Origin of the sequence: Streptomyces cyaneofuscatus, from assembly GCF_042718795.1 — a bacterium.
Lineage (GTDB): Bacteria > Actinomycetota > Actinomycetes > Streptomycetales > Streptomycetaceae > Streptomyces > Streptomyces cyaneofuscatus_A.
On record NZ_JBHXOX010000040.1, the window covers coordinates 1 to 56,651 of the forward strand.

Here is a 56,651-nt window from a genome sequence, read left to right on the forward strand (position 1 = left end):
TCGACCGGCGTCGCCACGTGCACCTCCAGGTAGGGGGTCGCGCTGGTCGCGTGCCGCTTGCGGACCGCCTCGCGGCTGTCGGCGAACGGGGCGATGACGGGGACCAGTACCTTCACGCCGTTGGCGGCGAGGAGTTCGGCGACGAAGCCGATCCGGGCCACGTTGGTGTGCCGGTCCTCGCGGGAGAAGCCGAGGCCCGCGGAGAGGAACTCCCGGATCTCGTCGCCGTCGAGCACCTCCACCTTGTGGCCCTCGGTCCGCAGTCGGCCCGCCAGCTCGTACGCGATGGTGGTCTTGCCCGCGCTCGGCAGACCGGTCAGCCACACGGTGGCTCCCGTCTCCGTCACGCTCATCGAACTCTCCTGATCAGTCGTCATCAGCCGTGCAGCCCGCATTCGGTCTTGCCGCGTCCGGCCCAGCGGCCGGCTCGTGCGTCCTCGCCCTCCAGCACCCGGCGGGTGCAGGGCGCGCAGCCGACGGAGGCGTAACCGTCCATCAGCAGCGGGTTGGTGAGCACCCCGTGCTCCAACACGTAGGAGTCCACGTCGTCCTGGGTCCAGCGGGCGATGGGGGAGACCTTCACCTTGCGGCGCTTGGCGTCCCAGCCGACGACCGGGGTGTTCGCCCGGGTCGGGGACTCGTCGCGGCGCAGCCCCGTCGCCCACGCGGCGTACGCGGTCAGGCCGTCCTCCAACGGCTTGACCTTGCGCAGCGCGCAGCACAGGTCGGGGTCGCGGTCGTGCAGCTTCTCGCCGTGCTCCGCGTCCTGCTCCGCCACCGTCTTCCGGGGGGTGATCGTGATGACGTTGACGTCCATCACCGCGTCCACCGCGTCCCGGGTCCCGATGGTCTCGGGGAAGTGGTAGCCGGTGTCCAGGAAGACCACGTCCACGCCCGGCATGACCCGCGAGGCCAGATGCGCGACCACGGCGTCCTCCATGGAGGAGGTGACGCAGAAGCGCGGCCCGAAGGTGTCGGTCGCCCACTTCAGGATCTCGGTGGCGGAGGCGGCCTCCAGCTCCCGGCCGGCCTGTTCGGCCAGCTCCTGGAGCTCGCGGTCGGTGAGCTCTCCACTGATCAGAGTGTCCGTCATATCCGGTCCCCTTCACCGTCGTTGCGCTGCACTCCCCGGGTCAGCAGACCCAGGAACTTCAGCTGGAACGCACGGTTGCAGGAGGCACATTCCCAGGCGCCGTGGCCGGTTTCGTTGGGGCGCAGGTCCTCGTCGCCGCAGTACGGGCAGTAGAACGGGGCGGCTCGCTCGCTCATGACAGCGACTCCGCACTGGCGCGCGCCGCCCAGGTCGCGAAGCGCTCGCCGTCCTCGCGCTCCTCCTGGAACCGGCCGAGCACCCGCTCGACGTAGTCCGGAAGTTCGGCCGAAGTGACCTTCAGGCCACGGACCTTGCGGCCGAACCCGGCCTCCAGGCCGAGCGCGCCACCGAGGTGGACCTGGTAGCCCTCGACCTGGTTTCCGCTCTCGTCCAGCATCAACTGGCCCTTGAGACCGATGTCCGCGACCTGGATACGGGCGCAGGCGTTCGGGCAGCCGTTGATGTTGATGGTGATCGGGTGGTCGAACTCCGGGATACGGCGCTCCAGTTCGTCGATGAGCGAGGCGCCGCGCGCCTTCGTCTCGACGATCGCCAGCTTGCAGAACTCGATGCCGGTGCAGGCCATCGTGCCGCGCCGGAACGGGGAGGGCGTGACCTTGAGGTCCAGCGCCTCCAGACCGGCGACCAGGGACTCGACCTGCTCCTCGGCCACGTCCAGCACGATCATCTTCTGCTCGGCGGTGGTCCGCACCCGGCCGGAGCCGTGCGCCTCGGCCACCTCCGCGATCTTGGTGAGCGTGGAGCCGTCGACCCGGCCCACCCGCGCGGCGAAGCCGACGTAGAAGCGGCCGTCCTTCTGCCGGTGCACCCCGAGGTGGTCGCGCCAGGTCTGCGCGGGCTGCTCGGGCGCGGGCCCGTCGACCAGCTTCCGCTTCAGGTACTCGTCCTCCAGGATCTGGCGGAACTTCTCCGCGCCCCAGTCCGCGACCAGGAACTTCAGCCGGGCGCGGGTGCGCAGCCGCCGATAGCCGTAGTCACGGAAGATCCCGATGACCCCGCCGTACACGTCGGCCACCTCGTCCAGCGGCACCCAGGCACCGAGCCGCACCCCGAGCTTGGGGTTGGTGGAGAGGCCGCCGCCGACCCAGAGGTCGAAGCCGGGGCCGTGCTCGGGGTGGTTCACGCCGACGAACGCGATGTCGTTGATCTCGTGCGCCACGTCCAGGTTCGGTGAGCCGGAGACCGCGGACTTGAACTTGCGGGGCAGGTTGGAGAAGTCGGGATTGCCGATGAAGCGGCGCTGGATCTCGTCGATCGCGGGGGAGCCGTCGATGATCTCGTTCTCGGCGATGCCCGCCACCGGCGAACCGAGGATCACGCGGGGCGTGTCACCGCAGGCCTCGGTGGTGGACAGGCCCACCTCTTCGAGGCGCCGCCAGATCTCCGGCACGTCCTCGATCCGGATCCAGTGGTACTGCACGTTCTGCCGGTCGGTGAGGTCGGCGGTCCCGCGCGCGAACTCCTGGGAGATCTCCCCGATCACCCGTAGCTGCCGCGTGGTGAGCCGGCCGCCGTCGATCCGGACGCGCAGCATGAAGTACTTGTCGTCCAGCTCCTCCGGCTCCAGCACGGCCGTCTTGCCGCCGTCGATGCCGGGCTTGCGCTGGGTGTACAGCCCCCACCAGCGCATGCGTCCGCGCAGGTCGTTGGGGTCGATGGAGTCGAAGCCGCGCTTGGAGTAGATCGTCTCAATACGTGTCCGTACGTTGAGACCGTCGTCGTCCTTCTTGAACTGCTCGTTCCCGTTGAGGGGAGTGTGGTGTCCCACGGCCCACTGACCCTCGCCACGGTGGCGTCCGGCCTTGCGGCGGGGCGTGGTGGTCGCAGGCTGTTCCGGGGTAGCGGCCATGACAGGTACGTCCTTCGGGACTGCGGGAGGGCGGCTCTGAGCGGCTCTGATCGGCACACTCGCGCGGAGGCGCGGCGGTGCGCGGGGCAGTGTCAGAGGTAAGGGTGCGGCGGGGTGCTGGGACTCTCAGCGCGCCGGACAGATGGCGCTGGACATGCGGCAGAGGTCGACGTGGCGTCGACTCACCAAGGCAATTCCAGTTCCAGACATGACGGAAGCGTGTCACGCGGATCTCGGGACAGTCCACCACTATCCATGATGTGGACGAGATGGTCTCGAAGAACGAGACGCTGTGGTGCCGGTCACACGTGACGTCCGTGGCAATGAGGACAAATTGCCCCAGGATGGATCCGGTGAAGGCCCCTGCGAGGTGACAAGGTGGGAGATCAGCCGCCGTACGCTCCCGGCCACGGGCCCGGGGTCGCCACCGCCGGCTCCACCTCGGTCTCCGTGGCGAAGAGCCGGAAGCCCCGGCGCAGATAGTTGTCCATCGCGTACGGACCGTCCTTCGAGCAGGTGTGCAGCCAGACCCGCTCCGTCGGCGGCCGCTGGGGCCAGCGCTCCGCCAGGTCCCAGGCGCGCGCCACCCCGTACGAGAGCAGGTGACCGCCGATCCGCCGCCCGCGGAAGGCCGGGATGAGTCCGAAGTACAGGATCTCGACCACACCGCCGTCCTGCGCGTCCAGTTGGACGTATCCGGCCGGCGTGCCGTTCACGTACGCCACCCAGGTCTCGGACCCGGGCCGCTCCAGCTCCTCGCGCCACTGCTCGTACGTCATCGTCAGCCGGTCGGTCCACCGGATGTCGCCGCCCACGGCGGAGTAGAGGAACCGGTTGAACTCCGGCAGCGGCACCTCGGACCGTACGATCCGCAGGCCATCACCCTCCGGTACGGCGGCGGGCCGCAGATCGGCGGGCGAGGTCTGCTCCAGCGACCAGACGGTGACCTCGATGGTGGGCCCGGTCGCCGTTCCGGTCGCCTCGGTGGCCGGTACGGGGGGCTGCGCGGGGTTGCTCATGGCGGCCAGAAAACCATGCCGCCGCCGACCGGTGCACAGCGGGCCCGCCCATCGGCCCCGGTGAAGCCGACGCGCCCCCGGTCAGCCCGGTGCCGCCCCCCGCCGCGCCCCCGTCACCACCGGCGCCTTCGAGTGCGGCAGCAGGTCCGCCGGGTGCTCCGGGTGGACCACCTCCACGTCCACCCCCTCCCCGAAGCGGTACGGGCGGTGCGCCAGGACCTCCGCCAGGTGGCGCCGCAGCCGGGAGATCTCGGCCCGTACCGTCACCGTCCGGGTCGCGTCCCCGAAGAGGTCCTGCGCCAGCTCGGAAGCCGTGCGGCCCTCCCGGTGCAACGCCAGCGCGTACAGCAGCTCCGCGTGGCGCGGCGAGAGCCGCTGCGTCGAGGTCCCCAGCGGCCCCACCAGATGCACGGCCAGCGCCCGCGGCCGGCTCAGGTCCAGCACCGCCCGGCGCGGCGCCCCCTCCGCCGTACTGTCCGACACCTGCACCAGCCACCCGCCCGGCAACGGCTCCACCCGGCACATCCCGAGCGAGGGCAGCCACACCCTCCCCGCCACCAGCGACTTCGGCAGCGGCAGCCGGTCCACCGGCGGCATCCCCGTCACCGCCGCCAGCCACCCGTGCGTGTCCACCGCCAGCGCCCGGCCCCCCAGCCGGCACAGGATCGGCGCCGCCACCGCGCGCAGCCGCTCGATCGCCACCAGATGACGGGTACGGATCTCCCCCTCGGCGAGCCGCGCCACCGAGTCCACCAGCGCCAGCGTCGCCGGATGGAAGGTGGAGGCGGGTCCGCTGATGTCGACGATCCCCACCAGCCGCCCGTCCCGTGGGTCGCGGACCGGGGCCGCCGCGCAGGTCCAGTTGTGCAGGGCCCGGATGAAGTGCTCGGCCGAGTGGACCTGGATCGGCGCGCGGGCCGCCAGCGCCGTACCGATCGCGTTCGTCCCCGTCGCCCCCTCCGCCCAGGCCGCGCCCTCCTCCAGGCAGATGTCGTGCGCCCGGTGGAGCACCCCGGAGTTGCCCTGGCGCCACAGCACCCGGCCCTCCGCGTCGGTGACCACCATGATCTGCTGCGCGGCGTCCGCGATGGAGGCGAGGCCCGCCCGCAGCACCGGCATCACCTCGCCGAGCGCCGTACTGTGCCGCCGGTGCTCGATCTCCTCCGCCCGCAGCAGCTCGCTCTCCGGCGACTGCCCGGGGTCGATGCCGCTGCGTACGACCCGCTCCCACGAGGCGTCGATCTCCGCCCGTGGTGCGACGGAGGACCGCTCGCCCGCCAGCCGGGCCTCCCGGGCCCGGTGGAGCAGCCGGCTCGCCCGCTCCGCCTCCTGGCCGATCACCCGCACCGCTCCGGCAGAACTCGTCCGACTCATGGTCCCCACCCGTTCCCCCCGAAACACTGTGAGCTCTCCGGCCCCATCCTGCCGCTGCTCCGACGCCCCCCACCACGCAGTCCACACAATGGTTGCAACCCTTTGCAACTCTGGCGATGCCGCACCGAACCGTACGAGAGTGGGAGCGTGCCGTACGCCGGGCCCGTGCCCGGCGAGCGGCACGGTTCAAGCATGGAGGGTGGTGCCGTGTCGGCGCAGCACCACCCTCCGTCGCTTCCCCCCCCCGGGGGGGGCCTGATCCGAACGACCGGCCCTACTCCGCGACCGGCCGGGCCCGGTTCACCACCGCGCCCAGATCCAGACTGTGCGGCAGTGTCCCGAACGCCGTGCCCCAGTCCCCGCCCAGCCGCGAGGCGCAGAACGCGTCGGAGACCTCCGGCGGCGCCCACCGCACCAGCAGCGAACCCTGGAGCACCAGCGCCATCCGCTCCACCAGCCGCCGCGCCCGCGCCTCGATCCCCTCCAGGTCCGCCAGCTCGGTCAGCAGGTCCTTGATCGCCGCGTCCAGCCGGTGATCGGCCCCGCGCGCCTTCCCGACCTCCCGCAGGAACGCATCCAGCGCCTGCGGCTCCCGCTGGAGCGCCCGCAGAACGTCCAGCGCCTGTACGTTGCCCGAGCCCTCCCAGATCGAGTTGAGCGGCGCCTCACGCAGCAGCCGGGGCATCCCCGACTCCTCGACGTACCCGTTGCCGCCCAGGCACTCCAGCGCCTCGCCGACGACCGGCGTGCAGCGCTTGGTGACCCAGTACTTCGCGGCGGGCACCGCGATCCGCAGGAACGCCCGCTCCTCCTCGGTGTCCGTGTCGTACGCCGAGGCCAGCCGCATCGCCAGGACGGTCGCCGCCTCCGACTCCAGCGCCAGGTCGGCCAGCACGTTGCGCATCAGCGGCTTGTCGATCAACAGCCCGCCGAACGCGGAGCGGTGGGTGGAGTGGTGGATCGCCTGCGCCACCGCCTGCCGCATCAGCGCCGCCGACCCCACCACGCAGTCCAGCCGGGTGGCCGCCACCATCTCGATGATGGTGCGCACCCCGCGCCCCTCCTCACCGACCCGGCGGGCCCACGTCCCGTCGAACTCGACCTCGCTGGAGGCGTTGGACCTGTTCCCCAGCTTGTCCTTCAGCCGCTGGATCGCGAACACGTTACGCGTCCCGTCGGGCAGGACGCGCGGCACCAGGAAGCACGTCAGCCCGCCCGGCGCCTGCGCCAGCACGAGGAACCCGTCCGACATCGGCGCCGAACAGAACCACTTGTGCCCGGTGAGCAGGTACTCGCCGTCCCCGGAGACCGGCTGCGCGACCGGCTCCGCCCGGGTCGTGTTGGACCGCACATCGGTGCCGCCCTGCTTCTCCGTCATGCCCATCCCGAAGAGCACCCCGGCCTTCTCCTGCGCGGGCCGCAGCCCTTCCTCGTAGACGTACGAGGTCAGCCGCGGCTCCCACTCGGCGGCCAGCACCGGGTCGGTCCGCAGCGCGGGCACCGCGGCGTGTGTCATCGAGAGCGGGCAGCCGTGCCCCGCCTCGACCTGCGTCCAGACCAGGAACCCGGCCGCACGCCGCACATGGCCGGCCGGACGGCCCCAGGCATCGGTCAGCCCGGCGGCGACCGCGTGGCCCAGGAGCCGGTGCCAGGACGGATGGAACTCGACTTCGTCGATCCGGTGCCCATACCGGTCATGGGTGCGCAGAACGGGCGGATGGTCGTTGGCCTGCGCACCCCACTCCTGTGCCTGTGCCGATCCCGCGGACTGCCCGAGCGTCCCGAGTTCCTCCCGCGCCGCGGGCAGGACGCCCGGTTCGATGTGCCGCTCGACGGCTTCGGACAGGGCCCGGTCCGCGGCGAAGACGTCATAGCCGACCAGCGGCGGAACCTGATTGGTCACTGTGTGGGTGGTGGCTGCCATGCCGATACGGTAAGGAGGTGCAGGCAGCAAATGAAACACCCGAGCGGCCACCGGGCCGACTCCACCGGGCCCGAGTCCTCTACCGCAACGTCTCCAAGCGGCGGATGGCATGGCAGTTGCTCAAGGACACCGTCAACTCGTGCATCGAGTACCGGATCCTCGGGCTGGCGGCCGAGGCGGCCTTCTTCACCCTGCTCTCCCTGCCGCCACTGCTGCTCGGTCTCATCGGACTGCTCGGTTACGTCGACGAGTGGACGACCACCACCACGGTCGCCTCCATCGAGCGCAACATCCTCTCGGCCTCACAGACCGTGCTCTCCGAGCGCGGGGTCAACGACTTCGCCAAACCGCTGCTGGCCGACGTCACCACCGGCGCCCGCCCCGACATCATCTCCATCGGCTTCGCCATCGCCCTGTGGTCCGGCTCCCGCGCGGTGAACGTCTTCATCGACACCATCACCGTCATGTACGGCCTCGACGGCCACCGCGGCATCGTCAAGACCCGCCTGCTCGCCTTCCTGCTGTACGTCGTCGCCCTGCTGCTGGGCGCGGTGGTGCTGCCGCTGCTCGTCGTCGGCCCCGACCGGGTCGTCGAGTTCGTGCCCTGGGGCACCGAGGTCATAGCCGTCCTCTACTGGCCGCTGGTCATACTCCTGACCATCGCGTTCCTCACGACGCTCTACCACGTCTCCGTCCCCGTCCGGTCGCCGTGGATCGAGGATGTCCCCGGGGCGCTCGTGGCGCTCGGGATGTGGGTGCTCGGCAGCTTCCTGCTCCGGATCTACCTCACCAACACCGTCGAAGGCCCCACGATCTACGGTTCCTTGGCCGCGCCCATCGCCGTCCTGCTCTGGATCGGCATCTCCGCCTTCGCCGTCCTGGTCGGCGCCGCGGTCAACGCGGCCATCGACCACGTGTGGCCCTCGCTCGCCACCGCCGCCGCCCGCGAGGCCACCGAACGTGTCCGGGCCGCGCAGGCCGCCGAGTTCGTCGCCCGCACCCGACCCGCCACCTGGGACACCGGGGAAGAGGACGAGGACGACGGCCCGGCGTACATGCCCTCGGAGTTCCCCGAGCGCTGGTCCCGCTTCCTGCCTCCCGACGACGTCAAGTCACGGCTCCAGTCGACCTGGGAGAAGGAGCCGAAGGGGCCCAAGGAGGCGAGGGGGCCCAAGGAGCCGAAGGGGCCCATGGAGGCGAAAGAGGCGAAGACCAAGGAGCCCGGGCAGCCCCGGAACACCTCCGGACCGCCGTCGGTCTGACCCCGCGCGCTAGCGTGGAGACATGGCCGAGGAACAGCAGCGCTACCGGGAACGGCCGTCCGAACTCCCCGGCGCCGTCGTCTGGACCTGGGACGCTCCCGCCCCTCCGCTGCGCACGGCCCGCTCGGTCCTGCCCGACGGCTGCATGGACCTGATCTGGACCGGCGGCCGCATCGTCGTCGCAGGGCCGGACACGCACGCGTTCGAGGTGGAAGCAGAGAACCGGGCCTCCTGCGCCGCGATCCGGTTCGCCCCCGGCACCGCCCCCGTACTCCTCGGCGTACCGGCGCACGAGCTGCGCGACCACCGGGCCGCGCTGGCCGACCTCTGGCCCGCCGCGACCGTACGCCGCCTCACCGAGCGGATCGACGAGGCCCCCGACCCCGCGGCGGCCCTGGAACGGTTCGCCCTGGACCGGATCGCCGCCACCGGACCCCCGGACCCCCGGACGGTCGCCGTCGCCGAGGGCCTGCGCCGGGGCAGGACCGTCGCGGCGACGGCGGCGGAGGCCGGACTCGGCGCCCGCCAGCTCCACCGCCGCTCCCTGTCCGCCTTCGGCTACGGCCCCAAGACACTGGCCCGCGTCCTCCGCCTCCAGCGCGCCCTGGAACTCGTCCGCACCGGCCTCCCGTACGCCGAAGCGGCCTGCGCGGCGGGCTGCACCGACCAGGCGCACCTCGCCCGCGAGATGCGCGACCTGGCCGGCACGACCCTCGGTACCTACTTCTCGGCAGGCGAACCAGGCGAACCGGCAGACGCGGCGGCGAACAGCGAGACCCCGCACCCGTCCGGATCCAGCACCACCGCGTAGCGCTGCCCCCACACCGCGTCCCACGGCTTCAGGTGCCCCGCGTACCCGGCGCCGGTCAGCTCCGCGTACAGGGCGTCCACCTCCGCCGGGCTGTCACACACGAACGCCAGCCCCAGCCGCTCGCCGCCCGCCGGGCGCTCCCAGCTCGGGTCGAACGACAGGATGACGTCCTCGGTGTCCCACAGCAGCCGCTGCCCGCCCGGCAGGACCACCTCCACATGCGGGGCGGACTCCGCCCCGGCCGGGATGCCGAGGCCGAGCCTGCGGTAGAAGGCGAGCGAGGCCGCCAGGTCGGCCGTGATGATGCTGATCGCGTCGAGTCGTGGAGTCATGGAACGACCGTAGCCACCGGGCCTCCCCACGGTCTTGTACGAATCGGACGCGCGCGTCCGCCAAGGGTCACCCCCAGCACTCGCCCACCGACGTCCCCGCATCCGTCAGCGCCAGCCCCAGATCCGCCCGCTCCGTCACCCACCGCGTCGGCCGGTGGCGCGGGTCGCCCGTCGTCGCGTGCAGCGCCCGCTGGAGCTCCAGCAGCCGGGGCGCCCCGATCCGCTCACCCCAGGCCAGCGGCCCGGCCGGATAGCCGAGCCCGGTCGTCACCGCCAGGTCGATGTCGGCCGGGGTGGCGAGCGACCGCTCCGCGATCGAGGCACCCACCGCGACGATCGACGACAGCAGCCGCTGCGCGACGGAGCCCGCCGTGTCCCGCACCACCGTCACGGCGTGCGGCTCACCGCCCGCCGCCCGCGCCAGCACCGCCCGCGCGTCCCGGGCCGCCGCAGGACCGGTGGCGGCCGTCACCGCCAGGACCCGCCGCCGCCCGGCCGCGGGCAGCACCTCCACGCCCACCGTCCGCTCCGGCGGCAGCCCGCCCGCCCGGATCGCACCGGACACCGTCGTGCCCCAGGCCGGCACCAGCACCAGCGCATCGGCGGACGGCCCGTCGCCCCGCTCGACCCGGACCCCGGCCGCCTCCAGCGCACCGGCGAGGGCCTCCACGTACGGCCCGGTCTCCACGGACCCGCTCGCGGCCAGGAACACCGGCCGCTCACCGTTCCCGGTCACCGCCGGTTCCGGAGCCGGTCCTTCCGTGCCCTCGCCGTACGCGTACCAGCCCTGCCCGGTCTTCCGGCCGTGCAGCCCGGCCACCACCCGGTTCGGGGTGAGGTAGGAGGGGCGCAGCCGGTCCTCGTACCGGAACCCCTGCCAGATCGAGTCGATCACCGCGGCCGTGACATCCAGTCCCGTCAGGTCCATCAGCTCGAACGGGCCCATCCGCAGCCCCAGCACGTCCCGCGCGATCCGGTCGATGTCCGCGGGCACCGCCACCGACTCCTCCAGCAGCGCGAGCGCCTCCGTCACCAGCCCGCGCCCCGCGTGGTTGACCAGAAAGCCCGGGGTGTCGGCCACGGTCACCGCCCGGTGCCCGCACCCCTCCACCAGCTCGGTCAGCAGCACCGGGATCTCCGGGCGGGTCGCCGCCCCCGGCACCACCTCCACGATCCGCATCAACGGCACCGGGTTGAAGAAGTGCAGCCCGGCCAGGCGCGACGGGTCCTGGAGGGTCGCCGCGATCCGGGTCACCGACAGGGACGAGGTGTTGGTCGCGAAGACGGCGGACGACGGCAGCGCCCGCTCCAGCTTCCCGAACACCTCCGCCTTGGTCTCCAGGTCCTCCCGTACGGCCTCGATGACCAGCTCCACGTCCGGCCCGGCCGCCCACGGATCGGCCAGCGGCACCAGCCGCGCCACGGTCGCGTCCCGGCCGGCGGCGGACATCCGGCCCTTGGCCACCGCCCGGTCCAGCATCGAGACGACGAACTCCACGGCGTCGGTCACCGCCGCCGCCCGTACGTCGCCCAGCTCCACGGTGTGTCCCGCGCTCGCCGCCCACTGGGCGATGCCGCGGCCCATGGCCCCGGCTCCGACGATCCTGATACGCATGGCAGTTGGGGCCCTTTCAGCGGAGGTGGAGAGAAGTCCGGGTCGGCGGAGGTGGAGAAGAGTCCGGTGGAGAGAGGAGTCCGGGTCAGCGGAGGTAGACCCGGCCGGGGTCGACATCGTCGCGCAGCAGCCGTAGCTCAGCGCGCGCGGGCGGCTCCACCGTGGTCACCGTGTCGGCCACCTCCAGCTCCCAGCCGGTCGCGGCCCGCACCTGCTCGACGGTGACCCCGGGATGCACGGCGACCAGCCGCAGCTCGTCGCCGACGCCGGCGCGGGCGAGGATGCCCAGCTCGGTGATGACCCGGGTGACGCCGATCCCGAGCGGGCGGATGCCGTCCGCGAGCGCCCGGTCGGGACCCGGCGTCGTACAGAAGTCCAGCACGTCCGCGAAGGAGCGCGGGGTGTGGCGGCGCATCACGACGAAGACCTCCCGGGCGTTCGCCATCACCTCGACCCCGCCCCCGGAGCCCGGAAGCCGTACCGCAGGGCGCTCCCACTCCCCGATCACCGAGGTGTTGAGGTTGCCCCAGCGGTCGATCTGCGCCGCTCCCAGGAAGCCGACGTCGATGTGGCCGCCCTGGAGCACGGAGCCGAACAGCGCGGGCATCGGGAGCACCGCCTCGGCGCCCGTGATGAGGACCGCGTCCGCGATGGTCTCCGGCAGATGGGACGGATGAGCCCCGCAGACCCCGGACTCGTACACCACCTCGATCTCCGGCGCGACCGTCAGACGCGCCAGCTCGGCGGCGAGCGTCGGCAGCCCGATCCCCGCGAAGACGGTCCGGCGGCCCGCCAGTTCACGCGCGGCGACGACGGAGAGCAGCTCGGAGGAGGTGACGGACCCCGTCACCTGCGTACGCTCCTCGCTCACAGCCGCCTCCCGTAGTCGACCTGCCCGCTCAGCGCCTCGCCGACCGCGAGCCCGGCCCAGAACTCCTCGCCGAGCTTCGCCACGTACGCCGCGTGGTCGGCGGTCCCGTACACCCACTCCTCCAGCCACTCCCGCAGCCGCACCGGGTCCTTGCTGATCGCGGACCAGGACCGGTAGAAGGCGTTGTCCCGGTCGTAGTAGCCCTGCGCGAACGACGGATGCGCCCCGCGCGGGCAGAGCACCACCGCGTCGACCGCGTGGGCGGGGACGAGGGTGCGGTTCGGGTCCGCGCGCACCACCTCGTCCGCCACCAGCTCCTCCACCACCACGACCGCCTTCTCCGCCGCGTACACCGCCTCGGCCTGGATGCCGGTGAGCCCCCAGATCTGGGTGTTGCCCCGGCGGTCGGCGCGCTGGGCGTGGATGAACGTCACGTCCGGGTTGACGGGCGGTACGACGTAGATCTGCTCGGCTGATCCGTCGGCGGCCGGATAGGGCGAAGCGACCTTACGGATCCCGGGGTTGACCGAGGGCAGATCGCTGCCCGCGTAGGAGCGCAGCGGGTAGAACGGCAACCGCTGCGCACCGGCGAGGTAGCGGCAGACCATCCCGTAGTGGCTGTACTCCTCGTACGCCAGCGGCTCGGGGTCGGCGTGCTCGATACGCCGCCGCAGCTCACCGAGCGAACCGGCGGAGGAGTTCCCCACGAAGGAGGAGACCAGCCGCGTCACGCACCCGGCGGCCAGCATCTGGTCCACCACGATGTCCGCCGTCATCCGCACGACCGTGAGATCCCGGCGGCCCTGCCGGATGATCTCGTGCCCGGCGGCGGTCGGGATGAGGTGGGTGAACCCTTCGAGGCTCACGGTGTCCCCGTCATGGACGAAGGCGGCGACGGCCTCCCGCATCGACATGACCTTGCCGGCCGTCCGGTCCACGCTTCTCCTCATCGTCCGTGTACGACGGCATCGTCCGTGTACGACGGCCCCACGGTGTCAGCGCCCATTGATGGCTGTCCAATACCGAATTAAGGTCGGATCAAGTCGCCAGGCGTATCAATGACAGGAGGGGGTGTCCGTATGGAACTGCGCCACCTGAACGCCTTCCTCGCCGTGGCCGAGGAGCTGCACTTCGGCCGGGCCGCCAAGCGGCTCCAGATGGCCCAGCCGCCGCTGAGCCAGCAGATCCGCCAGTTGGAGAGGGAGCTCGGAGTCCAGCTCTTCCACCGCAACACCCGCTCGGTCCGGCTGACCGGCGCGGGGGAGTCCTTCCTCGAACCCGTACGGACCGTCCTGGGCGACCTGGACACCGCCGTACGGGCCGCCAGATCGGCGGGGATCGGCGAGTTGGGCCGGGTCACCATCGGCTTCGCCGGGGCCTCCAGCCACGAGACGCTGCCCCGGCTCACCCGCGCCGTGCGCGCCGCCCACCCCGGGCTCGAACTCGTCATGACCGGCCAGACGTACGCCAACACCGCCCTCGCCCGGGTCGCGGACGGCTCGCTCGACCTCGGCTTCGTCCGGCTGCCGGTGACCCGGCCCGGCGTCGCCCACCGGGTGATCGACGAGGAGGAGCTGGTCTGCGCGCTGCCCTCCGACCACCCGCTCGCCCGGCGGGAGGCCGTCCCCCTCGACGTACTCGCCGGCGAACCGTTCGTCTCCTTCCCCGCCAACTCCGGCTCCACCGTCCGCGACGCCATGACCGAGGCCTGCGAGAGCGCCGGGTTCACCCCGCGCGTCGTCCAGGAGGCCCCCGACTCGTACACGATCCTCGCCCTGGTCGCCGCCGGGGTCGGAGTCACCCTCACGGTCACCTCCGTCCAGCACATCCAGCAGAACGGCCTGGTCTACCGCCCGCTCGCCGGCCCTCCCATCCGCCTCCGGGCCGCTCTCGCCTGGCGCGCCGACAACCCCTCCGCCGCCCTGCGCGCGGTGCTCGCCGTGGCGGAGGACGCCCTGCCGACACCCGTGCGTCACCTGGATTGAGACGCCGGGCCTCTCAACCCGTCGCACATTCGATATTGGACCGACTCAGTGCCGCATGCGAAGGTCACTACCACCGCACGCCGCACCCGCGCATACCGCCACCAGCACCGCCCCCGGAAAGGCCCCGCCGTGCCGCTCGAAGTCGTCATCTGCGAACCGCTGCGCACCCCCATCGGCCGCTTCGGCGGAGCGTTCGCGCAGCAGACACCGGCCTCGCTCGCCGCGCACGTCATCGCCGAGGTCGTCACCCGTACGGGCATCGACCCCGACCGGGTCGACGAGGTGATCCTCGGCCACGCCTACCCGTCCAGCGAGGCGCCCGCCATCGGCCGGGTCGCCGCCCTGGACGCCGGGCTGCCCACCACCGTCACCGGCACCCAGATCGACCGCCGCTGCGGCTCCGGGCTCCAGGCGGTCCTGGACGCGGCCATGCAGATCCGGACCGGCTTCAGCGAGGTCGTGATCGCCGGAGGGGTCGACGTCATGAGCGCCGCGCCCTACTACACGCACGACGGCCGCTGGGGCATCAAGGGCCCCGGCCTCCAGCTCCACGACTCCCTCGCCCGGGGCCGGGTCACCGCCGGAGGGATCCACCACCCGGTCCCCGGCGGCATGATCGAGACGGCGGAGAACCTGCGCCGGGAGTACGGGATTAGCCGCGCCGACCAGGACGCCCTGGCGCTGCGCTCCCAGCAGCGGGCGGCCACCGCCACCGCCGAGGGCCGGTACGCGGCAGAGACCGTCCCCGTCACCGTCACCACCCGCAAGGGCGAGACCACCGTCACCGCCGACGAGCACCCCCGCCCCGACACCACCGCCGAGCAACTCGCCGCCCTGCGACCGGTGATGGCGAAGTCCGACCCGGAGGCCACCGTCACGGCGGGCAACGCCAGCGGCCAGAACGACGCGGCCGCCGCCTGCCTGGTCACCAGCGCCGAGACCGCCGAGCGCCTCGGCCTCACCCCGCTCGTCCGCCTCGTCTCCTGCGCCCGCGCGGGCGTCCCCGCCGCCACCATGGGCATCGCTCCCGTCGCCGCCACCCGTACGGCACTGGATCGCGCCGGCCTCACCCTCGCCGAGCTCGACCTGATCGAGCTGAACGAGGCGTTCGCCGCCCAGGTCCTCGCCTGCACCAGGGAGTTGGGCCTCGGCGCCACCGACCACGACCAGCGGATCAACGTCAACGGATCGGGCATCTCGCTCGGCCACCCGGTCGGCGCCACCGGAGCCCGCATCCTCGCCACGCTCACCCGCGAACTCCACCGCCGCGAGGGCCGCTACGGCCTGGAGACGATGTGCATCGGCGGCGGCCAGGCCCTCGCCGCCGTCTTCGAACGCGTCACGCCGTGACACCGGCGCCCGGCTGCTCGTACAGGTAGTGCCGCGTCCCCGCCAGCACCCCGCGGAACCAGGCGTCCACCTCCTCCTGCCCCATCGCCGCCCAGTCGGGGGTCTCCTCCACCTGCGCCCGGCCCATGCGGCGCCCCAGCTCAACCAAGTGGGCGCCCGCCGCCGTACGTTCGTCCGCGTACCGCTCCAGCGCCACGGCGGCCGTCGGCCCCTCGCGCAGCACCCGCTCCAGGCAGAGCGCGTCCTGCAACGCCTTGACCGCACCGCTCGCCGTGTGCGGCCGGCTCACCCCGGCCGCGTCCCCGGCCAGCAGCAGCGGCGACCGGGCGGCCCGGGGCACCTGGACATCGGCCACCGGATGGCAGGCCGTCGTGCGATGCGTGCCGTGGCCGACGATCTCCGCCCACGCCGCCGGGAAGTGCTCCTGCGCCAACTCGCGTACGTACGGCCCCGGATCGGCGCCCGCGTACGAGGAGGCGGGCGGCCTGCCGTAGATGGCGTACGCGAGCAACCGGTCGCCCGCTCCGGGGATCAGGTAGAAGATGCCGTGCCCGCCCGGGAGCCCCAGCGTCACCCACGCACCCCGCAGCAGCTCCAGCTCCCGGGGATGGTCCGCCAGCGCGCTCAGCGGAATCGCCCCGCGCCAGACCAGATAGCCGGCCGGCTCCGGAAGCAGCCCCGGCGCGAGCAACTGCCGCGTGCGCGAGGCGTGTCCGTCGGCCCCCACCACGAGGTCGTACCGCTCCGAACCCCGCGCGGTCGTGACCACCGCCCGCCCGTCCGCTTCCTCGCCGACCGAGGTGACGGGCTCGCCCCGCAGATACCGCACCGCGCCCGCGCTCGCCCGCAACGACCGCCACAGCAGACCCCAGTTGCACGGCGTCACGGGGGAGGACTGGCGGGCCAGCTCCCGCGCCGAGCGCCCGCCCGGCTCCCGGGTCAGCCAGACCCGCGTCGCCACCGGTGCCGTCTCCATCGCCGCGTCCAGATAGCCGGATGCGACCAGCCCCCGGTGGAGCGGCGGCGGCATCACGATGCCGAAGCCCCGGTCCTGGAGCTCGGCGCCGCTCCGCTCGTACACGGTGACGTCCGCCCCGGCCCGGGAGCCCGCGACGGCGGCCGCGCACCCGGCGATGCTGCCGCCGATCACCCCGATACGTAACGCTGTTGCTGTCGCTGCTGCCATGCTGCGACCCCTTTCCGGCGTCCTGCGTTCCTCGAAGCCGCACGCTCCGCTTCCGGGCGCGCGAAAGGTCCGGCCGGACAGTCCCCGCTGTCCGGCCGGACCTCGTCTCCGCGGCGGGTGGGTGTATCAGTCCCGCGCGTTACGGGTGCGGCGCATCAGCACCGACCCGCCCAGCAGCAGCGCGGCGCTCGCGCCTCCCGCCAGGCCGAGACCGGCGGCACCGGTGTCGGCCAGGCCCGGGGTCTCGGAGCCGGGGGTGTGCGTACCCGGAGTGTTCGGACCGGGGTTGTTCGATCCGGGGGTGTCGGTGGGCGGCTGCTCGGCCGGGGGCTCGTCGACCGGCGGCTCGTCGACGGGGGGCTCCTGGGTCGGCGGCTCGTCGACCGGCGGCTCCTCCGTGGGCGGCTCGTCGACCGGGGGCTCCTCGGTGGGCGGCTCGTCGACCGGCGGCTGCTCGGTCGGGGGCTCTTCGGTGGGCGGCTCCTCGGTGGGCGGCTCCTCCGTGGGGGGCTCCTCGGTCGGCGGCTCCTCCGTGGGCGGCTCCTCGGTCGGCGGCTCCTCGCCCGGCGGCTCGGTGGGCGGGTACTCGTCATCCGGGCCGCTCACGTTCGCGCAGGAGTTGCCGAACGCGGGGTTCAACAGCGCGATCACATTGACGGTGTTGCCGCACACGTTGACCGGGATGTGCACCGGCACCTGCACGGCGTTCCCCGAACCGACCCCCGGCGAACCGACGGCAGCGCCCTCGGCCGACGCGTCGGCGTGCGCGGAACCGCCGGCCGCGGCCAGGAGGCCCGAAGCGGCCGCCATGATGATCATGCTCTTGTTCAAGGTCTGTCGCATTACTTGCCCTTCCTTAGGACATTCGCGAAACATTCGCGTGGGTGCTTCGCACGCGGAGCCGTCGGGTGGTGCCGCTGTCGTGACGGACCCCCGGTATCCCCGCGGGAAGCCATGGTGAAAGTCGATACACGCGCGCTGGACGATTGCCCTAACGATCGAAGATGGGGCGGGAAACTCGCGGCGGCGTGGGAATTGTGTAATCACCCGAACGGATGGACTGGGCGAACCGCCTCCTGGCCCCGCCACCGCTGAAGGGAAACGATTCATCCCCAACTTTCCGGTTGGTGAACGGCGTTGACCTCGCCAGGGGCTGTGTGGCGATGGGTGCGGGGTGAGTGGGTGGTCGACGCGGGTCGACCCGTTCGGGCGAACGCGCACGGTGCCGCGTACGCATTTTCTTCACGAACAGATGGCCGTGCGAACAGGGGCGGTGTGAAGGGCGCGCGCAGGCGCGGGCCGGGCGCACTCCCGCGCAGTGCGCCCCCGTGCCCGGCAATCGGGTGAACGCGCGGAACCAAACAACCGGCGGCGAGTTGATCAGGGCGCTCCGCTACGGAGCGACCGGTACGAGAAGGGTTAATCGTGATCAAGAAGGTTCTGGCTACGGGCGCTGTCGCTGCCTCCATCCTCGGGCTCGGCTCGACGCAGGCCATGGCGATCGCCAACGATGGCGGTACCACGACGGTCAACGGCAACGGCGCTTCGCAGTCGTACGGCAACTCCGAGACGCACGGTGACTGGAGCCCGCAGTTCGCGCTGATCCAGGGCTCGCTCAACAAGCCCTGCATCGCCCTGCCGGCCAAGGCGAACCTCGGTTCGCTCATCGGCCTCGTGCCGATCACGGTCCAGGACATCAACGTCCTGTCCTCGCCGCAGAACCAGCAGTGCACCGAGAACTCCACCCAGGCCAAGGGTGACGAGGCCCTGTCGCACATCCTGGAGGACATCCCGATCCTCTCCGGCAACGGCGCGGGCAACGGCTGATCCGCAGCCGCTCTACTCGGGCCCGGGCCCTCGGCGTTCCTCCACCGAGCGGCCCGGGCCCGTCGCTCTCCCGGGAATGCGGCATCGTTTCTTCAGCCTTTTCCGCCGCATTCCCTGCCGCGCGTCTCCATGGCCGTTGCGGCATTCGGGCGGACATCCGGAAATCCGCCCGTGGAACAGTTTCGAACCCGGATGTTCATCGTTACGTAGGACAGCGCCGGAGTCCCGAGCGATCAGGATCTGCTCGGGCGGGCACGACAGTCGTGACCGCACCGGACTCCGCCGAGGAAAGGGACAAAAAAAGTGAAGTACACCAAGGTTGCCGCAGTCGCCGCCGGAACGCTCATGGCGATGGGTGCCGCTGCGCCGGCCATGGCCGACTCGGGTGCCGAGGCCATCGCCGCGGGCTCCCCGGGCGTGCTGTCCGGCAACATCGTGCAGATCCCGGTGCACATCCCGGTCAACGTCTGCGGTAACACCGTCAACGTGATCGGTCTGCTGAACCCGGCCTTCGGTAACACCTGCGTCAACGCGTGAACAACCGGTCCGGGCTTTCGAGCCCCGGACCGGCCAGGCCCCGGACGGCATCGGCCGCCCGGGGCCTTTGCGTCGGAGAAAGTCGCACGGGCGCAGTTTCCCGTACGCGGCCTGATCGTTATCCCTGGGGAAAGCGGCAGAAGTCACAGGTAAAGAAAGCTTGTGTGCGGCACGGAGACGTGACCGAAGCAGACGCCGCGCAGAAGGGAACCAGAAAAGTGAAGTACGCGAAGACCGCCGCACTCGTCGTCGGTTCCGTGGCTGCCCTGGGAACGGCCGCTCCCGCCTTCGCCGTCACTACCCCCACGGCCCCCAGCTTCAGCCTCGACAGCGGCCTCAACCAGGTGATGGCCAGTGCCCCGCAGGTCGTCGACCCGGTGGTGGGCGCGGTCGCCGAGACCGCCGAGACGGTCTCCGAGGACGGCACGGTCGGCAAGCTGGCGGGCCAGGCGACGGGTGTGGCCGAGGGCGCCGCTCCGCTGCTCGGCGGAGTTCCCCTCGGCGGCTGACCCTCGGCGGCCGACCGCTGTGGCGCGACCGTTCCCCCTGGTTCCTTCCTCGACCCGCATCACTCCCCAGAAGGGCTCTTTCATGTTCAAGAAGATCATGGCTTCCGCGGCGGTCGCCGCCTCGGTCGTCGGTGTCTCCGCTGCGGCCGCCCCGTCCGCCATGGCGATCGCCAACGACGGTGGCACCACGACGGTCAACGGCAACGGCGCCTCGCAGGCCTACGGCAACTCCGAGACGCACGGTGACTGGAGCCCGCAGTTCGCGCTGATCCAGGGGTCGCTCAACAAGCCCTGCATCGCCCTGCCGGCCAAGGCGAACCTCGGTTCGCTCATCGGGCTGGTGCCGATCTCCGTCCAGGACATCAACGTCCTGTCCTCGCCGCAGAACCAGCAGTGCACCGAGAACTCCACCCAGGCGAAGGGTGACGAGGCTCTGTCGCACCTGCTCAACGACATCCCGATCCTCTCCGGCAACGGTGCCGGCAACAACTGAGACCGGGTAGCTCCGGTCCGCACCGCGTGACCCGCGTGGGGCCAGTCCATCCGTACGGCGACCGTCCTTCGCCGGACCGGACGGACTGGCCCTTCGTCGTGGGCCGGCGCTTTCGGCCGGCGCCTCCGGACGGGGCACCCGGTTGGGCCGGATGCCGTAGCCCCGGCTGACGATCCGGGCCGGGGCGGGTAGGGCCTCCGCATGGATCCGTACGACAGTCAGACCTCGCAGAGCGCAGAGCCGTGGCCCGCACCGGGCGGCACCCCGATCTACGACCGGCTCGTCGCCGAGTGGCAGGCGGCCGGGCACGACCACCCGTCGGCCGAACCGCGGCAGGAGCCCGCCCCCCGCCGCGCCGTCGGATTCGTACCGGCGGCCCGCACCCCGGACGACGCCCCCGGCGGCTGAGGCTTGGGGGGACTGGGCGGTGGCGTCGACCTTGCGCCGGATCGAACCCATTTGAGTGGTACTGCGCAACCGATCGGGACCCCCGGCAGTTGATCAGTACGTTCCACAACGGGACGCTCCGAAAGGTGAAGTTGATGAAGAAGATGATGGCCGGCGCCGCAGTGGCCGTGTCCCTGCTCGGCCTGTCCGCGGTCGCGGCTCCCACGGCCATGGCGATCGGTAACGACGGTGGCACCACCACCGTCAACGGCAACGGTGCCGAGTCGGAGATCGGCAACGCCGAGACCAAGGGCGACTGGAGCCCGCAGAACCAGCTTGTTCAGGGCACCCTGAACAAGCTCTGCGTCGGCCTGCCGGCCAAGGTCAACGTCGGTTCGCTCATCGGCCTGGTGCCGATCACGGTCCAGGACGTCAACGTCCTGTCCAACCCGCAGAACCAGCAGTGCACCGACAACTCCACCCAGGCGAAGGGCGACGAGCCGCTGTCGCACATCCTGGACGACATCCCGGTCCTCTCGGGCAACGGCGTCGGCAACAACTGACGCGACACAGCCTGACGTTTCGAGCGCGGGCGGTCCGGGGGTCACTCCCGGGGCCGCCCGCCCTCGTTGTCACCGCACCGCACCGCACTGGCACCGCGCCTGTCGCGGCACCGGACATGGCGATGCCCACCACTCCACGGGGGGTGGTGGGCATCGCCATGCCCCGGTGACCGGGGGAGGACCGGCCGCAGGATCAGCCGAGGGACCGGCCGCCGGATCAGCCGAGGGAGCGGACCGGGAGCAGGCAGTGGGCGGCGGAGCGGACGACCTCCTCGTTCGCCGCGAAGGCCCGCAACTGGTCCTCGCTGACCGGCTGCCCCGGAACGGCCTCCGGCCACGGGGTCGTGGCGAACATGCCGTACACCTGGCCCTGTCCCAGCGCGGCCGCGAGCCACTCCGCGGGGGCCGGGTACTGCGCCTTGAGGTGCGGCATCGTCAGGACGGCCTGGCCCGCCTGGACGAGGAGCTTGGCCTGGATGCCCGGGGCCTCGGCCGCGTCCTGGATCGGGCCGCCGACCTGGAGGCCCGCCCGGCCCAGCGCGATGCGCAGCGCGTTGCTGCCGGCCTCCGGTCCGTCCTGTCCGTCGCCGAGCGAGTAGGCGAGGAGGTAGGCGGTGTCCTGGTCGGCGCCGGGCTGCCGGCTGCTCCAGCCGATCAGGATCTGGGTGCCCAACTGGGCCGGTGTGAAGGTGCCGGAGGAGGTCTGAGGTGTGGTCATGACCGGCACCCTAACGGCCACGGACCGGCCGGTATGCATGCGTATCACCCGATCGTGGGAGATCGGGGATATCAGGGAGACCGCCGGCCAACTTCGGTGGGGGCGCGGTAAAACCCGTTGACGGCGCCGGGAGCGTCGGGGCTAAGCTCAGCCGCGTAAGAACCCCGGGAATCACCCGGGGCATCGGGACCCGAGGAATCAGGAGGTGAGGACATTGATGACTGTCGTTGTGGTGGGCACTGCCCACAACCAGAAGAGCATCGTTCTCACCCCCGTGGCCACCGGCTGACCCACCTCACTTGTCCTCCGCGCCGGGCGCGCGCTGCCGGGGCCACCCTGTGAAGGGTTTCCCTTGTCTTTCTCGTTTCTTCCGGTTCCGTCCTCCTCGCACCCGCTGACTCCGTACGGCTGGGACGACGACTGGGCGGCCGCCTTCTCCTCCTATGCCGAGCAGGGTCTCGTCCCGGGGCGTGTCGTGCGGGTGGACCGTGGTCGATGCGACGTGATCACCCCTGACGGCCCGGTCCGGGCCGACACCGCGTTCGTGGTGCCACGCGACCCGATGCGGATCGTCTGCACCGGTGACTGGGTGGCGCTCGACGCGGACGGCGACCCACGCTTCGTCCGTACGCTGCTGCCGCGCCGGACCGCCTTCGTCCGCTCGACCTCCTCGGAACGGTCCGAGGGGCAGGTGCTCGCCACCAACATCGACCACATCGTCATCTGCGTCTCGCTCGCCGTCGAGCTGGACCTCGGGCGGATCGAGCGCTTCCTCGCGCTCGCCCTGTCCAGCTCCGACGGCGCCGCGCTGCTGGGCGACGGATACGGCGCCGGGGAGCACCGGCCGGAGCCGATCGTGCTGCTCACCAAGGCCGACCTGGTGCCCGACCCGGTCACCCTGTCCCACCTGGTCCAGGACATCGAGGCCATCGCGCCCGGCGTCCAGGTGTACCCCGTCAGCTCCACCACCGGTGCGGGTCTCGACGTGCTCGGCGCCGTCGTCTCCGGCGGTACGAGCGTGCTCCTCGGCATCTCCGGCGCCGGCAAGTCCACCCTCGCCAACACCCTGCTCGGCCGGGAGGAGATGGAGGTGCGGGCCGCCCGTGACGTGGACGGCAAGGGCCGGCACACCACGACCACCCGCAACCTCCTCGTCCTGCCGCAGGGGGGCGTCCTCATCGACACCCCCGGGCTGCGCGGGGTGGGCCTCTTCGACGCCGGGACCGGGGTCGGCGAGCTGTTCGCGGAGATCGAGGAGCTGGCGGCCCGCTGCCGGTTCCACGACTGCGGCCACGCGAGCGAGCCCGGGTGCGCGGTCCTCGCCGCGCTGGAGGACGGCACCCTGCCCGACCGGCGGCTGGAGAGTTACCGCAAGCTGCTGCGCGAGAACCAGCGGATCGTCGCCAAGACCGACGCCCGGGTGCGCTCGGAGATGCTGAAGGACTGGAAGCGCAAGGGCGCCGAGGGGCGCGCGGCCATGCAGGCCAAGCGCGGGGGCCGGGTGCGGTAGCCCGCCGGGTCGGTACGGTTCGACGTCCGAAAACCGCGAGTGCGGCAGCGGCGGCTGCCGCACACTGGACGGTGTGATGGACGAACGGACCAGGTACGAGGCGGTGACCAGCCGCGACGCACGGTTCGACGGCGTGTTCTTCTTCGCCGTCGTGACCACCGGCATCTACTGCCGGCCGAGCTGCCCCGCCGTCACCCCCCGACGCGCCAACGTGCGCTTCTACCCCACGGCCGCCGCCGCCCAGGCGGGCGGCTTCCGGGCCTGCCGACGGTGCCGCCCCGACGCCGTGCCCGGCTCGGCCGAGTGGAACGTCCGCGCCGATGTCGTGGGGCGGGCCGTGCGGCTGATCGGCGACGGTGTGGTGGACCGCGAGGGCGTCCCCGGCCTCGCCGGGCGGCTCGGCTACAGCGCCCGGCAGGTCCAGCGCCAGCTCAACGCCGAGCTGGGCGCCGGACCGGTCGCGCTGGCCCGCGCCCAGCGTTCCCACACCGCCCGGGTGCTCCTCCAGACCACCGGCCTGCCCGTCACCGAGATCGCCTTCGCGGCCGGGTTCGCCAGCGTGCGCCAGTTCAACGACACCATCCGCCGGATCTACGCCCGCACCCCCAGCGCCCTGCGCGCGGAGGCCGGGACCGGGCTCGGCGGGGGCCGGGGCACGGGGCTGCGGGCCGGGATCCCGCTGCGGCTCGCCCATCGGGGCCCGTACGCCGCCGGTGCCGTCTTCGACCTGCTGGGGGAGGGGGCCGTGGCCCGGGTCGAGGAGATGGCCGGGGAGCCGGGGCGCCGCACCTACCGGCGTACGCTGCGGCTCCCGTACGGGACCGGGATCGCCGCCGTCGACGAGGGATCGCCGGGACCGTGGCTGGAGGCCCGGATCCACCTCACCGACCTGCGCGACCTGACCACCGCCGTACAGCGGCTGCGGCGCCTGTTCGACCTGGACGCCGACCCGTACGCCGTCGACGAGGCCCTGGCCGCCGACCCCCGGCTCGCCCCGCTGGTCGCCGCCCGGCCGGGGCTGCGCTCGCCGGGGGCGGCGGACCCGGAGGAGGAGGCGGTACGGGCGCTGGTGGGGCGGGAGCGGGCGGCGGAGCTGGTCGAGCGGTACGGCAAGGTGCTGGACGTGCCGTGCGGCGCGCTCACCCACGTGTTCCCGGAGCCGGGCGTGCTGGCCGGGGCCGTCACCGACCCGGCCCTGCGGACCCTGGCCGCCGCGCTCGCCGACGGGGAGCTGCGGCTGGACGCGGGGGCGGACCGGGAGGAGGCGGAACGGGGGCTCGGCACGCTGCCCGGGGTGGACCGGCGGACCGCCGCGCTGATCCGGATGCGGGCGCTCGGGGATCCGGATGTCGACCCGTACGGGACGGCGGGGGCCGAGCGGTGGCGGCCGTGGTGTTCGTACGCCGTACGCCATCTGGAGACGGCCGCGCGTCAGCCCCAGATCAGCGCCCCCAGCCAGGCCCCCGCCACCAGCAGGCACGCGAACAGCTCCACCAGCACCGCGTAGCCCGTCGCCCGCATCACCGAGCGCACCGACGTCCAGCCCGCGCCACGACTGCCCAGCCGCAGCCGCTCCGCGCCGTAGATCGCCCCCACGAACCCGGCGATGCCGCCCACCACGGGCACCACGAAGAATCCCACGATCCCCGCGACCCCGCCGATCATCAGCGTCCGGCGGGGCGCGCCCGACTCGGCCGGGCGGCGTGGCGGCAGCAGCGGCTTCAGGGCCTGGTTCACCAGCATCAGGGCCGTTGCGCCGATCAGGACGCCCCAGGCCGTCGGAGTCATGTCGGTCAGCGCCCACCACAGCACCGCCGCCCAGACGATGGCCTGGCCCGGCACGCCCGGTACCAGGACCCCGACCAGGCCCAGCAGCATGACCAGGCCCACGCCGACGAGCTGCCACACACCCATTCGACCAGCCTGCCGGAGAGCGCACCGCTCCGCGCGTCAGCGCACGCTCGCGACCTGCGCCGACGGGCGCGACCCGGGCGGAGCGGAACGGGCGACCCAGCCCCGCTCGTACGCGTGCCAGCCGAGCTGGAGCCGGGTGGAGACCCCGGTCAGCTCCATCAGCCCCTTGACCCGGCGCTGCACGGTCCGCAGCCCCAGCTCCAACTGCTTGGCCACGCTGGCGTCGGTCAGCCCGGCCAGCAGCAGCGACAGGATCTCCAGATCGGTGGGGTCGGGGCCGACGCCGTCCTCACGCACCTCGCCACCGCCCTCACCCAGCCGCAGCGGCATCGCCTCCCGCCACACCGCCTCGAAGAGGCCCATGAGCGACTCCAGCAGCCCGCTGGCGTGCACGACCAGCGCGGCGGGCTCGGCGCCGCGCCCGGTCAGCGGGACCATCGCCGTGGTCCCGTCGGCGATCACCAGCTTCGTCGGCACCCGGTCGACCACCCGGCACTGCTCGTCCCGGCTCAGCGCGGCCGACAGCTCCAGGATCCCCGACGGCAGCGACAGCACCTCGCGCTCGACGACCACCCGGTAGGCCACCCCGCGCGAGGCCGCCCGCTCCTCGGACTCGTTCTCCATGCCGGTCACCGCGATCGGCTTGCCGGTGACCAGGGCGCACACCTCGGACGCCGCGCCCAACTGCAACTGGTGGAAGCGCTGGGCGACCGCCGCCGAGCCGGTCACCACCTCCACCAGGTCGTGCACCTCGGGCTCGCTCGCCTCCGCCCGGTACTCCGCGGCCAGCAGCGCGGACGCCAGCTCCGCCTGCTCCAGCTCGTGGCGCTGCTGGATCAGCAGGGCCCCCAGCGCGACGCCCGGCGGGGCCGCCACCCAGCGGCCCGGGCGGGCCGAGGACTGTGCGGCCAGCCCCTGCTGCTCCAGCCGCCGCAGCACCCGTTCGGCGTCCGCCTCCGGGAGGGACAGGCGGTGCGCGAGATCGGAGAGTTCCGCCGCTCCCGCCGCCACCAGCGCGCGGTACGCGGCTTCCTGCCTCTCGTCGAGACCCAGTGCCCCCAGCATCTGCCGACCCTCCCCGGTGTGGTGATCGCGCTTCGTGGCGCCCGTTCCGGCCGGTTCGCCGTGGCGGAAAAGGGCCACGGCGTAAACCCGCCGCGCACATCATCCCCTGTACCCCTGGTCCCTCTGCCAGTCTTGCGCCACTCCCGTACCGGCGACAGTACCGGCGATCTGTACATCCGATGATCACACCGACCGGTCCGCCGGGCGTCCTTCCCGTGGGGGGTGGGGCCGCCCGGCGGACCTCAGGTGCGAGCCACTTTTTCCTGATGTCCCGTTTTCGGGCGGCCTTCGCGGTGGACAATAAGGGCATGAGTCAGCAGGGGGAGAAGCCCGCCGCCCATGAGGACGACTGGTGGCGGAAGCTGTACGACGAGACCGCGCCGGACACCGGTCCGAGCAGCGCGCCCGACAGCCTCGACGACCGCTTCGACTCCGTGTCGGACACGGTGAGCGAGGCGGTGGAGACGGAGTTGGAGCCGTTGCCGGAGGTGAGACCGGATCCCCGCACGGCCTGGGACCCCTACCGCGAGCAGGCGCCACCGTCCGAGGATTCAGAGCCGGCGCCGGAGCCGAAGCCGGTCCCGGTCGCCACTCAGGCCGCCGTCCCCGGCCCCCGTAACACCGTCTTCCCCGCTCCCTGGGAAGCCCCCGCCGGACCGCCCGGCCCCCGCACCTTCGCCGTGCCGAAACCGCCCGAGCCCGAGCCGCCGCCCGAGCCGGTGGCCGCCGGACCCACCACGCCCGACCCCGTCGCCCCGCACGAACTCCCCCCGGACTGGGCCGCGAGCGACGCCCCGGCCGATGGCGGCGGCGGGCCCCGGCCCTTCGTCGACCACCTGGGGGACCGGCCGCCCACCTACGACGCCGAGCCAGCCGCCCTGCCCGCCGCCACCTCGGAGAACCTGGACGCCCTGGTCCCCGACACCGTGCTGGACGGCGCCCGGTACGGGACGTACACCCTGCGGGCCGCCTCCGTGCGGGGCGACTCCGCGCGGTTCCGGGGCGAGCCCCGGCGGGACGCGCTGCTCACCGCCCGGTTCGGGGCGGCCGAGAGCGCCCTCGTGCTCGTCGCCGTGGCCGGGGGCGTACGGGGCGGCGAGGGGGCGCATCTCGCGGCGGCCGACGCCTGCCGCTGGATCGGCGGGGCGGTGGCCCGCAGCCACGCCCGGCTCTCCGAGGACATAAGGGCGGGCCGCCGGGCCGACCTGAAGTCCGGGCTGCACCGGCTCACCGACCGGACGTACGGCAAGCTCCGCGCGCGGGCCGCCGAACTCGGTATGGAACCGGGGGAGTACACCACCAGCCTGCGCTGTCTGCTGCTCTCCGCCGACCCCGACTGCCGTACCCGGGTCTTCTTCGGCGTCGGCAGCGGTGGCCTCTTCCGGCTCCGTGACGGGCTCTGGCAGGATCTGGAGCCGGTGATTCCGGAGCAGTCCGCCTCCTCCTCCGGCGCCGGCGGCGTGAGCGAGGAGGGGCCGGACGGTGACCGGCTGACCATGGACCTCCAGATCACCACGCCCCCGTCCCCGTACAGCGACGGCCCCGCCCCGCCGCCCGCCGAACTCTTCCGGTTCCGGGCCTCCGTGGCCCGCCCGGGCGACACGCTGCTGCTGTGCAGCAACGGGTTCGCCGAGCCGATGCGCGACGAACCCGAGCTTCCCGACGAGCTCGCCGAGCGCTGGGGGCCGCCGGGGCCGCCCGGACTGCCCGCCTTCCTCGCCGACACCCAGCTCCGGATCAAGGGGTACGCGGACGACCGCACGTGCGCGGCCGTCTGGGAGGCGTAACCGCGCACGCCATGGGTTGATGGACTCCGGAGGCCGCACGTCAGGCCGACGTTTCGGCCTCCGGAGTCCGGACAACCGACAGTGCACGGAGCACGGGCAAGGGAAGGGTGCGCACCCATGGCCAAGCAGAACGTGGCGGAGCAGTTCGTCGACATCCTCGCCAGGGCGGGCGTCAAGCGCCTGTACGGCGTCGTCGGCGACAGCCTGAACCCCGTCGTGGACGCCATTCGGCGTAACTCGGCCATCGACTGGATCCATGTCCGGCACGAGGAGACCGCCGCCTTCGCGGCCGGCGCCGAGGCCCAGATCACCGGGAACCTGGCGGCCTGCGCCGGCTCCTGCGGGCCGGGCAACCTGCACCTCATCAACGGCCTGTACGACGCGCACCGCTCGATGGCCCCGGTCCTCGCCCTCGCCTCGCACATCCCCTCCAGCGAGATCGGGCTCGGCTACTTCCAGGAGACCCATCCGGAGCTGCTCTTCCAGGAGTGCAGCCACTACAACGAGATGATCTCCAACCCGGAGCAGATGCCGCGCCTCCTCCAGACCGCGATCCAGCACGCCATCGGGCAGGGCGGCGTCAGCGTCGTGACCATGCCGGGCGACATCGCCTCCAAGGCCGCGCCGGAGAAGACCGCCGAGCACGCCCTGGTCACCTCGCGGCCGACCGTCCGGCCCGGCGACGAGGAGATCGACAAGCTCTGCCGGATGGTGGACGAGGCCAAACGGGTGACGCTGTTCTGCGGCAGCGGCACTGCGGGCGCGCACGCCGAGGTGATGGAGTTCGCGGAGAAGGTGAAGTCCCCGGTCGGCCACGCGCTGCGCGGCAAGGAGTGGATCCAGTACGACAACCCGTACGACGTCGGCATGAGCGGGCTGCTCGGCTACGGCGCCGCCTACGAGGCGACCCACGAGTGCGATCTGCTGATCCTGCTCGGCACGGACTTCCCGTACAACGCGTTCCTCCCGGACGACGTGAAGATCGTCCAGGTCGACGTGCGGCCCGAACGTCTCGGCCGGCGCTCCAAGCTGGACCTCGCGGTGTGGGGTGATGTGCGCGAGACGCTGCGCTGTCTGACGCCCCGGGTGAAGCCCAAGAGCGACCGCAAGTTCCTCGACCGGATGCTGAAGAAGCACGCCGACGCGCTGGAGGGGGTCGTCAAGGCGTACACCCGCAAGGTCGAGAAGCACACGCCGATCCATCCCGAGTACGTCGCCTCCGTCCTCGACGACATGGCGGACGAGGATGCCGTGTTCACCGTAGACACCGGCATGAACAACGTCTGGGCCGCTCGCTATCTGACCCCCAACGGCAAGCGGCGGGTGATCGGTTCGTTCAGCCACGGCTCGATGGCCAACGCGCTGCCGCAGGCGATCGGCGCGCAGTTCACGGACCGTAACCGGCAGGTCGTCGCGATGTCGGGGGACGGCGGATTCTCCATGCTGATGGGCGACTTCCTCACCCTGGTCCAGTACGACCTGCCGGTGAAGGTGGTGCTGTTCAACAACTCCTCGCTCGGCATGGTGGAGTTGGAGATGATGGTCGGCGGGCTGCCCGCCTACGGCACCACCAACAAGAACCCCGACTTCGCCGCCGTGGCCCGCGCCTGCGGGGCGTACGGGGTCCGGGTCGAGAAGCCCAAGCAGTTGGAGAGTGCGCTGAAGGACGCCTTCAAGCACAAGGGCCCCGCGCTCGTCGACGTGGTGACCGACCCCAACGCGCTCTCCATCCCGCCGAAGATCAAGGCCGACATGGTCACCGGCTTCGCGCTGTCGGCGAGCAAGGTGGTGCTGGACGGCGGCGTGGGCCGGATGCTCCAGATGGCCCGCTCCAACCTCCGTAACGTGCCCCGCCCTTGACATCCTCACCGCTCCTGGTGCGCCCCCGGCGCTGCCCGGAGCGCCCCTGAAGGTGTGCACGGGACGACGTATCCTCGTGCGCCCCCCGCTGCCTCCGCCGGTGCCCTTCCCGTCGGGCCCGGTAAGCGTGACCGTGTGCGTACAGGGGCATGCATCCCGTGAGGCCGTTCGACGGACGGCCGGGACGAAGGAGGTCCGATCGCTGTGCGGGCGGGGGAAACGGTGAAGCGTCAGAAGAGGTCTCAGGCCGGCGAGGGGCGCGGCCCGCAGGGGCGCAGACCGGGCGGGGCGCCGCAGCAGCCGGCCCGGATGCACCGCAGGGTCGGCCATACGGAACGGTCGGCGGTGGGGGAGGTCCGGCGCGAGCTGCGGGAGTTCCTGCGCCACCGCTCCGGACCCGAACAGGTGGAGGCGGCGGAGCTGCTGCTGAGCGAGCTGGTGACCAACGCGCTGATCCACACCCGGCACGGGGCGGTGGTCACCGCGACGGCGACCCCCGCGGCGCTCCGGGTGGAGGTGCAGGACTTCGAGGCGGACCTGCCCGCGCCGTACGTACCGAACGCCGACGACGGTACGCACGGCAGGGGGCTGATCCTGGTGCGGAGTCTGGCCGACGCGTGGGGGGTCGAGGCGCGGGCCCTGGGGAAGGTGGTCTGGTTCGAGCTGCGCGGTGAGAGCGCCTGAACGGCCCTTTTCGGTAAGGCTGTTCAGGCCTCTCACCGCCGTACGCACGGGTCATGCCCCCGTGTACTGCTGCTCCAGGTCCTTCAGTTTCTGTTCCAGCGAGTCGAGCCGGGGGAGTGCCTGGGTGTCGTCCTCAGCGGTGAGGTCGACCGTCCGTGCGTCACTTCCCGGGTTCGAAGGGCCAAGGCTCTTCGAGCTCGAACCGTCCGCCGGCTGCTTCGGGCCGACGGCTTGCAGGGATGGCCGGGGTCGCAGAGGCAGCTGACCCGGCTCCGCTATGGCGGGCTCCGCGACGGGCGGCGCCGTGCCTCCCGAGGCCGGGGCGAGGGCCTGGACGTCCACCTGGTGGCCGAGGCGGCCGCGCCCCCAGGCCCGGTTCTGCCGGTTCAGGGCCTTGATGCGGGCCCGGTCCAGCTTCGCCTGCTCTCTGCGGCGGATCCGGTCCTGCTCCTGCTCCTTGCGGTCCTCCCGCACCTCGTCGACCGCCTCGTCCAGCGTGCGTACGCCTTCGAGGAGCATCAGCGACCAGGCGCCGAAGGTCTCCCGAGGCGCCCGCAGCCAGCGGACGATGCGGATCTGCGGCAACGGACGGGGCACCAGGCCCTGTTCGCGCAGCGCGGCCCGGCGGGTCTGCTTCAGGGCGCGGTCGAAGAGCACCGCGGCCGAGAGGGACATCCCCGCGAAGAAGTGCGGAGCACCCGCGTGGTCCATGCCCCGCGGGGCATGCACCCAGTTGAACCAGGCGGCGGCCCCGGCGAACGTCCACACCAGCAGCCGGGAGCCGAGCGCCGCGTCTCCGTGGCTCGCCTCCCGTACGGCCAGCACGGAACAGAACATCGCGGCACCGTCCAGTCCGAACGGCACCAGGTACTCCCAGCCGCCGCTCAGACTCAGGTTCTGCCGGCCGAAGCCGACGAGCCCGTGGAAGGAGAGCGCGGCGGCGACGGCCGCGCAGCAGAACAGCAGGACGTAACTGGCGGTGGCGTACAGCGCTTCCTTGCGCCGGCGGCGCTCCTCGCTGCGTTCCCAGGAGTCGTCGGCCGCGGCCTTGCCGGCGGCACGCTTGCCGCGTGCGACCACCGTCACCGCCGCCATGACTCCCACGAGCAGCACGGCGCCCGGAAGCAGCCAGTCAAGCGATATGTCGGTCAGTCTCATGCGCGGTCCCTTGCGTCACGTAGGGCGTTTCGTGCGCCATCGTGACGGAATTCCCGTCCCGCTCCGGGGGTTTCGGGACAAGAGCACGCCATGGGGGTGGGAGAGCTTATCGATGGGTGGAATCTTCTCGAACTGACAGGTGGGGAAGCCGAGTTGCGTTCGATTCCACGTCATCCGGACGGGCGGTGTGGATGCCGGGCGGATCAGGAAGCGGTGGCGAGCTTCCGGACCCGGTCCGCGTCACAGGTGCGCGGGCAGGTCACACAGGTGTCCTCGGGGCGCAGGGTGTAGAAGAGGCAGCAGCTCGCCCGGTCCCGGGTCGGCAGCGGCTGCCCCTCGGGCCCGGTCAGCTCGCGGAAGCCCGCGCTGCCGACGTAGGGCTTCGTGGTGCCGGGGAGCAGCAGCTCCAGCTCGGCCATGGCGCGGCGCTCCTCGCCGAGCAGATGCGCGATGTACCAGAGGCCCTCGACGATCTCGTCCGTCGCCATCCCCCACAGCGCCCGCTTCCCTCGCCGCATGCGCGGCCCGAACCCCGTCAGCACCGGCTCCAGGTGTTCGGTGAGGGCCGCCAGCACCTCGGCCCGCAGCGCCGCCTCGTCCGGGACCACCCGGGCGCCGGGCAGGGACGCGGCCGGGTCGTCCGGCAGGCAGGCGAACGCGCGGACCCGCACGGTGAGGTGTCCCAGCGCCCGCTGGAAGGCGACGTCCTCGACGGGGACGCGCGGCACCCGGCGGTGCAGGAACCAGGGCACGGTCACCAGCAGGCAGGCGGGCCAGGCGTACCGGTGGAGGCCGAAGCTGGCCACCACGTCGGGGCGGGCCTGCTGTCCGTAGTCCCGGAGCACCTGGGCGTCGTCCCAGGCCAGGAAGGCGTCCACGGCCGGCCCGCCGGCGGCCAGCTCGGCCGCGCCGACCCAGCCGGCGCCCGAGGGGGCCGGCGCGCCCTCGTCGAGCACCTCGGCGCGCAGCCCGGGGAAGACCTCGGTCAGGCGTGCGTACGCGGCCGTCACGGGGGACGTCGCGGCGCCGGCGAGCAGCGGGGTGAGCGTCATTCAGGGACCGCCGAATCGGGATCGTTTGAGGTAAGGCTTACCTTACCCGATGCGATCGATGTTTGAACTGCAGCCTCCTGGCTCTATCGTGCACGGGGGGCCGGGCGCACGCGACCCGGCCCGCAGGACGCCCCTAGGAGGCCCGGGTGGAGCAGAGCAGCGCGCGAGGGGGCGTACGGCCGCCGTACGGACCCGGCGCGCACGCGGGCACCCCGGCGACCGGCCGGGTACCCGAACAGATGTGCGTGGGCCGTCCGCAGGACGCGGACCGGGCCGGCGGCGTGGACCGTGCCCGTGGTGAGCACACCCACAGCGAGCCGCCCGCCCCGCGTGTGATCCGTCACTCCGTCCGGGGCCAGATCCTGGCGGCCCTGCGCGCCGCGCTCGTCGACGGCGAGCTGACCCCCGGCCAGGTCTACTCCGCCCCCGTGCTCGGCGCCCGTTTCGGGGTCTCCGCGACCCCGGTGCGCGAGGCGATGCAGCAACTGGCCACCGAGGGCGCCGTCGAGGTGGTGCCGAACCGCGGCTTCCGGGTCAGCGAGCGCGGGCCCCGTGAGCTGGCGGAGCTGGCCGAGGTACGGGCCCTGATCGAGGTACCGGTGATGCTCCGGCTGGCCCGCACCGTCCCGGCGGAACGGTGGTGCGCGCTGCGCCCGCTGGCCGACGCGACGGTCACGGCGGCGGCGGTGGGCGACCGGGCGAGCTACGCCGAGTGCGACCGGGCCTTCCACCGCGCGGTCCTCACCCTGGCGGGCAACGAGCAACTGGTCACGATCGCCGACGAGCTGCACCGCCGTTCGCAGTGGCCGCTGGTCGCCGGTCCCGCCACCCGCCGGGCCGACCTGCTGGCGGACGCCGCCGAGCACACCGCGCTGCTCGACGCGCTGATCGCGCAGGACCTGGCCGTCGTCCAGGCCCTCGTACGGGAACACTTCACCGGCGCGGACGGCTGACCGCCCGCGCGGGGAGAAGTCCTCAGGTGGCCGCCGCCGGCCGCGGCCCCGGGACGCCGATGTGCGGCGCCAGCCACGTCGGCACCCCGCCGAGCAGCCGGAACAGCCGCCCCGCCTCCGCACGCAGCCGGGCCGCCTCCGGCTCGGGCTCCGCCTCCGCCAGGGAGATCAGCGCCGGGGCCGTACCGACCAGGTAGCCCAGCTCCTCGCGGATCCGCAGCGACTCCGCGAAACCGTGCCGCGCCTCGGCCAGTTCACCCTCCTGGAGCGCCAGGGAGGCGAGGTGGCGCCAGGTGAAGGAGAGCAGCAGCTCGTCGCCGCGCGCGGCCGCCCCGGCGTGCGCCCGGCGGTACGCCGCCCGCGCCGACTGCGGGGAGTCCGCGATGTACTGGGCGATCAGTCCGCGCCGGAAGTCCAGCAGCGGCCGTCCGGGGGCTGTGGGCGCCAGCAGCGCCGCCGCCCTGCTCAGCGCCACGCTCGCCTCGTCCGCCCGGTCCCGTACGCCCAGCAGGGTCGAGGCGTAGGCCAGATGGCCCCGCTCGCAGGCGGCCCCGCCGCGCTCGTCGTCGGTGCGGGCCAGCGCCTCCGCCGAGCGCAGGGCGTCCTCGGCGTCGGTCCAGCCCTCTCCGGTGTAGAGACAGCGCTCGGTCAGCAGGGCGGTGCGCTGGATCGCCGCCGCCGGGTCGCCCGCCGCGTGCGGCTCCAGCAGGGCGGCGGCATCCGCCCAGCAGGCGCGGGACCGCAGCCGCCATACCGCTGTCTGGAGCGGCGGATCGTCATCTGCTGTCGTTCCGGAACCAGACATGGCGGTATCCGCCACATTGCCCTCCCCGAGCGCGCCATTGTGCTGTTGAGTACCGCCGAATCTCAGCACGGAATGGCACGCCGGGCCAAGGGGTCCGACTGATGTCAGGTGAAGGAATTCACAAACGGAGAGAGCTCACCGGCGCCCGGTGGGGCGCACGGGTCAGCTCATGCGCAGGGCGAGGAAGAAGTCGAGCTTGTCCTCCAGGCGCGAGAGGTCACGGCCCGTCAACTGCTCGATCCGCCCGACGCGGTAGCGCAGGGTGTTGACGTGGAGGTGCAGCCGGGCCGCGCAGCGGGTCCAGGAGCCGTCGCAGTCCAGGAAGGCCTCCAGCGTCTCGATCAGCTCCGCGCGGTGGCGCCGGTCGTAGTCGCGCAGCGGGTCCAGCAGCCGGGCGGTGAAGGCGCGGCGGACGTCGTCGGGGACGAACGGCAGCAGCAGCACGTGCGAGGCCAGCTCGTGATGGCCGGCCGCGCACACCCGGCCCGGCCGGGCCGCCGCCACCCGGCGGGCGTGCCGGGCCTCCTCCAGCGCGCCGCGCAGCCCTTCGGCCGAGTGCACGGCCGCGCTGACACCCAGTGTCAGCCGCCCGTCGTCGGCGAGGCCCGCCGAGAGCGGTTCGCGTACGGAGGCGAGCAGCGCGTCGGCGTGCAGCGCGGGGTCCTGGGCCGGGGCTTCGTCGGTCGGTGACGCCTTGCCGGCCTCCGGCCCTTTCCCGGTCTCCGGCGCCTCGGCGGTGCCGGCCGCGTTGGCGGCGTGGTCGGGGTCGTGGTCGTCGGCGTTGGCGGCGTTGTCGGTGGGGCCGCCTGCCGTCTCAGGGAGGGAGGCGGGCACGGCCGGGAGCGGTACGAGGGCGATGGCCTCCTCGCCCGTATGGGCGACGGCGATGCGGTCGGCGGAGTCGGGGCCGCTGACCGCCGGGTCGACGAGGATCTCCTCCAGCAGGGCCTGGGCGACCGGGCCGCCCGCGATGTCGCCCGGGACGCCCGCCCCTCCCGCCGTGCCCGGGGCGGTCCAGTCGACCCGGGCCACCACGACCTGCCACTGCGGGGCCGCCCCCAGGCCCGGCAGGAGGACCGGGGCGGCGACCCGGAGCCGGGCGGCGATCTCGGCGGGAGCCGCGCCCGCCTGGACCAGCTCCAGGACCTCCTGGGCGAGCCGGCGGCGTACCGTACGGGCCGCGTCACGGCGGTCACGCTCCACCGCGATCAGCTGGGTGACGCCCTGGAGCAGGTCGAGCCGGGCGGCGGGCCAGTCCGAGGCGTCCGCCTCCACGGCGAGCAGCCAGTCGGAGAGCACCGACTCCCGGACGTCCCGGGCGGCCGGGACCGCGCCCCGGCCGGCGTTGCGGATCGGGAAGAGCGAATACGTCGAACCGGCGACGGCCGCCCGGTAGGGCCCCCGGCGCCCGGTGCGGGTCGCCGCCAGGTGGTGCCCGGCCAGCGCCGCGCCCAGCGGACCGGGCAGCGGGGCGCCCGCCCCGGCGATCTGGCGGCCGGTGGGGGACAGGACCCAGGCCCGCAGGTCCAGGTCGGAGGTGAGGAGGTCCAGGACCACCTCGGGGCCGCCGCCCGCCGGGCCCGAGGTCATCAGCCGGCGGTGCCGGTCCACCACGGCCGCCAGGTCGCCCGCCCGCTCGCCGGAGACCTGGCGTACGACGTGTTCGGTGATCGTTGCGAACGCCACGGTCTCGTTCACGGCGAAGAGCGGCAGGCGGTGCTGGACGCACGCTTCCACCAGGTCGGCGGGGATGTCGCCGAGCTCCGCCTCGCCCGCCGCGAGCCCGGCCACCCCGGCGCCCGCCAGGATCCGGACGAACGGCTCGGAGTCGCTCGCGTCCCGGCGCCAGGCGAGCCCCGTCAGCACCAGCTCGCCGCCGGAGAGGTAGCGGCTGGGGTCACGCAGGTCGGTCGTCATGACGCCCCGGACCGTGCGGTCCAGCTCGTCGTCGCCGCCGAGCAGCCGCAGGCCCAGCGCATCGGTCTCCAGCAGTGCGCGCAGCCGCATCTCGTCGCCGCCGATCTTTCCGTAGGGGTGAGCAGGTGGGTGAAGGAAGGGGGGAAGGGGTGGGGGACCACAGGGGTGAACGGGTACCTGTGAATTGCGGCGAGGTTACTGATACCCGCCATTCGTTCGAATCTACAAGACGAGGACGGAGACCAGCCAACTCCTTCAGTGTTTCGGTGACTGCACCCACCGGGTCCTGGCTTGTGTACTGGGCCACACACCACATGAACACCACATGAACGAGCCACACGAGGCAGACGAGGGCCGGCCGTCCCCAGCCCCGGTGTACGACCCGATTGAGAAGAAGAGAGCCACTCATGGACTTCCTTCGCCCCGCCAGCTGGGAGGAGGCGCTCGCCGCCAAGGCCGAGCACCCCACGGCTGTGCCCATCGCGGGCGGCACGGATGTGATGGTCGAGATCAACTTCGACCACCGGCGGCCCGAGTACCTCCTGGACCTGAACCGCATCGATGAGCTGACCGAGTGGGAGGTGGGCCAGGAGAGCGTACGGCTCGGCGCCTCGGTGCCGTACAGCGCCATCATGGATCACCTGCGCACCGAGCTGCCGGGCCTGGCGCTCGCCTCGCACACCGTCGCCTCCCCGCAGATCCGCAACCGCGGCGGTGTCGGAGGCAACCTGGGCACCGCGTCGCCCGCCGGTGACGCCCACCCGGCGCTGCTCGCCGCGGGGGCCGAGGTGGAGGCCGAATCCGTACGCGGAACGCGGCTGATTCCCATCGACGCTTTCTACACAGGCGTCAAGCGCAACGCCCTGGCGCCGGACGAGCTGATCCGCGCCGTGCACATCAGGAAGGCCGACGGGCCCCAGCAGTACTCCAAGGTCGGCACCCGCAACGCGATGGTCATCGCCGTCTGCGCCTTCGGCCTCGCCCTGCACCCCGAGACCCGCACCGTGCGCACCGGCATCGGCTCCGCCGCCCCGACGCCCGTCCGGGCCAAGGAGGCCGAGGCCTTCCTGAACGCCGCACTCGAAGAGGGCGGGTTCTGGGAGAGCGGCAAGATCATCACCCCCGCCATCGCCAAGCAGTTCGCCGCCCTCGCCTCGGGCGCCTGCAACCCGATCGACGACGTACGGGGCACGGCGAAGTACCGCAGGCACGCGGTCGGCATCATGGCCCGCCGCACGCTCGGCTGGACCTGGGAGCAGTACCGCGGCGCGGGCCGCACGCTGGAAGGAGCTGCGTAACCATGCGAGTCAATTTCACGGTCAACGGCCGTCCGCAGGAAGCCGACGACGTGTGGGAGGGCGAGTCCCTTCTTTACGTGCTGCGTGAGCGTATGGGGCTGCCCGGTTCCAAGAACGCCTGCGAGCAGGGTGAGTGCGGGTCCTGCACGGTCCGCCTGGACGGCGTCCCGGTCTGTTCCTGCCTCGTCGCCGCCGGCCAGGTCGAGGGCCGCGAGGTCGTCACCGTCGAGGGGCTGGCCGACTACGCCAAGCACCGCGAGGACGCCCACCCCGGTGGCGGCTGCGCCTCCGGCGCCTGCGGCACCACGCTGGACGCCGCCAAGCGCTGGCAGTCCAAGCCGACCGACAGCCAGACCGGCGAGGCCGTCGAGCTCTCCCCGATCCAGCAGGCGTTCATCGACGCCGGAGCCGTCCAGTGCGGCTTCTGCACCCCCGGCCTGCTGGTCGCCGCCGACGAACTGCTGGAGAACACCCCCTCCCCGTCCGACCAGGACATCCGCGAGGCGCTCTCCGGCAACCTGTGCCGCTGCACGGGTTACGAGAAGATCCTCGACGCGGTGCGCCTCGCGGCCGCCCGCCAGGAAGAGGCGGTCCAGTCATGACGACGCACCCCGAAGCCACCACGCGCCCCGAGGCCACGGTGCCCCAGGCCCGGACCGTACCGGCCGGAACGCCCACCAAGATCACCCAGGGTTCCCCCACCAAGGGCGGCATCGGCGAGTCCACGCTCCGCCCCGACGGCACCCTCAAGGTCACCGGCGAGTTCGCGTACTCCTCCGACATGTGGCACGAGGACATGCTGTGGGGCCAGACGCTGCGCTCCACCGTCGCGCACGCCGAGATCGTCTCCATCGACACCTCGGAGGCGCTGGCGACCTCCGGCGTCTACGCGGTGCTGACGTACGACGACCTCCCGGCCGAGATGAAGAACTACGGCCTGGAGATCCAGGACACGCCCGTTCTCGCTCACGGCAAGGTCCGCCACCACGGTGAGCCGGTCGCCATCGTCGCCGCCGACCACCCGGAGACCGCGCGCCGCGCCGCCGCCAAGATCAAGATCGAGTACCGCGAGCTGCCGCTCATCACGGACGAGGCCTCGGCGACCGCGCCCGACGCCGTGCTCGTGCACGAGGGGCGCGACGACCACCACATCGGCCATGTCCCGCACCCCAACATCGTGCACCGCCAGCCGATCATCCGCGGCGACGCCGACGAGGCCGCCAAGCGGGCCGACGTCATCGTCACCGGCGAGTACACCTTCGGCATGCAGGACCAGGCCTTCCTCGGCCCCGAGTCCGGTCTCGCGGTCCCGTCCGAGGACGGCGGCGTCGAGCTGTACGTCGCCACCCAGTGGCTGCACTCGGACCTCGGCCAGATCGCCCCCGTCCTCGGCCTGCCCGAGGACAAGGTCCGCATGACGCTCTCCGGCGTCGGCGGGGCCTTCGGCGGCCGCGAGGACATCTCGATGCAGATCCACGCCTGCCTGCTGGCGCTCCGCACCGGCAAGCCCGTCAAGATCGTCTACAACCGGTTCGAGTCCTTCTTCGGCCACGTCCACCGGCACCCGGCCAAGCTCCACTACGAGCACGGCGCCACCAAGGACGGCAAGCTCACGCACATGAAGTGCCGCATCGTCCTGGACGGCGGCGCCTACGCCTCCGCCTCCCCGGCGGTCGTCGGCAACGCCTCCTCGCTCTCGGTCGGCCCGTACGTCATCGAGGACGTCGACATCGAGGCGGTCGCGCTCTACACCAACAACCCGCCCTGCGGCGCGATGCGCGGCTTCGGCGCGGTCCAGGCGTGCTTCGCCTACGAGGCGCAGATGGACAAGCTCGCCGCGAAGCTGGACATGGACCCGGTCGAGTTCCGGCAGCTCAACGCCATGGAACAGGGCACCCTGCTGCCCACCGGCCAGCCCTGCGACTCGCCGGCCCCGGTGGCCGAGCTGCTGCGCCGGGTCAAGTCCCGGCCGCTGCCGCCCGAGCAGCAGTGGCTGGCGGCGGGCAGCGAGGGCACCTCCATCGACGTGCGCGCACTGCCCGGCGGACTCTCCAACACCACCCACGGCGAAGGTGTCGTGCGCGGCATCGGCTACGCGGTCGGCCTGAAGAACGTCGGCTTCTCCGAGGGCTTCGACGACTACTCCACCGCCCGCGTGCGGATGGAGGTCATCAACGGTGAGGCGGTCGCCACCGTCCACACCGCGATGGCCGAGGTCGGCCAGGGCGGCGTCACGGTCCACGCCCAGATCGCCCGTACCGAACTCGGGGTCAACCAGGTCACCATCCACCCCGCCGACACCCGCGTCGGCTCCGCCGGATCCACCTCGGCCTCCCGCCAGACGTACGTCACCGGCGGCGCGGTCAAGAACTCCTGCGAAGCCGTACGGGAGAAGGTCCTGGAGCTCGGCCGCACCAAGTTCGGCACCTACCACCCGGCCTGGGCCACCGCCGAACTCCTCCTGGAGGGCGGCAAGGTCGTCACCGACGGCGGCGAGGTGCTGGCCGATGTGGCCGAGGTCCTGGAGGACGAGGCGATCGACATCGAGCTGGAGTGGCGCCACCGGCCCACCGAGGCGTTCGACCTGCGCACCGGACAGGGCAACGGCCACGTCCAGTACTCCTTCGCAGCGCACCGCGCGGTCGTCGAGGTCGACACCGAGCTCGGCCTGGTCAAGGTCATCGAACTGGCCTGCGCCCAGGACGTCGGCAAGGCGCTCAACCCGCTCTCGGTGCTCGGCCAGATCCAGGGCGGCACCCTCCAGGGCATGGGCGTCGCCGTGATGGAGGAGATCATCGTCGACCCGAAGACCGCGAAGGTGCGCAACCCCTCCTTCACGGACTACCTCCTCCCCACCATCCTCGACACGCCGACCATCCCCGTCGACGTGCTCGAACTCGCCGACGAGAACGCCCCGTACGGGCTGCGCGGCATCGGCGAGGCCCCCACCCTGTCGTCCACCCCGGCCGTCCTCGCGGCGATCCGGAACGCGACGGGCCTGGAGCTCAACAGGACCCCGGTACGCCCCGAGCACCTCACCGGTACCTGAGAGAGGCGGGACCGGGTGATCCCCGGCCCCGCCGCCTCCGAGCGGTCCCCCCCCCGAACTCTCCGGGCGGTGTGCTGAGCCGAGAACGTCACACTTTTCCGCATCCCGCACCGCCCGGAGACACCAAGCACCGCACCGCTCGCGGTTCTTCGCCGTGTGCCGGCACCAACAGCAGCGCACGCCGTCACAGAACGGCAGCGCACGCCGGCGCACGGCAGCGCCTCACGGATCAACGCGTGCCTCCGGCACATCCGTATCTGCTTCAACAGTTCGTCCCGGCCGTCCCCGGGTCGTGCAGCCGACGCAGTCATCCCAAATCCCGCATTCAGGAATCTCCAAGCGGGTGCCCCTGTGAACCTTGGGAGTCAGGCATCATGACCCAGCAGTCAGTGGAACCGAAGACCAGCGCGGAGGCCGCGGGCCCCGCCTCGCGCGTCCCCGCCGGAAGATCATGGCTCGACCGGTACTTCCACATATCCGAACGAGGCTCCACGGTCGCGCGCGAGGTGCGCGGCGGCGTCACGACCTTCATGGCCATGGCGTACATCCTGCTGCTCAACCCGCTGATCCTCGGCGGGGAGGACGTCAACGGCAACCTCCTCAGCCAGCCGGGCCTGATCACCGCGACCGCTTTCGCGGCGGCGGCGACGACCCTGCTCATGGGCTTCGTCGGCAAGGTGCCCCTGGCGCTCGCCGCCGGACTCAGCGTCTCCGGCGTGCTCGCCTCGCAGGTCGCGCCGAACATGACCTGGCCGCAGGCCATGGGCATGTGTGTGATCTACGGTGTGGTGATCTGCCTCCTGGTGGTCACCGGCCTCCGCGAGATGATCATGAACGCGATCCCGCTCGCGCTCAAGCACGGCATCACCATGGGCATCGGGCTCTTCATCGCCCTCATCGGCCTCTACAAGGCCGGCTTCGTCCACCAGGGCGCGGCGACCCCCGTCTCCCTCGGCCCGGCCGGTGAACTCGCCGGCTGGCCCGTCCTGATCTTCTGCGTGACCCTGCTCCTGATCTTCATGCTCCAGGCGCGCAACATCCCCGGCGCGATCCTGATCGGCATCATCGTCGGCACGCTGGTGGCGCTGGTCATCAACGCGATCGTCGACATCCCCGCGAAGGCGTGGAGCAGCGGCCCGCCCGCCCTGGAGGGCAGCGCGGTCTCCACCCCCGACTTCTCGCTCTTCGGCAACGTCGAGTTCGGCGGCTGGGGCGACGTCGGTGTGATGACCGTCGGCATGATCGTCTTCACCCTGGTGCTGGCCGGCTTCTTCGACGCGATGGCCACCATCATCGGCGTCGGCACCGAGGCCAAGCTCGCCGACGACAAGGGCCGTATGCCGGGCCTGTCCAAGGCGCTGTTCATCGACGGCGCCGGCGGTGTCATCGGCGGTGTCGCCTCCGGCTCCGGCCAGACGGTCTTCGTCGAATCGGCCACCGGAGTCGGCGAGGGGGCCCGGACCGGGCTGGCCTCCGCCGTCACCGGCCTCTTCTTCGCCGCCTGCCTCTTCTTCACCCCGCTCACCGCGATCGTGCCGACCGAGGTGGCCTCGGCCGCCCTCGTCGTCATCGGCGCGATGATGATGCAGAACGCCCGGCACGTGGACTGGAGCGACCGTTCCGTCGCCATCCCGGTCTTCCTGACCGTGGTCCTGATGCCCTTCACGTACACCATCACCACCGGTGTCGCCGCGGGTGTCATCGCGTACTCCGCCATCAAGCTCGCCCAGGGCCGGGCCCGTGAGGTCGGGGCCTTCATGTGGGGGCTGACGGTGATCTTCATCGTCTTCTTCGCCCTCAACCCGATCGAGAGCTGGCTCGGCGTCCACTGACGCCGGCCCACCAACCCCTCCCTCACCTAAGGAGAGTCGCCATGCTGGACATCGCCGAAGAGCTTCACCGGTGGGTCTCGCAGGGACGCGCGTTCGCCGTCGCCACCGTGGTGGCGGTCGGCGGCAGCGCGCCCCGGCAGCCGGGTGCCGCCCTCGCCGTCGACGCCGACGGAACGGCCATCGGCTCGGTCTCCGGCGGATGTGTGGAGGGCGCGGTGTACGAACTGTGCCAACAGGCCCTCCAGGACGGTCGATCCGTCCGCGAGCGCTTCGGCTACAGCGACGAGGACGCCTTCGCGGTCGGCCTGACCTGCGGTGGCGTCATCGACATCCTGGTCACACCGGTACGGGTGGACGATCCCGCCCGCCCGGTGTTCGCCGCGGCGCTCGCGGCCGCCGCCGAGGGGGCGGCGGCCGCCCTGGCCCGCGTCACGGAGGGTCCCGAGGAGCTGCTCGGCCTCCCGCTCCTGGTCCGGCCCGACGGGAGTCACGAGGGCGGGCTCGGCGGCCACCCGGCGCTGGACCGGACCGCCGCGGCCGAGACCCGGGCCCTGCTGGACGCGGGCCGCACCGGCCCGCTCGCCATCGGCGCGGAGGGCTCCCGCTGCGGCCGGCCGATCCAGCTCCTGGTCGAGTCCAGCGTGCCGCCGCCCCGCATGATCGTGTTCGGCGCGATCGACTTCGCGGCCGCCCTCGTGCGCGCCGGGAAGTTCCTCGGCTACCGGGTCACCGTCTGCGACGCCCGACCCGTCTTCGCCACCGCCGCCCGCTTCCCCGAGGCCGACGAGATCGTCGTCGACTGGCCGCACCGCTACCTCGCGGAGACCGCCACCGACGCCCGTACGGTGCTCTGCGTCCTCACCCACGACGCCAAGTTCGACATCCCGCTGCTGGAGGCCGCCCTGCGCCTCCCGGTCGCCTACGTCGGCGCGATGGGTTCGCGCCGCACGCACCTGGACCGCAACGACCGGCTGCGCGAGGTCGGCCTCACCGACCGCGAACTGGCCCGCCTCCACTCGCCGATCGGCCTCGACCTCGGAGCCCGTACGCCGGAGGAGACGGCCCTCTCCATCGCCGCCGAGATCGTCGCGGTCCGGCGCGGCGGCAGCGGTGTGCCGCTCACCGGGGCCCATACCCCCATCCACCACGACAGCAGCGGACAACCGCTCGCCTCGGTGGCCTGAAACACCTGGTCCACGCAGGGCGGTTAGCCGCCACGGCGGTTTCCCGCCCACGCCGAACGCAGCGGACACCCCGGGTCAACCGGTAGATCAGCTGCATGACTTCTTCCCCCTCCTCCGTTCCCGGCCGGGCGAGATGCGCGCGCCCAGGACGCCGGGCCCTCCTCCTGGCCACCTCGGCCGCGCTCCTGGGCGGCCTGCTGGTCCCCTTCGCGGGCACCGCAGGGGCGGCCCCCGCGGCCACCCGCACCGACGCCCCGCGCTCCGAGATACGCACGGTCACCCTCATCACCGGGGATGTCGTCCGGTACGTGGACGGGCCCGGCGACCAGGACACCGTCACCGTGGACCGCCCCGACGGGGCGAGCGGCGGGGTCCGGGTCCAGCAGGCGGGCGGTGACATCCACGTCCTGCCCGACGAGGCCACCGCACTCCTCGCGGCGGGCAGGCTGGACCGGCGGCTCTTCAACGTCTCGGCCCTGGTGCGGATGGGGTACGACGACGAGGGCACCGGTTCCGTCCCGCTGATCGCGACCTACCCGGCCGCGAAGGGGAGGGCGCTGCCCGCCGCCCCGCGCGGCGCGAAGAAGACCCGTGCCCTCACCTCGATCCAGGGTGCCGCGCTCCAGGCGGACAAGGGCGACGCGCGGACGTTCTGGGACGCCATCACCCGTACAACTGGGGCCCGTTCGCTCGACAGCGGGATCGCGAAACTCTGGCTGGACGGCCGCTCCGAGGCCCTGCTGGCCGATTCGGTGCCGCAGGTCAACGCCCCGCGGGCGTGGGCCGCCGGGTTCGACGGGAAGGGCACCAAGGTCGCCGTCCTGGACACCGGTATCGACGCCGGCCACCCGGACGTCAAGGACCGGATCGTCGGCTCCCGCAGCTTCATCCCCGGCGAGGAGGTGGAGGACCGCAACGGCCACGGTACGCATGTCGCCTCCACCATCGCCGGTTCGGGCGCCGCGTCCGACGGCGCCAACAAGGGGGTCGCCCCGGCGGCCGGCCTGCTCGTCGGCAAGGTGCTCAGCGACGAGGGGTCCGGCGCGGACTCCGGGATCATCGAGGCCATGGAGTGGGCGACGGCCGAAGGGGCCGACGTCGTCTCCATGAGCCTGGGCTCCCCGGTGCCGGACGACGGCGGCGACCCGATGTCCCAGGCGGTCGACTCCCTCTCGGCGGACGGCGGTCCGCTCTTCGTGATCGCCGCGGGCAACGCGTACGGGGCGGGCACGATCGGCTCGCCCGGCTCGGCGGAGAAGGCGCTCACCATCGCCGCCGTCGACAAGGAGGACGCCCGCGCGAGCTTCTCCTCCATGGGCCCGCTGGTCCGCTCGCACGGCCTGAAGCCGGACCTTTCGGCCCCCGGCGTCGACATCAACGCGGCCGCGTCACAGTCCGTTCCGGGCGCCGAAGGGCCGTACCGCTCGATGTCCGGTACCTCAATGGCGACGCCCCATGTCGCGGGCGCGGCAGCCATTCTGAAGCAGCGTCACCCCGACTGGACCGGTCAGCGCATCAAGGACGCGCTGATGACCTCCTCCACGAAGCTCGACGCGTACACCCCGTACGAGCAAGGCGTGGGCCGGCTCGATGTGAAGGCGGCGATCGACACGACGGTCGAGGCCACGGGCTCGGTCCAGGTCGCCTCGTACGACTGGCCGCACAGCCCCTCCGACCCGGTCGCCGAACGCACGATCACCTACCGCAACACGGGTGATACGGACATCACCCTCGACCTGGCCACGGACACCGAGGAGGCGGCCTACACGCTGTCCACCTCCACGCTGACGGTCCCGGCAGGCTCCACGGCCGAGGCAGCCCTCTCCCTGGACCCGGCGAAGGTCGCGAACGACACCACGTTCTCCGGCCAGGTCACCGCCACCGACGCGTCGGGCACCACCGTCGCGCACACCGGCTTCGCGCTCACCAAGGAGAAGGAGCTGCACGACCTGACGCTGAAGCTCCGCGACCGCGCGGGCGAGCCGATGGACGGCGTGGTCGTCCTCGCCGAACTGGGCGACCCGCAACTCGGCCTCGTCCAGGTCACCGGGGACACCACCCTGCGCCTGCCGCCCGGCAACTACACCGCCTGGGCCTCCGTCGACATCGACGGCGACCGCCCGGACTCCCAGGCCGTCGCCTTCCTCGCGGCTCCGGAAACGATCCTCACCGAGTCCGCCACGGTCACTCTCGACGCCTCCAAGGCCCGCAAGGTGAGCGTGCGCACCCCGAAGGAGACCGAGACCCGCCAGCTCCGCTACGACATGGCGCGCACGGCTCCGGACGGCACGGTCCAGCGCGACGCGTACCAAATCCCGCTCACCTACGACCAGTTGTGGGCAAGCCCGACCAAGAAGGTCAAGGAGGGCAGCTTCAGCTTCCTCACCCGCTGGCGCCAGGGCCAGGAGCTGATCGACGTCACCGCCGACGGCCACGACGTCCCGGTCACCGTCCAGAGCGGCTCGGTCGTCGCCGAGGACAGCGAGCAGCGGCTGACCGCTGTGTACGCGGGCCAGGGCGCGGCCGCCGATTACCAGGGCCTGAACGCGCGGGGCAAGGCCGTGGTCGTCACCCGCAGCGACACGGTCGCCCCCGCCGACCGGCTGGCCGCCGCCGTGGCCGCCGGAGCCAAGGCGCTGCTCGTCGTCCACGACGGCCGGGGCCGCGCCATGGAGTCCTACGTGCCGTACGGCGACGAGTCCACGATCCCGGTCGCCTCGGTCCAGCGGCTCGCGGGCGACACCCTGATCCGGGCCGCCCAGCGCGGCAGGAAGGTGACCGTCGACCAGAAGAAGTTCGCGTCCTACGTCTACGACCTGGTCGACCGCCACGACGGCACCATCCCGGACCGTTCCCTGGCCTTCACCCCCTCCACCCGTGACCTGGCGAAGGTGACCAGCACCTTCTACGGCCACCGGGCCGTGATCGGGGCGGGCTACCGCTACGACATCCCGGACTACGGTCCCGGCCTCGGCTTCGAGGAGTACGAGAAGTTCCCCGGCACCCGCACCGAATGGGTCAACCCCCTCCCCGGCGACTCCTTCTGGTACGAGAACCACTCGGTCCTCAACGCCGAACAGTCCGACCGGGCCCACGAGATGCGCAGCGCCCAACTGGACTACCGGCCGGGCAAGGACTACCGGGCCGAGTGGTTCGCCCCGGTCAGCCGCCCGCGCCTGGGCACCGGCTACTGGGGCCCGTTCCGCACGGCCGCGAACGACGTGCAGTTCAACATCACCCCGTGGACGGACGCGGGCGAGGGCCACTCCGGCTCGATGCCCGAGGACGAGTACGACACCACCTCGTACGCCTTCCACCAGGGCGACACGTTGATCAAGAAGGGCGCGGGCAGGGCGGGCCACGCCTGGGACCTGTCGCCGCAGAAGCTCCCGTACCGCCTGGTCATCGACTCTTCCCGGGACGCGAAGACCTGGAAGACCTCCACGCGTACACACACCGAGTGGGGCTTCGTCTCAGGCGCGCTCGACCCGGACGGCCCGTACCAGGCCGACATCCCGCTGCTCCAGCTCGACTACGCCGTCGACACCGACCTGGCCGGCGACGTCCGCTCCGGCCGCCGCACCGAGATCGGCCTCTCCTCCGGCACCCAGGAGTGGCTGCCGGGCGCGGTGAGGGCCGACAAGGCCTCGCTGTCGGTGAGCTACGACGACGGCCGGCACTGGACGAAGGTGGACCTGCGCAGAGAGGCGTCGGGCCGCTGGACCGCCACGTTCCGCACCCCCGCCAAGGGCGCGACCTCGGTCTCGCTCAAGGCCCACGCAAAGGGCCCCGGCGGTCTCGTCGTGGACCAGGAGATCATCAGGGCCTTCGGCCTGAAGCGCTGACGTGACCTGACCGGCCGAGACGTGGTCCCGCACCTCGGGAGGTGCGGGACCACGCGCGTAGAGCCGTAGGCGATGCGGCTCAGCGCCCCGCCTGCAACGCCCCCCACGTGGCCGGGCCCACCTTGCCGTCCACGCTGAGGCCGCGGCTGGTCTGGTAGGTGCGGACCGCGCTCTCCGTCGTCGGGCCGAAGCTGCCGTCGGCGTTCACCGTGGTGCCGAGTGCCGCCGTCAGGGAGCGCTGGAGGCGCTTCACCGCGTCGCCGGAGCCGCCGCGGGCGAGGGCGGGGGTGGTGCCGGCGGAGAGCAGGGCCGTCCAGGTCTTCGGGCCTACCGCGCCGTCGGCGGTGAGGGAGCGGGCGCGTTGGAACGCCTGGGTGGCGCTCTTGGTGGTGGGGCCGAAGAGGCCGTCCGCGGTGCCCGCCGCGTACCCCTGGGCGTTGAGCAACTGCTGGACGGCCTTCACCTGTGGGCCCGACGAGCCCGACTGCTGGACCGCGTACGAGGGGAAGGTCAGGCTGTCACCGGGGGTGCCGGAGCCGCCCCCGACGAGCTGCATGTAGTAGTTCCAGTCCCAGTGCACCCCGGGGTCGGTGTGGTCGTTGCCGGGGACCTCGCTGTGGCCGACGATGTGCGTCCGGTTCTTCGGGATGCCGTACCGCGCGGCGAGGTGCGAGGTCAGGGCGGCGGATGAGCGGTACATCGCGTCGGTGAACCAGGCCGGGTTGTCGACCCACCCCTCGTGCTCCAGACCGATGGACGAGGAGTTGGCGCTGCGGGCGTGCCAGGCGGTGTTGGCGTCGCGGACCGTCTGGGTGATCTCGCCGTCCGATGAGCGGATCACGTAGTGGGCGCTGACCTGGGACGCGGGGTTCTGGAACCAGCTGATGGAACCGGCGTACGAGCCCTGCGTGACGTGGACGACCACCTTGTTGATGGCCGCGGTCCGGCCGGTGGCGTAGTTCTGGGAGGAGGCGGGGACCCAGAGTGCCGAGGGGTAGTCGGGGCTCTGCGCGTAGACCCCGGCGGCGGAGACCTCGTCCTTCTCCGGGGCGACCGGGCGGGAGGGTACCCGGACCTTCTCGCCGCCGGGCGCCGTCGCGGTCAGGCCCTGGGCGAGGAAGGTGAACACGGTGTCCGCGTAGAGCGCCGCCGCCGGGCCCTCCGCCTCGCTGTACCCGGCGACCGCCGGGTACCAGGCGTTCACGTCCCGCCGCTCCGTACGGTCCAGGCCGAGGCGGTCGGCGTGGTCGCGCAGGACGGCGGCGCCGCCGAGGATGTTGGCCGCGGTGTCCCGGCGCAGCCGGTCGGCCGGTTCGCCGGTCAGGGCCGCGGCCTTCTCCAGCGAGCGGTTGTCGGGGTTGCTGGCCAGGTGCATCACCCCGTAGCCGTTCGCCTGGCTGGGCTTGCCCGCGTGGCCGTCGAGGCGGCTCTCGCCGTAGCCGACGGCGGCCAGCAGATCGCGCGGTACGCCGTACTCCCGGGCCGCCCGGTCGAAGGCGCGGTTCAGCGGTTCGGCGGTGGGCGGGGCGGGGGCGGCGGTCGCCGGCCGGCCGGTGGCGACCAGCGCGGTGACCGTGAGGGCCGCCAGCACGGACGCGCCGGCCCGGGTGCGGGCGGCGACGGGACTTCTGGGCATGGGTGCTCCTGCTCTGTGGGGAATCTGTGGGGAAATCCGCGGGAGGAGAAGAGAGAAGCCCCCGGTCCGGGGTGAAGGACGCAAGGGGCTGCGAGCGCACCCAGGCTAGCGAGGTGAGAAGGGCATGACAATGACGGCCGCGTCATGGCGTGTCGCACAACTGGCCGTAAATGTAAGGGAGTTGAGGGGCAATTAGGGCCTGTCGGGTGACGGGGGGTATCACCCGACAGGGGGTGCGATGGGCCGATCGGCCCCGCCCTCGCTACCAGCGGTTCCGGTGGATGACGTCCGCCACCGGGCGGCGCCGGACCGGTCCGAAGTTGCCCTGCGGCCACCCCACCGGAACGGCGGCGAACGTCGCCATGTCCTCCGGGATGCCGAGCTCCTGCTTCCACTCCTGCTCCAGGAACAGGTGCCAGATGGTGATGTTCGCCGCGAGGCCGAGTCCCCGGGCCGCGAGCAGCAGGTTCTGGACGCCGGGGTAGACGCAGGAACCCTCCGCCAGCGCCTGGAAGCGGGTCTGAGAGGACATCATCCGCTCGCTCGCCTCCGGGCCGAGCGCCTGCGCGGAGGCGATGAGGCCCTCCTCGTCGAGCCGCGGCGCCGGGAAGCGGTAGCACGGAATGATCAGCGCGGGCGTGTCGGCGAAGTGGTCGCGCTGGTACTCGATCGCCGCCACCATCCGCCCGTACGCCGCCTCGTCCATGCCCTCGGGCGCGTACTTCCCGGTCGTCGCGAGGTAGGAGTCCACGCACCGCTTCCACAGCGGCGCGAGCCGGGCCATCACCTCACGGTCGGTCACCACGACGTACTCGTAACACTGCATGTTGCCGCCGCTGGGTCCCCACACGGCGGCCTGTATGAGCTGATCGATCGTCTCGTCCGGTACGGCGTCCGGCTTGAGGCGGCGCATGGCGCGCATGGTGGACATGGTGTCGAAGAGAGCGGGGCCGCCGAGGGCGGACGCGTCGGGGTGAACCGTTTCCATGGTCATGGTCGCGCAGTCTAGACAGGCCCCTCCCCTCGGGCTCCCTCCGCCCAGGGCCGAGAGCGTCCGGCCCTGGGCGCGTCGTCACCGTGCGGTGTCAGCGGCAGCGGGCCGTGAAGCCGTTGTCGGCGAGGCCCCGGCAGAACGACGCCTTGGCGGCGGTGTAGCGGGACAGCCTGCCGTCGACGAACCAGGTGGTGTCGGGGGCGAAGTCGAAGCTGCCGTCGTCGATGCCGTCCCAGCCGTACCGGAAGTCCAGGTTGATGTAGACGACGGACCTGATCACCCCGCGCAGATCGTGCTCGCCCGGCAGGTTGGGGATCGGGCCGCGGTAGTTCATCAGCGAGAACAGCCGCTTCACCCACTGGTCGCCGCGCTGCTCCTCCAGCCCGTGCGTGGAGCCGTTGTCGGCAGTGAAGTTCATCATGCCCGCCTCGGCGAGCACGACCGGTTTGCCGTGGTCGCGGGCGAACTTGACCAGCTTGAGCACGTTGGCGTCATGGTCGAAGGTGCGCCACACGGCGGCCGGGTTGCCGTGGGCGTCGGTGCCGATGTAGGCGTCGCGGCACCGGCTCGTCCCGATGTCGTAGTTCTGCGGCGGGGTGCCGTTGTAGAGGTAGCCGCGGTCGTGGATCGGCAGGCACAGCTCATGGGCGAAGACGGAGACACCCATCCAGTCCACCGCCGCGTCCCCCGGATACATCGACTCGAACTCGCCCCGCACCGGGTGGAAGACGAACTGGAGGTTGCGGGGCACGGAGCGGCTGTCGAGGTAGCCGGCCAGCCGGTTGAACGCCCCCTTGTACGAGGAGCAGCTCGCGTCGGTGCAGTGGTAGAAGCCGCTGACCTCGTAGTCCAGCCGCAGCGTGAACGTGGCCCTCGGGTAGGCGTTGGCGAAGGCCACCAGCCGGTCCAGCGAGGCGGTGTGGCCGCCTGCCGCGATCTCCGCGGTGACCGCGCGGGACCGGGCCGCCTTGACCGACTCGTCGCCGCCGTTGAAGCCGGGCGGGTTGTCCTTCCAACTGATGCCCACCTGTACGGTCCCGCCCTGCGCGGCCACCTGCTCGGCGAAGGCGCGGTGGGCCGGGCCGACCCAGTCGCCCTTGCGGAGCTCGTAGTAGACGGAGCCGCCGTCGGCGCCGGTGGCGAAGGTGGAGAAGTCGTCCAGGGCGCCCTTGGTGGACTGGCCGAGGAGGAGTTCGGGGGCTGCTGTTGCGGCGGCGGCGGTGGCTGCCGGGGGAGTGGTGGTGGTCGCGGTCGCGGGGGTCGTCAGGAGCAGTGCTGCGGTGAGGGCCACGGTGAGGGTGGAGAGGGCGGCTCGGATGCGGCGGTTGGAGCGCTTGGTGAACACAGGGGCCTCCTGGGGAGGGTGCGAGGGGGGATGCGGGGCCGCCGTACGGGGGGAGGGCCGTCCGGCGGCCCGTGCCGGGAGGGGGCAGGGGTCAGCGGGCGGTCCAGGTGTAGGTGGGCGTGGTGGTCTGGTGGGTGACGGTGGTGGGCTGGTAGTTGAAGGAGTACGTGAGGGTCGAGCCGGCCGGGACGGTGACCGGGAGCTCCCAGCGGCCGTCACCGCTGTCGTAGGTGAGGAAGTGGTTCTGCGGGGACCCGCCGTTGAGGCGGTACTGCACGGTGACGAAGGTGGCGGTGAAGCCTCGTGGCCGGAACCAGACGGTGGCGGCGGGGGTGCCGGTCACGCCTTGGGTGAAGTCGGCGGGGGCCGGGTTGGTGGGGGTGGGAGTAGGTGTGGGCGTGGGAGTCGGGGTGGGGGTGGGTGTCGGCGTCGGGGTGGGCGTCGGGGTCGTACCGCCGTTGCCGTTCGTCCACTGCGGCTTCCGGATCTCGGCGAGGAAGTTGTTCAGGACCGTCGGGTCGGCCTGGACCCGGGAGTCACCCCAGTTGCCGTTCGCGCAGCCCGGTCCGCCGGCCTGGGCGCCGGACTGGCACTGCCACTGGGTCTGGGCGTCCCAGTTCGTGTTGATGTAGGCGGCGGAGCGGATCACGTCCCGGTTGCGGGTGACCCAGTCGAAGTAGCCGGCGTGCCAGCCGTCCCAGATGGCCTGGCCGCTGGAGCCCGCCGGGTTGTTGCGGAAGATGCAGCTCCTGGTCTTCGCGCCGGTACGGGAGCCCTGCGGCGCCGCCTCGGAGACCGCGACCGGTTTGCCGTGGGCGCGGGCGAAGTCGAGCAGGCGGTTCTGCAGGCCCACCGGATCGGTGTCGTACGTACCGCAGCCCCACTGCGACTGCACGGAACGGGAGTTGTAGAAGGAGGAGGTGCCCACCCAGTCGACGTAGGCGTCACCGGGGTACCACGTGTCGAAGTGCCGTGGGTCGGTGACGATGTAGTGGTAGTCCGGGCGGTCGGGGTGGGTGTTGACCGGCCAGGCGGCGCTCTGCCAGACGGTGGCGACACGGGCCGCGCCGAGGGCGTCGATGCGGCCCTTGATGAAGCGGAACGCCTCCTTGTAGAAGTCGGCGTTGTAGCAGTTCCAGGGGCCGTCGAACTCGTAGCCGATGCGGAGCAGGACGTCCCGGTCGTAGCCCTTGAGGCGGTTCACCATCTCGTCGACCTTGGCCCGGTACTGCGTGATCAGGTTCGGGTTCCCGGTCGTGACATCGGCGTCGTTGCGGCCGATGATCGCGCGCAGCGGCTGGTTGCCGCAGCCGCTGGTCGCGTCCGAGAGGTAGAGGCCGACGGCGAGCGTGGCGCCCGGGTACTCGCGGAGCGTACGGGCGAAGTCGACGGTTCCCGCGCCCCAGTTGGCCGGGCCGGCCATCCCCGCGAGCGGGGCCGGGGAGCCGCCGAGGACGAGGTTGGTGTAGAGCGTGACGCCACCGGGGGCCGGGGCGTCGAGCGCCGGCTTGGTCAGGACGTCGGTGCGGTAGTCCGACAGCGTGTCGCTGTCCTGTCCCATCACCAGCATGACCTTGCCGTCGGCGGGTACGCCCCGCCCGGCCGGCGCGGCGGCTCCGGCGGGAGTGTTCGGCGCGGCGAGGGCGACGAGCGCCCCGAGGGCCACGGCCCCCGCCACGAGGGATCGGTGCAGTGGTCGTTGGTGCCAGCGGACGGTCATGGCGGCTCCGGATTCGGCTACGGCGTCGGCTGCGGCGCGACGCGGTGAGGTGAGGTGAGCGCTCGCATGATGGAGGCGGGCGGCGGCGAGGACAACAGTCGCCGAAAGTTTCGTAAGGGTGTGCAGGTCAGCCGTGGTGGCCCGGCGAAAACGTGAACTCGGTTCCGTGCGTGCGGGGTTGCGCACCCGATGAACGAGCCTGGGCTGCTGGATCGTCCTGCTTCGTGGCGTATGAGGTAGTGAGGGTTCGGGAATCTACCGGTGATTTTCGCGAAACTCTTGACATGATTTTCGACGCCCGCGACCTTGGTGCCCACTCGTCCAGCACCTCTCCCAGCACCTCTCCCGGAGGACCACCATGGGCCGTTCGCGTGCCCGCAGAACCGCCGCGGCGCTCGCCGCCGCCGTCGCGCTCGTCGCCGTCCCCGCCTGCGGCTCGGACGCCGGGGAGTCGGGCGGGAAGATCACGTTGACCGTCGCCACGTTCAGCGACTTCGGCTACAAGCCGCTGATCGAGGAGTACCGCAAGAGCCACCCCGACATCGTCGTCAAGGAGCGCATCTCCCAGTTCGACCAGCACCACAACCAGCTCTCCACACAGATCGCCTCCGGCAGCGGAGCCGCCGACGTCGTGGCGATCGAGGAGGGCTACCTGCCCAAGTTCCGTTCGGTGAAGGACAAGTTCACCAACCTCGCCGACCACGGGGCGTCGGAGCGCAGAAGCGAGTACCTCGACTGGAAGTGGGAGCAGGGCACCCTCGGCACCAGCGACTTCGTCATGGGGTACGGCACCGATGTCGGCAGCCTCGCCATCTGCTACCGCAAGGACCTGTTCGCCCAGGCCGGCCTGCCCACCGAGCGTGACGCGGTCGGAAAGCTCTGGCCCACCTGGGAGGACTACTTCGCCACCGGGGAGACCTTCCGGGCGAAGGTCAAGGACAAGGCCTGGTTCGACAGCTCCGGCAACATCTTCACCGCGATGATGAACCAGACGCGGTACGGGTTCTTCGACGCCGACGACGCCTACATCGGCAGGACCAACCCGAAGGTCCGCGAGTTCTTCCGCGCCACCGCCGACGCCACCGCCGACCAGCAGTCCGCCAACCTCCAGCCCTTCAGCCAGCAGTGGAACGCGGGCATCAAGCAGGGCCGCATGGCCACCATGACGTGTCCCGCCTGGATGACCGGCCAGATCAAGACGGCGGCCGGTGAGAGCGCGGCCGGGAAGTGGGACATCGCCACGGTGCCGGGCGGCGGAGGCAACTGGGGCGGCTCCTTCCTCGCCGTACCGAAGCAGAGCAAGCACGCGAAGGAGGCCGCGGAACTGGCCGACTTCCTCACCTCCGCCGCCTCGCAGAAGAAGATCTTCACCGGTCCCGTCGGGGCGCTGCCCTCGCTCGTCTCCGTCCTGGACGACCCGGAGGTGCAGGGCGCCGCGCAGCCGTTCTTCAGCGACGCCCCCACCGGCAAGATCTTTGCCGCATCGGCCAAGAGCCTCCAGCCCAACTACCGCGGCACCAAGGACCAGCAGGCCCGCATCCCGTTCGGCAACGCGCTGCAACTGGTCGAACAGGGCAAGGCCGACGCGGGGCAGGCCTGGGACAAGGCGCTGAGCGAGGCGGACAAGAACCTCCGCTGACCAGCCGAGAACCGCGCACCCCGCCCCCCGGCGGCGGGCCCACCACCGGACCCGCCGCCGCCCCGGGCCTGGCCCACCCCCGCCCCTACGCGACCCCCATCGGAGAACGAGCATGGCGCTCCAGCTCCGCACCACCCCGGGCACCCTCCCGGGCCGGACGAGGAACGGGCACCGCACCGGCCGGCCGCACTCCCGGCGGCAGTTGCTCCCGTACCTCTTCATCGCCCCCTTCTTCGTCGTCTTCGGGATCTTCGGGCTCTACCCGCTGCTCCAGACCTTCTGGGTCTCCCTGCACGACTGGGACCGGCTCGCCGGGCCCGGTGGATGGGTAGGCGCCGACAACTTCACCCGCCTGCTGTCCGACTCCGACTTCTACACCGCCACCTTCAACACGCTCAGCATCTTCGTCCTCTCCACCGTCCCGCAGCTCCTCGCCGCCCTCGCCCTGGCCTGGCTCCTCGACCGCCATCTGCGCTCACCGAGCGTCTGGCGCGCTCTCGTCCTGGTGCCGCAGTACGTCTCCGTCGTCGCGGTCGCGCTGGTCTTCTCGCAGCTCTTCGGCCGCGACTTCGGCATCGTCAACTGGGCCCTCGAAGGGCTCGGCATCATCAGCGAACCCGTCGACTGGACGGCTGACACCTGGAGTTCGCACCTCGCGATCAGCTTCATGGTGATGTGGCGCTGGACCGGCTACAACGCGCTGATCTACCTGGCGGCCATGCAGGCCGTCCCGCGCGCCTTGTACGAGTCGGCGCAACTCGACGGCGCAGGACGTTTTCTGACGTTCCGTAAGATCACGCTGCCCGCCATCCGGCCCACCGTCGTCTTCACCGTCGTCATCTCCACCATCGGCGGCCTCCAGCTCTTCGCCGAACCCTTCCTCTTCGACCAGCAGGGCAACGCCGAAGGAGGCGCCGAGCACCAGTTCCAGACGCTGACGCTGATGCTCTACAAGTACGGCTTCATCAACAACGACGCCGGATACGCCTCCGCCGTCTCCTGGGTGCTCTTCCTCGTCATCGCGCTCATCGCCGCGGTGAACTTCCTGCTCGCCCGCCGTTCCGGCCGCAACTGACCCGGTCACCGGAGTCTTCAGGAGCAACGTATGGCCATCGCCACCCCCACCCGCCTCCCGCCCGCACGGCCCGAACGCCGTGAGAGGCGGCCACGGGCACTCCTGCGCAAGGTGCCCCGGCGCCCCGACCAGGCCGGGCCCGTCGCGTACGGCCTGCTCGCCGCCGTCATCGCGGCGTCCGTCTTCCCGCTCTACTGGAGCTTCGTCGTCGCCTCCCACGACGACAACTCCGTCCTCGCCGGCTCCACCCCGCCGCTCGTCCCCGGCGGCCACCTCGTCGAGAACATCCAGCGGGTCTTCGAACTCTCCGCGTTCTGGCAGGCCCTCGGCAACTCACTGATCGTCGCCTCCACCACCGCCGTCTCCAACGTGCTGCTCTCCTCGCTCGCCGGATTCGCCTTCGCCAAGCTGCGCTTCCCCGGCCGCGACGTCCTGCTGGTGTGCGTGGTCATCACCGTCATGGTCCCGACCCAGCTCGGCATCATCCCGCTGTACATGCTGGTCACCGACATGGGCCTGTACGGGAAGCTCGCCGCGCTCATCGTGCCCGCGCTGGTCTCCGCCATCGGCGTCTTCTGGATGCGCCAGGCCATCGAGGAGAAC

50 protein-coding genes (1 of these 50 running past the window's edge) are annotated in these 56,651 nt (G+C 72.1%); 25 read left to right on the forward strand and 25 right to left on the reverse strand.

Annotated elements, in window-relative coordinates; translation table 11 throughout:
• From ACFWRT_RS33790 to ACFWRT_RS33825, 8 genes are all read right to left on the reverse strand, one after another.
• A partial coding sequence (locus tag ACFWRT_RS33790) for an adenylyl-sulfate kinase (protein WP_380952324.1) occupies positions 1 to 353 on the reverse strand: 353 nt, incomplete at its 3' end.
• A 23-nt stretch (positions 354 to 376) separates the two neighbouring features.
• Positions 377 to 1,093, reverse strand: coding sequence for a phosphoadenylyl-sulfate reductase (locus ACFWRT_RS33795; protein WP_380952325.1), 717 nt, complete (start codon positions 1,091 to 1,093; stop codon positions 377 to 379).
• Positions 1,090 to 1,269 carry a hypothetical protein gene (locus ACFWRT_RS33800; protein WP_007449013.1) on the reverse strand — a complete coding sequence of 60 codons (180 nt, stop codon included), beginning with the start codon at positions 1,267 to 1,269 and terminating at the stop codon, positions 1,090 to 1,092. Before ACFWRT_RS33800 ends, ACFWRT_RS33795 begins: the two co-directional genes overlap by 4 nt.
• Positions 1,266 to 2,963: a nitrite/sulfite reductase gene (locus ACFWRT_RS33805; RefSeq protein ID WP_380952326.1), complete on the reverse strand. Its 1,698-nt coding sequence runs from the start codon at positions 2,961 to 2,963 to the stop codon at positions 1,266 to 1,268. Before ACFWRT_RS33805 ends, ACFWRT_RS33800 begins: the two co-directional genes overlap by 4 nt.
• Positions 2,964 to 3,089: 126 nt before the next feature.
• Positions 3,090 to 3,173 carry a putative leader peptide gene (locus ACFWRT_RS33810; protein ID WP_317824784.1) on the reverse strand — a complete coding sequence of 28 codons (84 nt, stop codon included), beginning with the start codon at positions 3,171 to 3,173 and terminating at the stop codon, positions 3,090 to 3,092.
• Positions 3,174 to 3,349: 176 nt separating this feature from the next.
• On the reverse strand, positions 3,350 to 3,982 hold the full coding sequence (locus ACFWRT_RS33815; RefSeq protein WP_380952327.1) for a GNAT family N-acetyltransferase: 633 nt from the start codon (positions 3,980 to 3,982) through the stop codon (positions 3,350 to 3,352).
• An 81-nt stretch (positions 3,983 to 4,063) separates the two neighbouring features.
• On the reverse strand, positions 4,064 to 5,356 hold the full coding sequence (locus ACFWRT_RS33820) for a helix-turn-helix domain-containing protein (protein ID WP_380952328.1): 1,293 nt from the start codon (positions 5,354 to 5,356) through the stop codon (positions 4,064 to 4,066).
• A 274-nt stretch (positions 5,357 to 5,630) separates the two neighbouring features.
• Positions 5,631 to 7,280 (reverse strand): acyl-CoA dehydrogenase family protein, encoded by a 1,650-nt coding sequence (locus tag ACFWRT_RS33825; protein ID WP_380952329.1) that lies wholly within the window; start codon positions 7,278 to 7,280, stop codon positions 5,631 to 5,633.
• A gap of 17 nt (positions 7,281 to 7,297) precedes the next feature.
• Between ACFWRT_RS33825 and ACFWRT_RS33830 the strand changes: the two genes are divergently transcribed.
• Positions 7,298 to 8,542 (forward strand): YihY/virulence factor BrkB family protein, encoded by a 1,245-nt coding sequence (locus tag ACFWRT_RS33830; RefSeq protein ID WP_380952330.1) that lies wholly within the window; start codon positions 7,298 to 7,300, stop codon positions 8,540 to 8,542.
• 22 nt (positions 8,543 to 8,564) lie between these two features.
• Positions 8,565 to 9,353, forward strand: coding sequence for a DUF6597 domain-containing transcriptional factor (locus ACFWRT_RS33835; protein WP_380952331.1), 789 nt, complete (start codon positions 8,565 to 8,567; stop codon positions 9,351 to 9,353).
• Here ACFWRT_RS33835 and ACFWRT_RS33840 read toward each other — a convergent pair.
• From ACFWRT_RS33840 to ACFWRT_RS33855, 4 genes are all read right to left on the reverse strand, one after another.
• On the reverse strand, positions 9,263 to 9,685 hold the full coding sequence (locus ACFWRT_RS33840) for a VOC family protein (RefSeq protein WP_380952332.1): 423 nt from the start codon (positions 9,683 to 9,685) through the stop codon (positions 9,263 to 9,265). The two genes, ACFWRT_RS33835 and ACFWRT_RS33840, sit on opposite strands and share 91 nt — an antisense overlap.
• A gap of 67 nt (positions 9,686 to 9,752) precedes the next feature.
• Positions 9,753 to 11,300 carry a 3-hydroxyacyl-CoA dehydrogenase gene (locus tag ACFWRT_RS33845; protein WP_380952333.1) on the reverse strand — a complete coding sequence of 516 codons (1,548 nt, stop codon included), beginning with the start codon at positions 11,298 to 11,300 and terminating at the stop codon, positions 9,753 to 9,755.
• 85 nt (positions 11,301 to 11,385) lie between these two features.
• On the reverse strand, positions 11,386 to 12,171 hold the full coding sequence (locus tag ACFWRT_RS33850) for a CoA-transferase subunit beta (RefSeq protein WP_380952334.1): 786 nt from the start codon (positions 12,169 to 12,171) through the stop codon (positions 11,386 to 11,388).
• The gene (locus ACFWRT_RS33855; RefSeq protein ID WP_380952335.1) at positions 12,168 to 13,109 is read right to left on the reverse strand and encodes a CoA transferase subunit A; all 942 of its coding nucleotides are present in this window, start codon (positions 13,107 to 13,109) and stop codon (positions 12,168 to 12,170) included. The genes ACFWRT_RS33850 and ACFWRT_RS33855 overlap by 4 nt, the downstream gene beginning before the upstream one ends.
• Positions 13,110 to 13,250: 141 nt before the next feature.
• On the opposite strand from ACFWRT_RS33855, the gene ACFWRT_RS33860 reads away from it, so the two are divergent.
• Together ACFWRT_RS33860 and ACFWRT_RS33865 are read left to right on the forward strand one after the other, a co-directional pair.
• Positions 13,251 to 14,156: a LysR family transcriptional regulator gene (locus ACFWRT_RS33860; RefSeq protein ID WP_380952336.1), complete on the forward strand. Its 906-nt coding sequence runs from the start codon at positions 13,251 to 13,253 to the stop codon at positions 14,154 to 14,156.
• A gap of 129 nt (positions 14,157 to 14,285) precedes the next feature.
• Entirely contained in the window at positions 14,286 to 15,506 is a 1,221-nt protein-coding gene (locus tag ACFWRT_RS33865) for an acetyl-CoA C-acetyltransferase (RefSeq protein ID WP_380952337.1), read from the forward strand.
• On the opposite strand, the gene ACFWRT_RS33870 is transcribed toward ACFWRT_RS33865, so the two are convergent.
• Both ACFWRT_RS33870 and ACFWRT_RS33875 read right to left on the reverse strand, forming a co-directional pair.
• Positions 15,496 to 16,692: an FAD-dependent monooxygenase gene (locus tag ACFWRT_RS33870; RefSeq protein ID WP_380952338.1), complete on the reverse strand. Its 1,197-nt coding sequence runs from the start codon at positions 16,690 to 16,692 to the stop codon at positions 15,496 to 15,498. The genes ACFWRT_RS33865 and ACFWRT_RS33870 overlap by 11 nt on opposite strands.
• A 126-nt stretch (positions 16,693 to 16,818) precedes the next feature.
• Positions 16,819 to 17,535: a chaplin gene (locus ACFWRT_RS33875; RefSeq protein WP_380952339.1), complete on the reverse strand. Its 717-nt coding sequence runs from the start codon at positions 17,533 to 17,535 to the stop codon at positions 16,819 to 16,821.
• A gap of 582 nt (positions 17,536 to 18,117) precedes the next feature.
• Between ACFWRT_RS33875 and ACFWRT_RS33880 the strand changes: the two genes are divergently transcribed.
• The 6 genes from ACFWRT_RS33880 (at position 18,118) to ACFWRT_RS33905 (ending at position 21,008) form a co-directional block, all read left to right on the forward strand.
• Positions 18,118 to 18,519, forward strand: coding sequence for a rodlin (locus tag ACFWRT_RS33880; protein ID WP_128850016.1), 402 nt, complete (start codon positions 18,118 to 18,120; stop codon positions 18,517 to 18,519).
• Between the two features lie 303 nt (positions 18,520 to 18,822).
• Positions 18,823 to 19,056, forward strand: coding sequence for a chaplin (locus tag ACFWRT_RS33885; protein WP_380952340.1), 234 nt, complete (start codon positions 18,823 to 18,825; stop codon positions 19,054 to 19,056).
• Between the two features lie 218 nt (positions 19,057 to 19,274).
• Positions 19,275 to 19,565, forward strand: coding sequence for a hypothetical protein (locus tag ACFWRT_RS33890; protein WP_018514627.1), 291 nt, complete (start codon positions 19,275 to 19,277; stop codon positions 19,563 to 19,565).
• Positions 19,566 to 19,647: 82 nt separating this feature from the next.
• Positions 19,648 to 20,058 (forward strand): rodlin, encoded by a 411-nt coding sequence (locus ACFWRT_RS33895; RefSeq protein WP_380952341.1) that lies wholly within the window; start codon positions 19,648 to 19,650, stop codon positions 20,056 to 20,058.
• Between the two features lie 201 nt (positions 20,059 to 20,259).
• Complete coding sequence (locus tag ACFWRT_RS33900) at positions 20,260 to 20,466, forward strand: hypothetical protein (RefSeq protein WP_380952342.1); 207 nt, start codon at positions 20,260 to 20,262, stop codon at positions 20,464 to 20,466.
• A 134-nt stretch (positions 20,467 to 20,600) separates the two neighbouring features.
• Positions 20,601 to 21,008 (forward strand): rodlin, encoded by a 408-nt coding sequence (locus tag ACFWRT_RS33905; protein WP_364776401.1) that lies wholly within the window; start codon positions 20,601 to 20,603, stop codon positions 21,006 to 21,008.
• A gap of 217 nt (positions 21,009 to 21,225) precedes the next feature.
• On the opposite strand, the gene ACFWRT_RS33910 is transcribed toward ACFWRT_RS33905, so the two are convergent.
• A complete protein-coding gene (locus ACFWRT_RS33910) occupies positions 21,226 to 21,726 on the reverse strand; it encodes a DUF5949 family protein (protein WP_128850009.1) in 501 nt (166 codons plus the stop codon).
• 352 nt (positions 21,727 to 22,078) lie between these two features.
• On the opposite strand from ACFWRT_RS33910, the gene rsgA reads away from it, so the two are divergent.
• Both rsgA and ACFWRT_RS33920 read left to right on the forward strand, forming a co-directional pair.
• Entirely contained in the window at positions 22,079 to 23,236 is a 1,158-nt protein-coding gene (rsgA, locus tag ACFWRT_RS33915; RefSeq protein ID WP_380952343.1) for a ribosome small subunit-dependent GTPase A, read from the forward strand.
• 76 nt (positions 23,237 to 23,312) lie between these two features.
• On the forward strand, positions 23,313 to 24,743 hold the full coding sequence (locus ACFWRT_RS33920) for a DNA-3-methyladenine glycosylase 2 family protein (protein ID WP_380952344.1): 1,431 nt from the start codon (positions 23,313 to 23,315) through the stop codon (positions 24,741 to 24,743).
• Here the strand turns inward: ACFWRT_RS33920 and ACFWRT_RS33925 are convergent.
• Positions 24,668 to 25,150: a DUF456 domain-containing protein gene (locus ACFWRT_RS33925; protein ID WP_380952345.1), complete on the reverse strand. Its 483-nt coding sequence runs from the start codon at positions 25,148 to 25,150 to the stop codon at positions 24,668 to 24,670. The two genes, ACFWRT_RS33920 and ACFWRT_RS33925, sit on opposite strands and share 76 nt — an antisense overlap.
• A 36-nt stretch (positions 25,151 to 25,186) precedes the next feature.
• Positions 25,187 to 26,215 (reverse strand): helix-turn-helix domain-containing protein, encoded by a 1,029-nt coding sequence (locus ACFWRT_RS33930; RefSeq protein WP_380952346.1) that lies wholly within the window; start codon positions 26,213 to 26,215, stop codon positions 25,187 to 25,189.
• Between the two features lie 308 nt (positions 26,216 to 26,523).
• Between ACFWRT_RS33930 and ACFWRT_RS33935 the strand changes: the two genes are divergently transcribed.
• The 3 genes from ACFWRT_RS33935 (at position 26,524) to ACFWRT_RS33945 (ending at position 30,546) form a co-directional block, all read left to right on the forward strand.
• Positions 26,524 to 28,002, forward strand: a complete 1,479-nt coding sequence (locus tag ACFWRT_RS33935; RefSeq protein ID WP_380952347.1) for a protein phosphatase 2C domain-containing protein — start codon at positions 26,524 to 26,526, stop codon at positions 28,000 to 28,002.
• A 117-nt stretch (positions 28,003 to 28,119) separates the two neighbouring features.
• Complete coding sequence (locus tag ACFWRT_RS33940; RefSeq protein ID WP_380952348.1) at positions 28,120 to 29,862, forward strand: pyruvate dehydrogenase; 1,743 nt, start codon at positions 28,120 to 28,122, stop codon at positions 29,860 to 29,862.
• A gap of 309 nt (positions 29,863 to 30,171) precedes the next feature.
• Positions 30,172 to 30,546: an ATP-binding protein gene (locus ACFWRT_RS33945; RefSeq protein WP_326707627.1), complete on the forward strand. Its 375-nt coding sequence runs from the start codon at positions 30,172 to 30,174 to the stop codon at positions 30,544 to 30,546.
• Positions 30,547 to 30,597: 51 nt separating this feature from the next.
• On the opposite strand, the gene ACFWRT_RS33950 is transcribed toward ACFWRT_RS33945, so the two are convergent.
• Both ACFWRT_RS33950 and ACFWRT_RS33955 read right to left on the reverse strand, forming a co-directional pair.
• Positions 30,598 to 31,704: a DUF2637 domain-containing protein gene (locus ACFWRT_RS33950; RefSeq protein WP_380952349.1), complete on the reverse strand. Its 1,107-nt coding sequence runs from the start codon at positions 31,702 to 31,704 to the stop codon at positions 30,598 to 30,600.
• Between the two features lie 203 nt (positions 31,705 to 31,907).
• Entirely contained in the window at positions 31,908 to 32,756 is an 849-nt protein-coding gene (locus tag ACFWRT_RS33955; protein ID WP_380952350.1) for a (2Fe-2S)-binding protein, read from the reverse strand.
• A 146-nt stretch (positions 32,757 to 32,902) separates the two neighbouring features.
• Between ACFWRT_RS33955 and ACFWRT_RS33960 the strand changes: the two genes are divergently transcribed.
• Positions 32,903 to 33,709, forward strand: coding sequence for a GntR family transcriptional regulator (locus tag ACFWRT_RS33960; RefSeq protein ID WP_380952351.1), 807 nt, complete (start codon positions 32,903 to 32,905; stop codon positions 33,707 to 33,709).
• Positions 33,710 to 33,731: 22 nt separating this feature from the next.
• On the opposite strand, the gene ACFWRT_RS33965 is transcribed toward ACFWRT_RS33960, so the two are convergent.
• Complete coding sequence (locus ACFWRT_RS33965; RefSeq protein WP_380952352.1) at positions 33,732 to 34,514, reverse strand: hypothetical protein; 783 nt, start codon at positions 34,512 to 34,514, stop codon at positions 33,732 to 33,734.
• 162 nt (positions 34,515 to 34,676) lie between these two features.
• Positions 34,677 to 36,521 (reverse strand): PucR family transcriptional regulator, encoded by a 1,845-nt coding sequence (locus ACFWRT_RS33970; protein ID WP_380952353.1) that lies wholly within the window; start codon positions 36,519 to 36,521, stop codon positions 34,677 to 34,679.
• Between the two features lie 317 nt (positions 36,522 to 36,838).
• On the opposite strand from ACFWRT_RS33970, the gene ACFWRT_RS33975 reads away from it, so the two are divergent.
• From ACFWRT_RS33975 to ACFWRT_RS34000, 6 genes are all read left to right on the forward strand, one after another.
• Positions 36,839 to 37,729 (forward strand): FAD binding domain-containing protein, encoded by an 891-nt coding sequence (locus tag ACFWRT_RS33975; protein WP_380952354.1) that lies wholly within the window; start codon positions 36,839 to 36,841, stop codon positions 37,727 to 37,729.
• Positions 37,730 to 37,731: 2 nt separating this feature from the next.
• Positions 37,732 to 38,331, forward strand: a complete 600-nt coding sequence (locus ACFWRT_RS33980) for a (2Fe-2S)-binding protein (RefSeq protein WP_380952355.1) — start codon at positions 37,732 to 37,734, stop codon at positions 38,329 to 38,331.
• Entirely contained in the window at positions 38,328 to 40,778 is a 2,451-nt protein-coding gene (locus tag ACFWRT_RS33985) for a xanthine dehydrogenase family protein molybdopterin-binding subunit (protein ID WP_380952356.1), read from the forward strand. The genes ACFWRT_RS33980 and ACFWRT_RS33985 overlap by 4 nt, the downstream gene beginning before the upstream one ends.
• 374 nt (positions 40,779 to 41,152) lie before the next feature.
• Positions 41,153 to 42,610, forward strand: a complete 1,458-nt coding sequence (locus ACFWRT_RS33990; protein WP_380952357.1) for an NCS2 family permease — start codon at positions 41,153 to 41,155, stop codon at positions 42,608 to 42,610.
• A gap of 41 nt (positions 42,611 to 42,651) precedes the next feature.
• Positions 42,652 to 43,794: an XdhC family protein gene (locus ACFWRT_RS33995; RefSeq protein WP_380952358.1), complete on the forward strand. Its 1,143-nt coding sequence runs from the start codon at positions 42,652 to 42,654 to the stop codon at positions 43,792 to 43,794.
• A gap of 95 nt (positions 43,795 to 43,889) precedes the next feature.
• The gene (locus tag ACFWRT_RS34000; protein WP_380952359.1) at positions 43,890 to 47,639 is read left to right on the forward strand and encodes a S8 family peptidase; all 3,750 of its coding nucleotides are present in this window, start codon (positions 43,890 to 43,892) and stop codon (positions 47,637 to 47,639) included.
• A 79-nt stretch (positions 47,640 to 47,718) separates the two neighbouring features.
• On the opposite strand, the gene ACFWRT_RS34005 is transcribed toward ACFWRT_RS34000, so the two are convergent.
• From ACFWRT_RS34005 to ACFWRT_RS34020, 4 genes are all read right to left on the reverse strand, one after another.
• On the reverse strand, positions 47,719 to 49,275 hold the full coding sequence (locus tag ACFWRT_RS34005; RefSeq protein ID WP_380952360.1) for a peptidoglycan-binding protein: 1,557 nt from the start codon (positions 49,273 to 49,275) through the stop codon (positions 47,719 to 47,721).
• A gap of 262 nt (positions 49,276 to 49,537) precedes the next feature.
• Positions 49,538 to 50,269, reverse strand: coding sequence for a nitroreductase family protein (locus ACFWRT_RS34010; protein ID WP_380952361.1), 732 nt, complete (start codon positions 50,267 to 50,269; stop codon positions 49,538 to 49,540).
• Positions 50,270 to 50,360: 91 nt separating this feature from the next.
• Complete coding sequence (locus ACFWRT_RS34015; protein ID WP_380952362.1) at positions 50,361 to 51,614, reverse strand: glycoside hydrolase family 26 protein; 1,254 nt, start codon at positions 51,612 to 51,614, stop codon at positions 50,361 to 50,363.
• A 91-nt stretch (positions 51,615 to 51,705) separates the two neighbouring features.
• Complete coding sequence (locus ACFWRT_RS34020) at positions 51,706 to 53,334, reverse strand: glycoside hydrolase family 26 protein (protein ID WP_380952363.1); 1,629 nt, start codon at positions 53,332 to 53,334, stop codon at positions 51,706 to 51,708.
• A 358-nt stretch (positions 53,335 to 53,692) separates the two neighbouring features.
• On the opposite strand from ACFWRT_RS34020, the gene ACFWRT_RS34025 reads away from it, so the two are divergent.
• From ACFWRT_RS34025 to ACFWRT_RS34035, 3 genes are all read left to right on the forward strand, one after another.
• On the forward strand, positions 53,693 to 54,973 hold the full coding sequence (locus tag ACFWRT_RS34025) for an extracellular solute-binding protein (RefSeq protein ID WP_380952364.1): 1,281 nt from the start codon (positions 53,693 to 53,695) through the stop codon (positions 54,971 to 54,973).
• 112 nt (positions 54,974 to 55,085) lie between these two features.
• A complete protein-coding gene (locus ACFWRT_RS34030; protein ID WP_380952366.1) occupies positions 55,086 to 56,048 on the forward strand; it encodes a carbohydrate ABC transporter permease in 963 nt (320 codons plus the stop codon).
• A gap of 30 nt (positions 56,049 to 56,078) precedes the next feature.
• Positions 56,079 to 56,651 carry the 5' portion of a carbohydrate ABC transporter permease gene (locus ACFWRT_RS34035; RefSeq protein ID WP_380952367.1) on the forward strand. 339 nt of this gene lie beyond the right edge of the window, so the window shows 573 of its 912 coding nt (coding positions 1-573); the start codon lies at positions 56,079 to 56,081; its stop codon lies beyond the right edge, outside the window.

Bases quoted from the DNA above. Each gene is read 5' to 3' on its own strand.
- ACFWRT_RS33795 (WP_380952325.1), bottom strand. From the start codon at position 1,093: ATGACGGACACTCTGATCAGTGGAGAGCTCACCGACCGCGAGCTCCAG.
- ACFWRT_RS33800 (WP_007449013.1), bottom strand. From the start codon at position 1,269: ATGAGCGAGCGAGCCGCCCCGTTCTACTGCCCGTACTGCGGCGACGAG.
- ACFWRT_RS33805 (WP_380952326.1), bottom strand. From the start codon at position 2,963: ATGGCCGCTACCCCGGAACAGCCTGCGACCACCACGCCCCGCCGCAAG.
- ACFWRT_RS33810 (WP_317824784.1), bottom strand. From the start codon at position 3,173: ATGTCTGGAACTGGAATTGCCTTGGTGAGTCGACGCCACGTCGACCTC.
- ACFWRT_RS33815 (WP_380952327.1), bottom strand. From the start codon at position 3,982: ATGAGCAACCCCGCGCAGCCCCCCGTACCGGCCACCGAGGCGACCGGA.
- ACFWRT_RS33820 (WP_380952328.1), bottom strand. From the start codon at position 5,356: ATGAGTCGGACGAGTTCTGCCGGAGCGGTGCGGGTGATCGGCCAGGAG.
- ACFWRT_RS33825 (WP_380952329.1), bottom strand. From the start codon at position 7,280: ATGGCAGCCACCACCCACACAGTGACCAATCAGGTTCCGCCGCTGGTC.
- ACFWRT_RS33835 (WP_380952331.1), top strand. From the start codon at position 8,565: ATGGCCGAGGAACAGCAGCGCTACCGGGAACGGCCGTCCGAACTCCCC.
- ACFWRT_RS33840 (WP_380952332.1), bottom strand. From the start codon at position 9,685: ATGACTCCACGACTCGACGCGATCAGCATCATCACGGCCGACCTGGCG.
- ACFWRT_RS33845 (WP_380952333.1), bottom strand. From the start codon at position 11,300: ATGCGTATCAGGATCGTCGGAGCCGGGGCCATGGGCCGCGGCATCGCC.
- ACFWRT_RS33860 (WP_380952336.1), top strand. From the start codon at position 13,251: ATGGAACTGCGCCACCTGAACGCCTTCCTCGCCGTGGCCGAGGAGCTG.
- ACFWRT_RS33870 (WP_380952338.1), bottom strand. From the start codon at position 16,692: ATGGCAGCAGCGACAGCAACAGCGTTACGTATCGGGGTGATCGGCGGC.
- ACFWRT_RS33875 (WP_380952339.1), bottom strand. From the start codon at position 17,535: ATGCGACAGACCTTGAACAAGAGCATGATCATCATGGCGGCCGCTTCG.
- ACFWRT_RS33895 (WP_380952341.1), top strand. From the start codon at position 19,648: ATGTTCAAGAAGATCATGGCTTCCGCGGCGGTCGCCGCCTCGGTCGTC.
- ACFWRT_RS33900 (WP_380952342.1), top strand. From the start codon at position 20,260: ATGGATCCGTACGACAGTCAGACCTCGCAGAGCGCAGAGCCGTGGCCC.
- ACFWRT_RS33905 (WP_364776401.1), top strand. From the start codon at position 20,601: ATGAAGAAGATGATGGCCGGCGCCGCAGTGGCCGTGTCCCTGCTCGGC.
- ACFWRT_RS33910 (WP_128850009.1), bottom strand. From the start codon at position 21,726: ATGACCACACCTCAGACCTCCTCCGGCACCTTCACACCGGCCCAGTTG.
- ACFWRT_RS33920 (WP_380952344.1), top strand. From the start codon at position 23,313: ATGGACGAACGGACCAGGTACGAGGCGGTGACCAGCCGCGACGCACGG.
- ACFWRT_RS33925 (WP_380952345.1), bottom strand. From the start codon at position 25,150: ATGGGTGTGTGGCAGCTCGTCGGCGTGGGCCTGGTCATGCTGCTGGGC.
- ACFWRT_RS33930 (WP_380952346.1), bottom strand. From the start codon at position 26,215: ATGCTGGGGGCACTGGGTCTCGACGAGAGGCAGGAAGCCGCGTACCGC.
- ACFWRT_RS33935 (WP_380952347.1), top strand. From the start codon at position 26,524: ATGAGTCAGCAGGGGGAGAAGCCCGCCGCCCATGAGGACGACTGGTGG.
- ACFWRT_RS33940 (WP_380952348.1), top strand. From the start codon at position 28,120: ATGGCCAAGCAGAACGTGGCGGAGCAGTTCGTCGACATCCTCGCCAGG.
- ACFWRT_RS33945 (WP_326707627.1), top strand. From the start codon at position 30,172: ATGCACCGCAGGGTCGGCCATACGGAACGGTCGGCGGTGGGGGAGGTC.
- ACFWRT_RS33950 (WP_380952349.1), bottom strand. From the start codon at position 31,704: ATGAGACTGACCGACATATCGCTTGACTGGCTGCTTCCGGGCGCCGTG.
- ACFWRT_RS33955 (WP_380952350.1), bottom strand. From the start codon at position 32,756: ATGACGCTCACCCCGCTGCTCGCCGGCGCCGCGACGTCCCCCGTGACG.
- ACFWRT_RS33965 (WP_380952352.1), bottom strand. From the start codon at position 34,514: ATGTCTGGTTCCGGAACGACAGCAGATGACGATCCGCCGCTCCAGACA.
- ACFWRT_RS33970 (WP_380952353.1), bottom strand. From the start codon at position 36,521: ATGCGGCTGCGCGCACTGCTGGAGACCGATGCGCTGGGCCTGCGGCTG.
- ACFWRT_RS33975 (WP_380952354.1), top strand. From the start codon at position 36,839: ATGGACTTCCTTCGCCCCGCCAGCTGGGAGGAGGCGCTCGCCGCCAAG.
- ACFWRT_RS33980 (WP_380952355.1), top strand. From the start codon at position 37,732: ATGCGAGTCAATTTCACGGTCAACGGCCGTCCGCAGGAAGCCGACGAC.
- ACFWRT_RS33985 (WP_380952356.1), top strand. From the start codon at position 38,328: ATGACGACGCACCCCGAAGCCACCACGCGCCCCGAGGCCACGGTGCCC.
- ACFWRT_RS33990 (WP_380952357.1), top strand. From the start codon at position 41,153: ATGACCCAGCAGTCAGTGGAACCGAAGACCAGCGCGGAGGCCGCGGGC.
- ACFWRT_RS33995 (WP_380952358.1), top strand. From the start codon at position 42,652: ATGCTGGACATCGCCGAAGAGCTTCACCGGTGGGTCTCGCAGGGACGC.
- ACFWRT_RS34000 (WP_380952359.1), top strand. From the start codon at position 43,890: ATGACTTCTTCCCCCTCCTCCGTTCCCGGCCGGGCGAGATGCGCGCGC.
- ACFWRT_RS34005 (WP_380952360.1), bottom strand. From the start codon at position 49,275: ATGCCCAGAAGTCCCGTCGCCGCCCGCACCCGGGCCGGCGCGTCCGTG.
- ACFWRT_RS34010 (WP_380952361.1), bottom strand. From the start codon at position 50,269: ATGACCATGGAAACGGTTCACCCCGACGCGTCCGCCCTCGGCGGCCCC.
- ACFWRT_RS34020 (WP_380952363.1), bottom strand. From the start codon at position 53,334: ATGACCGTCCGCTGGCACCAACGACCACTGCACCGATCCCTCGTGGCG.
- ACFWRT_RS34025 (WP_380952364.1), top strand. From the start codon at position 53,693: ATGGGCCGTTCGCGTGCCCGCAGAACCGCCGCGGCGCTCGCCGCCGCC.
- ACFWRT_RS34030 (WP_380952366.1), top strand. From the start codon at position 55,086: ATGGCGCTCCAGCTCCGCACCACCCCGGGCACCCTCCCGGGCCGGACG.